This is a genomic window from Acuticoccus kandeliae (genome assembly GCF_003073115.1).
In genome coordinates this window covers 343822-400347 of the sequence record NZ_QBBV01000003.1, presented here as the reverse complement: position 1 = coordinate 400347, position 56526 = coordinate 343822, and the positions used below count along the sequence as shown (strand labels likewise).

The 56526-nt window shown below is 68.3% G+C and carries 52 protein-coding genes and 1 other RNA gene (1 of these 53 only partly in view); 27 read left to right on the top strand and 26 right to left on the bottom strand.

The window, feature by feature from the left end; all coding sequences use genetic code 11:
* The first annotated feature begins 28 nt into the window (after positions 1-28).
* The 4 genes from DBV35_RS21070 to DBV35_RS21055 all read left to right on the top strand — a co-directional run bounded on the left by DBV35_RS21070 (position 29) and on the right by DBV35_RS21055 (position 3973).
* Positions 29-1300, top strand: coding sequence for a cobyrinic acid a,c-diamide synthase CobB (locus tag DBV35_RS21070; protein WP_108662347.1), 1272 nt, complete (start codon positions 29-31; stop codon positions 1298-1300).
* A gap of 75 nt (positions 1301-1375) precedes the next feature.
* Positions 1376-1864 (top strand): YciE/YciF ferroxidase family protein, encoded by a 489-nt coding sequence (locus DBV35_RS21065; protein WP_108662346.1) that lies wholly within the window; start codon positions 1376-1378, stop codon positions 1862-1864.
* A gap of 83 nt (positions 1865-1947) precedes the next feature.
* Entirely contained in the window at positions 1948-2862 is a 915-nt protein-coding gene (rocF, locus tag DBV35_RS21060) for an arginase (RefSeq protein WP_108662345.1), read from the top strand.
* 226 nt (positions 2863-3088) lie between these two features.
* Positions 3089-3973 (top strand): cation diffusion facilitator family transporter, encoded by an 885-nt coding sequence (locus tag DBV35_RS21055; RefSeq protein ID WP_108662344.1) that lies wholly within the window; start codon positions 3089-3091, stop codon positions 3971-3973.
* Positions 3974-4136: 163 nt separating this feature from the next.
* Here the strand turns inward: DBV35_RS21055 and DBV35_RS21050 are convergent, their stop codons facing one another.
* Positions 4137-4346 (bottom strand): cold-shock protein, encoded by a 210-nt coding sequence (locus tag DBV35_RS21050; protein WP_108662343.1) that lies wholly within the window; start codon positions 4344-4346, stop codon positions 4137-4139.
* A 582-nt stretch (positions 4347-4928) separates the two neighbouring features.
* On the opposite strand from DBV35_RS21050, the gene DBV35_RS21045 reads away from it, so the two are divergent.
* On the top strand, positions 4929-5711 hold the full coding sequence (locus tag DBV35_RS21045; protein WP_108662342.1) for an SDR family oxidoreductase: 783 nt from the start codon (positions 4929-4931) through the stop codon (positions 5709-5711).
* A gap of 4 nt (positions 5712-5715) precedes the next feature.
* Positions 5716-6318: a GNAT family N-acetyltransferase gene (locus tag DBV35_RS21040; protein WP_108662341.1), complete on the top strand. Its 603-nt coding sequence runs from the start codon at positions 5716-5718 to the stop codon at positions 6316-6318.
* 31 nt (positions 6319-6349) lie between these two features.
* Here DBV35_RS21040 and DBV35_RS21035 read toward each other — a convergent pair whose 3' ends face one another.
* Together DBV35_RS21035 and DBV35_RS21030 are read right to left on the bottom strand one after the other, a co-directional pair.
* Positions 6350-7666, bottom strand: a complete 1317-nt coding sequence (locus DBV35_RS21035; protein ID WP_108662340.1) for an NAD(P)H-dependent oxidoreductase — start codon at positions 7664-7666, stop codon at positions 6350-6352.
* Positions 7667-7742: 76 nt separating this feature from the next.
* Positions 7743-8201, bottom strand: a complete 459-nt coding sequence (locus tag DBV35_RS21030) for a YaiI/YqxD family protein (protein ID WP_108662339.1) — start codon at positions 8199-8201, stop codon at positions 7743-7745.
* Between the two features lie 171 nt (positions 8202-8372).
* On the opposite strand from DBV35_RS21030, the gene ilvA reads away from it, so the two are divergent.
* From ilvA to DBV35_RS21015, 3 genes are read left to right on the top strand one after another with little or no spacing between them, the layout of a single operon-like run.
* On the top strand, positions 8373-9659 hold the full coding sequence (gene ilvA / locus DBV35_RS21025; RefSeq protein WP_108662338.1) for a threonine ammonia-lyase IlvA: 1287 nt from the start codon (positions 8373-8375) through the stop codon (positions 9657-9659).
* A 10-nt stretch (positions 9660-9669) separates the two neighbouring features.
* Complete coding sequence (pdxA, locus tag DBV35_RS21020) at positions 9670-10683, top strand: 4-hydroxythreonine-4-phosphate dehydrogenase PdxA (protein WP_108662337.1); 1014 nt, start codon at positions 9670-9672, stop codon at positions 10681-10683.
* Complete coding sequence (locus DBV35_RS21015) at positions 10677-11408, top strand: pyridoxine 5'-phosphate synthase (RefSeq protein WP_211100033.1); 732 nt, start codon at positions 10677-10679, stop codon at positions 11406-11408. Before pdxA ends, DBV35_RS21015 begins: the two co-directional genes overlap by 7 nt.
* A gap of 18 nt (positions 11409-11426) precedes the next feature.
* On the opposite strand, the gene DBV35_RS21010 is transcribed toward DBV35_RS21015, so the two are convergent.
* Both DBV35_RS21010 and ada read right to left on the bottom strand, forming a co-directional pair.
* Positions 11427-12119, bottom strand: coding sequence for a 2OG-Fe(II) oxygenase (locus tag DBV35_RS21010; RefSeq protein WP_108662335.1), 693 nt, complete (start codon positions 12117-12119; stop codon positions 11427-11429).
* A complete protein-coding gene (gene ada / locus DBV35_RS21005; protein ID WP_108662334.1) occupies positions 12112-13209 on the bottom strand; it encodes a bifunctional DNA-binding transcriptional regulator/O6-methylguanine-DNA methyltransferase Ada in 1098 nt (365 codons plus the stop codon). Before ada ends, DBV35_RS21010 begins: the two co-directional genes overlap by 8 nt.
* Before the next feature lie 263 nt (positions 13210-13472).
* On the opposite strand from ada, the gene DBV35_RS21000 reads away from it, so the two are divergent.
* Positions 13473-14234, top strand: a complete 762-nt coding sequence (locus DBV35_RS21000; RefSeq protein WP_108662333.1) for an SDR family oxidoreductase — start codon at positions 13473-13475, stop codon at positions 14232-14234.
* Here the strand turns inward: DBV35_RS21000 and DBV35_RS20995 are convergent.
* From DBV35_RS20995 to DBV35_RS20985, 3 genes are all read right to left on the bottom strand, one after another.
* Positions 14200-15309 carry a histidine kinase dimerization/phosphoacceptor domain -containing protein gene (locus tag DBV35_RS20995; RefSeq protein ID WP_170135006.1) on the bottom strand — a complete coding sequence of 370 codons (1110 nt, stop codon included), beginning with the start codon at positions 15307-15309 and terminating at the stop codon, positions 14200-14202. The genes DBV35_RS21000 and DBV35_RS20995 overlap by 35 nt on opposite strands.
* 369 nt (positions 15310-15678) lie before the next feature.
* Complete coding sequence (locus DBV35_RS20990) at positions 15679-17538, bottom strand: CHASE2 domain-containing protein (RefSeq protein ID WP_170135005.1); 1860 nt, start codon at positions 17536-17538, stop codon at positions 15679-15681.
* Entirely contained in the window at positions 17535-18059 is a 525-nt protein-coding gene (locus DBV35_RS20985) for a FecR domain-containing protein (RefSeq protein WP_117434491.1), read from the bottom strand. The genes DBV35_RS20990 and DBV35_RS20985 overlap by 4 nt, the downstream gene beginning before the upstream one ends.
* Positions 18060-18293: 234 nt before the next feature.
* On the opposite strand from DBV35_RS20985, the gene DBV35_RS20980 reads away from it, so the two are divergent.
* The 9 genes from DBV35_RS20980 (at position 18294) to cysN (ending at position 28279) form a co-directional block, all read left to right on the top strand.
* Entirely contained in the window at positions 18294-19412 is a 1119-nt protein-coding gene (locus DBV35_RS20980) for a TRAP transporter substrate-binding protein (protein ID WP_108662329.1), read from the top strand.
* 450 nt (positions 19413-19862) lie between these two features.
* The gene (locus DBV35_RS20975; protein WP_108662780.1) at positions 19863-20498 is read left to right on the top strand and encodes a TRAP transporter small permease subunit; all 636 of its coding nucleotides are present in this window, start codon (positions 19863-19865) and stop codon (positions 20496-20498) included.
* Positions 20495-21919 carry a TRAP transporter large permease gene (locus DBV35_RS20970; protein WP_108662328.1) on the top strand — a complete coding sequence of 475 codons (1425 nt, stop codon included), beginning with the start codon at positions 20495-20497 and terminating at the stop codon, positions 21917-21919. The genes DBV35_RS20975 and DBV35_RS20970 overlap by 4 nt, the downstream gene beginning before the upstream one ends.
* The gene (locus DBV35_RS20965) at positions 21920-23245 is read left to right on the top strand and encodes an amidase (RefSeq protein WP_108662327.1); all 1326 of its coding nucleotides are present in this window, start codon (positions 21920-21922) and stop codon (positions 23243-23245) included.
* 64 nt (positions 23246-23309) lie between these two features.
* Positions 23310-24068 (top strand): sulfite exporter TauE/SafE family protein, encoded by a 759-nt coding sequence (locus DBV35_RS20960; RefSeq protein ID WP_108662326.1) that lies wholly within the window; start codon positions 23310-23312, stop codon positions 24066-24068.
* Between the two features lie 65 nt (positions 24069-24133).
* A complete protein-coding gene (locus tag DBV35_RS20955; protein WP_108662325.1) occupies positions 24134-24346 on the top strand; it encodes a hypothetical protein in 213 nt (70 codons plus the stop codon).
* 105 nt (positions 24347-24451) lie between these two features.
* The gene (gene cysQ / locus DBV35_RS20950) at positions 24452-25264 is read left to right on the top strand and encodes a 3'(2'),5'-bisphosphate nucleotidase CysQ (protein ID WP_108662324.1); all 813 of its coding nucleotides are present in this window, start codon (positions 24452-24454) and stop codon (positions 25262-25264) included.
* A 208-nt stretch (positions 25265-25472) separates the two neighbouring features.
* A complete protein-coding gene (gene cysD, locus DBV35_RS20945; RefSeq protein WP_108662323.1) occupies positions 25473-26378 on the top strand; it encodes a sulfate adenylyltransferase subunit CysD in 906 nt (301 codons plus the stop codon).
* Positions 26378-28279: a sulfate adenylyltransferase subunit CysN gene (gene cysN / locus DBV35_RS20940; protein WP_108662322.1), complete on the top strand. Its 1902-nt coding sequence runs from the start codon at positions 26378-26380 to the stop codon at positions 28277-28279. Before cysD ends, cysN begins: the two co-directional genes overlap by 1 nt.
* Before the next feature lie 524 nt (positions 28280-28803).
* On the opposite strand, the gene DBV35_RS20930 is transcribed toward cysN, so the two are convergent.
* From DBV35_RS20930 to DBV35_RS20915, 4 genes are all read right to left on the bottom strand, one after another.
* Positions 28804-29112, bottom strand: a complete 309-nt coding sequence (locus DBV35_RS20930) for an ArsR/SmtB family transcription factor (RefSeq protein WP_108662779.1) — start codon at positions 29110-29112, stop codon at positions 28804-28806.
* Positions 29113-29128: 16 nt separating this feature from the next.
* Complete coding sequence (locus tag DBV35_RS20925; protein WP_108662320.1) at positions 29129-29593, bottom strand: SRPBCC family protein; 465 nt, start codon at positions 29591-29593, stop codon at positions 29129-29131.
* A gap of 626 nt (positions 29594-30219) precedes the next feature.
* On the bottom strand, positions 30220-30828 hold the full coding sequence (locus DBV35_RS20920) for a 2-hydroxychromene-2-carboxylate isomerase (protein WP_108662319.1): 609 nt from the start codon (positions 30826-30828) through the stop codon (positions 30220-30222).
* Between the two features lie 245 nt (positions 30829-31073).
* Positions 31074-31421 carry a hypothetical protein gene (locus tag DBV35_RS20915; RefSeq protein ID WP_108662318.1) on the bottom strand — a complete coding sequence of 116 codons (348 nt, stop codon included), beginning with the start codon at positions 31419-31421 and terminating at the stop codon, positions 31074-31076.
* Between the two features lie 564 nt (positions 31422-31985).
* Here DBV35_RS20915 and DBV35_RS20910 point away from each other — a divergent pair.
* Entirely contained in the window at positions 31986-33233 is a 1248-nt protein-coding gene (locus DBV35_RS20910; RefSeq protein ID WP_170135004.1) for a calcium-binding protein, read from the top strand.
* 149 nt (positions 33234-33382) lie between these two features.
* Positions 33383-34564, top strand: coding sequence for a glycoside hydrolase domain-containing protein (locus DBV35_RS20905; RefSeq protein WP_108662316.1), 1182 nt, complete (start codon positions 33383-33385; stop codon positions 34562-34564).
* Positions 34565-34715: 151 nt separating this feature from the next.
* Here the strand turns inward: DBV35_RS20905 and DBV35_RS20900 are convergent, their stop codons facing one another.
* From DBV35_RS20900 to DBV35_RS20845, 12 genes are all read right to left on the bottom strand, one after another.
* Positions 34716-35111 carry a hypothetical protein gene (locus DBV35_RS20900; RefSeq protein ID WP_108662315.1) on the bottom strand — a complete coding sequence of 132 codons (396 nt, stop codon included), beginning with the start codon at positions 35109-35111 and terminating at the stop codon, positions 34716-34718.
* 157 nt (positions 35112-35268) lie between these two features.
* Positions 35269-37098, bottom strand: a complete 1830-nt coding sequence (sdhA, locus tag DBV35_RS20895; RefSeq protein WP_108662314.1) for a succinate dehydrogenase flavoprotein subunit — start codon at positions 37096-37098, stop codon at positions 35269-35271.
* A gap of 16 nt (positions 37099-37114) precedes the next feature.
* Positions 37115-37543, bottom strand: coding sequence for a succinate dehydrogenase, hydrophobic membrane anchor protein (gene sdhD, locus DBV35_RS20890; RefSeq protein WP_108662313.1), 429 nt, complete (start codon positions 37541-37543; stop codon positions 37115-37117).
* Positions 37543-37959 carry a succinate dehydrogenase, cytochrome b556 subunit gene (sdhC, locus tag DBV35_RS20885; protein WP_108662312.1) on the bottom strand — a complete coding sequence of 139 codons (417 nt, stop codon included), beginning with the start codon at positions 37957-37959 and terminating at the stop codon, positions 37543-37545. The genes sdhD and sdhC overlap by 1 nt, the downstream gene beginning before the upstream one ends.
* A gap of 51 nt (positions 37960-38010) precedes the next feature.
* The gene (locus tag DBV35_RS20880) at positions 38011-39060 is read right to left on the bottom strand and encodes a TraB/GumN family protein (RefSeq protein ID WP_205648784.1); all 1050 of its coding nucleotides are present in this window, start codon (positions 39058-39060) and stop codon (positions 38011-38013) included.
* Positions 39061-39288: 228 nt separating this feature from the next.
* Positions 39289-40287: an adenosine kinase gene (locus DBV35_RS20875; protein WP_108662310.1), complete on the bottom strand. Its 999-nt coding sequence runs from the start codon at positions 40285-40287 to the stop codon at positions 39289-39291.
* A 222-nt stretch (positions 40288-40509) separates the two neighbouring features.
* Positions 40510-41115 (bottom strand): recombination mediator RecR, encoded by a 606-nt coding sequence (recR, locus tag DBV35_RS20870; protein ID WP_108662309.1) that lies wholly within the window; start codon positions 41113-41115, stop codon positions 40510-40512.
* 3 nt (positions 41116-41118) lie between these two features.
* Complete coding sequence (locus DBV35_RS20865) at positions 41119-41445, bottom strand: YbaB/EbfC family nucleoid-associated protein (protein ID WP_108662308.1); 327 nt, start codon at positions 41443-41445, stop codon at positions 41119-41121.
* 89 nt (positions 41446-41534) lie between these two features.
* A complete protein-coding gene (locus tag DBV35_RS20860) occupies positions 41535-43277 on the bottom strand; it encodes a DNA polymerase III subunit gamma/tau (RefSeq protein WP_108662307.1) in 1743 nt (580 codons plus the stop codon).
* Positions 43278-43522: 245 nt separating this feature from the next.
* Positions 43523-43619, bottom strand: an RNA gene (ffs, locus tag DBV35_RS20855) — signal recognition particle sRNA small type.
* Positions 43620-43626: 7 nt separating this feature from the next.
* Complete coding sequence (locus DBV35_RS20850) at positions 43627-44301, bottom strand: ATP-binding cassette domain-containing protein (RefSeq protein ID WP_245944017.1); 675 nt, start codon at positions 44299-44301, stop codon at positions 43627-43629.
* Positions 44298-46061 carry an ABC transporter permease gene (locus tag DBV35_RS20845; protein WP_205648783.1) on the bottom strand — a complete coding sequence of 588 codons (1764 nt, stop codon included), beginning with the start codon at positions 46059-46061 and terminating at the stop codon, positions 44298-44300. Before DBV35_RS20845 ends, DBV35_RS20850 begins: the two co-directional genes overlap by 4 nt.
* On the opposite strand from DBV35_RS20845, the gene DBV35_RS20840 reads away from it, so the two are divergent.
* Positions 46060-46536 (top strand): DUF2244 domain-containing protein, encoded by a 477-nt coding sequence (locus tag DBV35_RS20840; RefSeq protein ID WP_108662306.1) that lies wholly within the window; start codon positions 46060-46062, stop codon positions 46534-46536. The two genes, DBV35_RS20845 and DBV35_RS20840, sit on opposite strands and share 2 nt — an antisense overlap.
* A 60-nt stretch (positions 46537-46596) precedes the next feature.
* Here DBV35_RS20840 and DBV35_RS20835 read toward each other — a convergent pair whose 3' ends face one another.
* Positions 46597-49767 carry an efflux RND transporter permease subunit gene (locus DBV35_RS20835; protein WP_108662305.1) on the bottom strand — a complete coding sequence of 1057 codons (3171 nt, stop codon included), beginning with the start codon at positions 49765-49767 and terminating at the stop codon, positions 46597-46599.
* A 39-nt stretch (positions 49768-49806) separates the two neighbouring features.
* Entirely contained in the window at positions 49807-50973 is a 1167-nt protein-coding gene (locus DBV35_RS20830) for an efflux RND transporter periplasmic adaptor subunit (RefSeq protein WP_108662304.1), read from the bottom strand.
* 142 nt (positions 50974-51115) lie between these two features.
* Between DBV35_RS20830 and DBV35_RS20825 the strand changes: the two genes are divergently transcribed.
* The 5 genes from DBV35_RS20825 to DBV35_RS20805 form a co-directional block, all read left to right on the top strand.
* The gene (locus DBV35_RS20825) at positions 51116-51838 is read left to right on the top strand and encodes a TetR/AcrR family transcriptional regulator (RefSeq protein WP_108662303.1); all 723 of its coding nucleotides are present in this window, start codon (positions 51116-51118) and stop codon (positions 51836-51838) included.
* A gap of 9 nt (positions 51839-51847) precedes the next feature.
* Positions 51848-53710, top strand: coding sequence for a translation elongation factor 4 (gene lepA / locus DBV35_RS20820; protein WP_108662302.1), 1863 nt, complete (start codon positions 51848-51850; stop codon positions 53708-53710).
* A 35-nt stretch (positions 53711-53745) separates the two neighbouring features.
* Positions 53746-55041 carry an AAA family ATPase gene (locus tag DBV35_RS20815; RefSeq protein ID WP_108662776.1) on the top strand — a complete coding sequence of 432 codons (1296 nt, stop codon included), beginning with the start codon at positions 53746-53748 and terminating at the stop codon, positions 55039-55041.
* On the top strand, positions 55034-55876 hold the full coding sequence (locus tag DBV35_RS20810) for a DUF4435 domain-containing protein (RefSeq protein ID WP_108662301.1): 843 nt from the start codon (positions 55034-55036) through the stop codon (positions 55874-55876). The genes DBV35_RS20815 and DBV35_RS20810 overlap by 8 nt, the downstream gene beginning before the upstream one ends.
* 563 nt (positions 55877-56439) lie before the next feature.
* A protein-coding gene (locus DBV35_RS20805; RefSeq protein WP_108662300.1) for a glycerophosphodiester phosphodiesterase family protein crosses the window boundary here: on the top strand, positions 56440-56526 show its 5' end (the start). Its footprint extends 1131 nt past the window's final position; only the first 87 of its 1218 coding nucleotides appear in the window; the start codon lies at positions 56440-56442; its stop codon lies off the right edge, out of view.

The window sequence follows — 56526 nt, the reverse complement described above, 5'->3', positions numbered from 1 at the left end:
GTCGCCCGCAACACGCTGTCCGCGCCCGATGAGCTTCCTCATCGCGGCGCCCGCGTCGGGCTCCGGCAAGACCGTCACCACCACCGGCCTCGTCGCGGCACTGCGCCAACGAGGCCGTCCGGTCACCCCCGCCAAGGTCGGCCCGGACTATATAGATCCGGGCTTCCTCACCGCCGCCGCCGGCATCCCCGCCATCAATCTCGACCTCTGGGCGATGCGGCCGGCCCTCATCGATCATCTCGCGCGCCACGACAACCTCGTCGTGGAAGGCGTCATGGGCCTCTTCGACGGCCCGGCCAGCGGGATCGGCTCCTCCGCCGACGTCGCGCGCCGCCTCAGCCTTCCCGTCGTCCTCGTCGTCAACGCCGAGAGGCAGAGCCACTCGGTCGCCGCCCTCGTCCACGGATTCGCGACGTTCGATCCCTCGATCACCCTCGCCGGCATCATCCTCACCCGCGTCGCGAGCCCGCGCCACGAGGCGATGCTCGCCGAGGCCATCGCCCGCACCCCCGTCCCCCTCCTCGGGGCGATCCCGCGCAGCGACGCCCTTTCCCTGCCGTCGCGCCATCTCGGCCTCGAACAGGCGGGCGAGCGCGCCGACCTTTCGGCCGCGATCGAGGCCATCGCCGCGACCGTCGCCGCCCACACCGACCTCGCCGCGCTGGAGGCGCTCCGCCCCGCCGCGCCCTCACCGGCGTCCGCGTCCGCCCCGCCCCCGCTCGCCCCGCTCGGCAACCGCATCGCGATCGCGGCGGACGCGGCCTTCTCCTTCACCTACGCCCACATCCTCGACGGCTGGCATCGCGCCGGGGCGACGCTCCACCCCTTCTCCCCCCTCGCGGGCGAAGCGCCGGACCAGACGGCCGACGCCATCATCCTCCCCGGCGGTTATCCGGAGCTCCACGCCCCCCGCCTCGCCGCAACCCGCGCCTGGATCGACGGCCTCCACGCCGCCGCACGGCGCGGCGCCACGATCTACGGCGAATGCGGGGGCTACATGGCGCTCGGCGAGACCCTCGTCGACGCGGAAGGGACGGCCCACCCGATGGCCGCGCTCCTCCCCATCTCGACGAGCTTCGCCGTGCGCCGCCGCACGCTCGGCTACCGCACGCTCCGCCACGAGGGGGGCCTCTTCCCCGCCACCCTGCGCGGCCACGAGTTCCACTACGCCACCATCGAGCGGGAGGGCGTCCCCCTCTTCGAGGCCGCCGACAGCACCGGCGCCGCGCTCGGGCCCATCGGCTCGCGCGTCGGCCGCGTCGCCGGCTCCTTCGCCCACATCATAGATTTCGCGGATTGAGGCGACGGCGGGAACCGTCATCAAGCTTTCGCGTTCCTGGTCCAGAATCACTTTTTCTGGAGTTAACCTATGTCTATGAAGTCGCTCGACGACCTCTTCATGCATTTCCTTCGCGACATACTGTACGCCGAGAAGCAGGCGCTGAAGGCGATGAAAGGGATGCAGCGCAAGGCCAGCTCCGACGAGCTGAAGTCGCTCATCGAGGCGCACCGCCAGGAGACCGAGGGTCAGATCGACACGCTCGAGAAGGTCTTCGAGATGTTCGACAAGGCCGCCCGCGGCGTCCGCTGCGAAGCCATCGACGGCATCATCGAGGAAGCCAAGGAGCTGATGGAGGAGGCCGAGGACGACGCGACGCGCGACGCCGCGATCATCGCCGCCGCCCAGGCCGTCGAACACTACGAGATCACCCGCTACGGCACGCTCGTGACGTGGGCGAAGTCGCTCGGCCACACCGACGCGGCCGCCCTCCTGTCTCAGACGCTGGAGCAGGAGATGTCGGCCGACCAGAAGCTCTCCACGCTCGCCACCAGCGGTGTGAACGAAAAGGCGATGGCGGCCTAATTCGCTCCATCCGCCGCAGAAGACTTGACGAGCTGGCCCCCGCGGGTCAGCTCGTCTGCGTTTGAATCGAGAAAGGACCGTCGATGGCCACCCTCGCCCTGATCGGCGCCGCGACCCAGTCGGGCACCTACCGCCGCGGCTGCCTCATGGGGCCGGCCGCGCTGCGGACGGCGGGCATCGTCGAAACCCTCACCGAGCTCGGCCACACCATCGCCGAAGACTTCGACATCGTCCCCGACGCCGTGGCGATCGACGACGCGCCCTACGCGCCCGCCCACCATATCGGCGAGATGGCGGGCTGGACCCGCGCGATCCGCCGGGCGATCGGCATCGCGGTCCGCGCCGGGCACATCCCGATCCTCATGGGCGGCGACCATTCCATCGCCGCGGGCTCCCTCGCCGGTGTTGCCGACACCGACCCGAAGGCCCACGTCCTCTGGCTCGACGCCCACCCCGACTTCAACACCATCCGCACCACCACCACCGGCAACCTCCACGGCATCCCCGTCGCGATCGCCGCCGGCCTCGACGGTGCGGACCTCATCTATGGCGGCCCGATCACCCCGATCGACCCGACCCGCATCACCATGATCGGCATCCGCTCGGTCGACCGTGACGAGCGCGCCCTCCTCAAGGCGCACGGCGTCGTCGTCCACGACATGCGCGTCGTCGACGAGTTCGGCGTCGGCCATCTCATCCGCGACACGATCCGCCGCGTCTCCGAGGCGGGCGGCCACCTCCATGTCAGCCTCGATGTCGACTTCCTCGACCCCGACATCGCGCCGGCCGTCGGCACCACCGTTCCCGGCGGGGCGACCGTGCGCGAGGCTCACCTCGCGATGGAGCTCCTGCACGAGAGCGGCCTCGTGCGCTCGCTCGACCTCGTGGAGCTGAACCCCTTCCTCGACGAGCGCGGCCGCACCGCATCGCTGATGGTCGACCTCGCCGCGAGCCTTTTCGGACGCACCATCATGGACAGGCCGACCCAGGCTTGGTAGCTCCCGCCGAGCCCGCGACACCAGGAGACGGGCCGCCTGGCGCAACCTGCGCCTCCTATCGATGCTTGAGCTTGGTGCCCGCCGCGTCCTGAACGGGGCGGGAGATGAATTCCGACTGCGCTGACCCCTTCCCCGCCCGGCCATCACCGGCGGTGCGAATGTCGACGCACAAAGAAGGCGAGACGGCCGGATGTCTGAGCGCAAGGGCGCGCCATCGGCGAGGATCATGAACAACCCCTTCGCGCTCGCGCTGATCAGCGTGGGCGTGGGGCTCCTCGTGTTCGGCCTCAAGCTTCTCGCCGCGGAGATCACAGGCAGCGTCGCGCTCTTCTCGGACGCGATGGAGAGCATCGTGAACATCATGACGGCGGGCGCGGCCGCGCTCGCGCTGCGCATCAGCGCCGCCCCGCCCGACGACAACCATCCCTACGGCCACTCGAAGGTCGAATATTTCTCCGCCGTCCTCGAAGGCGTCCTCATCGCGGTCGCCGCGCTCGCGATCCTCAGCGCCGCCTATGACGGCTTCCTCGACCCGCAGCCCCTCAACGCGCCGATCGCGGGCCTGTCCATCAACGCGCTCGCCTCCGTCATCAACGGCGTGTGGGCGACCATCCTCGTGCGCCGCGGCCGGGCGCTGCGCTCCCCCGCCCTCGTCGCGGACGGCAAGCACATCCTCACCGACGTGTTCACCTCAGGCGGCGTCATCGTCGCGGTGATCCTCGTCCAGCTCACCGGCTGGCTGGTGCTCGACCCGCTGATCGCCGCGCTCGTCGCGCTCAACATCCTGTGGGCCGGCTGGGGCGTGATGCGCGAGGCGGTCGGCGGCCTCATGGACGAGGCGTCGCCCGACGACATCGCCAAGGTCGGCACCATCATCGGTGAGCACGCGGACGGCGCCCTCGAGGCGCACGACATCCGCATCCGCCACGCCGGCCGGCGCACCTTCATCGAGTTCCACCTCATCGTGCCGGGCGCGATGAGCGTCGCCGCCGCCCATGCGATCTGCGACAAGATCGAGGCGGCGCTGCGCCGCGAGATCGAGGACAGCACGATCACCATCCACGTCGAGCCGGAGCACAAGGCGAAGAATGTGGGGGTCGTCCTGGAATAGGTCCGCGCCCGCGCGACCCGGATCGGCCCGTCCGGCGGCCAGGACCGCCACCGTCGGAGCGCCGCCCCGCCGGACGGAGCATCCCGCAGGCGGCGAAGCGGACATCTTGCGTCAGACACCGGCGTACCCAGCGGGCCGCCGGCGCACGATCACAATGTGATGATCACATGGCCTTCAGCTGTTCGGCCGACGTGCGGCCCCGCTTCGGATCCTTGAAGAGCTCGTACGAGACGCGCTGCCCCTCGGTCAGAGAATTCATGCCTGCCCGCTCCACCGCCGAAATGTGCACGAACACGTCCGCACCACCTTCGTCGGGCTGAATGAACCCGTATCCCTTGGTTCCGTTGAACCACTTCACTGTACCTGTCGCCATCACGGCCTCCTGTCTCCCGGTACCTTTCGCGCCCGGCCCCGCACCCGGCGTCGAAATCCTTCTCCGGCCTTCGCTCCATCACGCAGATACATTGCGGCTGTCGGGCTGCACCGGCCGCACACTGGAACTGCAAATTGTGAGCTAAGGTCGGAACATGTCATCGCGTTGCCGCAGCCTCGGCAGCCGGCGGGCGAGCATTCCAACGACATCTTCGAGAGGATGGCCGTTCTGCTGTATCAAACCCGGGTTCTCGGTGTCCCGGCGGCATCTCATCATTCTTTCGGTCGTCCGTCCTGGAATCCGCGTTCGGTCGCCAGTGGAAATACGCAGCCAACAATTCCAACGAATGCATATCACAAACAGGTTGCCAAGCGAATTCCATGCGCCGCTCAAATAAGAGGCGACCCTGCCAAGTTTCTGGCGTTTTCATTCTCAAACCTGATCAAAGTACAGAATATTCCCGCGTTCAATCATGCGTTTGCATTCGCATTCAGCAGTGACATCGCGCAAACGCGAGACAGCGCCGCTTGCGACCGGCCGCCCCGCGTGCGATCGGACATCCAAAACATAAGGACACCTCATATGGATCTTGGTATCAAGGGTCGTCGCGCGATCGTCTGCGCATCGTCTCGGGGTCTCGGGCGGGGAACGGCCGAAGCGCTCGCCGAAGCCGGCGTCGCCCTCACGCTGAACGGCCGCACCGCCGACACGCTGGAAGAAACCGCCGAAAACATCCGCTCCCGCTACGGCGTCGAGGTGAAGACGGTCGTGTGCGACGTCACCACCGATGAAGGCCGCGCCGCGCTCCTGCGCGCCGAGCCCAATCCCGACATCCTCATCAACAATGCCGGCGGCCCGCCCCCCGGCGTGTGGTCCGACTGGGGCCGCGAGGAGTGGGAGAAGGCGATCAACTCCAACATGCTGACGCCGATCCTCCTCGCCACCGCCGTCCTGCCCGGCATGATCCAGCGCGAATGGGGCCGCGTCGTCTCCATCACGTCCGGCTCGGTGAAGGCGCCGATCCCGCAGCTTGGCCTCTCGAACTCCTCGCGCGCCGGCCTCACCGGCTTCGTCGCCGGCACCGCGCGCCAGGTCGCCAAGCACGGCGTCATCATGAACAACATCCTGCCCGGCCAGCACGACACGGACCGGGTGAAGTCGCTGATGGATTCCATCTCCAAGCGCGAGAATATCAGCGTCGAGGACGCGCGCGCCCGCGCCCAGGCCGCAAACCCGCGCGGCCGCTTCGGCACCGCCGAGGAGTTCGGCAAGATCGCCGCCTTCCTCTGCTCGGAGCATGTCGGCTTCATGATCGGCCAGAACGTCCTCGTGGACGGCGGCGCCTTCAACTCGACGATGGGCTGACGCGATGGACGAGCGCGGCCACTGGCCCGCCCAGCCCACGCTCGTCACCCAGCGCCTCGTGCTCCGGCCGCGCACCTCGGCCGATCACGAGGCGTCCTTCGCCATGGACCGCGAGCCGGGCACGCTGGAATTCGTCGACGGCCCCTGGCACGACGAGGCCGCCCACCGCGCCTTCATCGCGGCGCGCACGCGCGGCCCCTATCCCTGCGGGCTCGGCTACTGGGTCATCACCCCGCGCGAGGCGCCGACCACCTTCCTCGGCTGGGTCCTCCTCATCCCGCAGAACGCGGCGGGCCCGGAAATCGAGATCGGCTGGCGCCTCACCGGCGCGGCGCGCGGCCACGGCTTCGCGCGCGAGGCCGCCCTCAACCTCACGGCCTACGGGGCGGATGACCTGGGCCTCCCCTCCATCGTCGCAGAGATCCACCGCGACAACGCGCGCTCGCGCCGCATCGCCGAGCGCATCGGCATGGCCGCCACCGACACCGGCGACGCCCACGTCCGCTATCGCTGGGGCCTCTCCCCGGCCGAGCGACAGGCCCTCAAGGCCGCCGCCCGCGCCGCGAGGGGCCCCGCGCGCTGGAACCACCCGGCCTCGCTCAACTGAGGCCGGGCGCGGCCCCCCGCGCCAAGGCGCGTCAGGCCGCGAGGCTCGGCCGCTCCGCCGCCTCCATCGCGCGGCGATAGGCGACGGCCTCGTCGTCCGCCGCGAGCGTCACGTCGGACCAGCGCACCATGTCGCCCGCCTTCACCGCCTTCGTCAGGACGACGTCCTGCGCGAGGCCGATCGGCAGCGCCCCCTCGCCGAGCGAGCGCGCCGCCGGCACGAGCTTGCCCCACACGCAATAGCCGCCCTCCCCGTCGAGCGTCTCGCCCGCCGCAAGGTCGCGCTTGGCCGTCGCCACCGCATCGCCGACGAAGGCGCGCGAGGAGCCCGTCGCCTTCCCCTCCAGCGCCGCGGCGAGGATCGACATGTTGAGCTCCAGCCCGATCAGGTGGAACGGCCGGTACATCGCCCCGTAGCGGCCGGTGGAATCGGTCTTCATCCCGTAGAGCTTGAAGCAGCCCGCCGCGTAGTCGTTCGGCGCCTCCACCACCACGTAGACGCCCCAGCGCAGATTGTCCGCCGTCTCTCGCCCGTCGACCTCCATCGAGCTCACCACCTCGGTGATCCCGGCCCTCTCCAAGACGCCGCCGAGCGAGCGCGGCCGCAGGATGTGGGCAAGGTCGTGGACGCCGGCCGGCGGAAAGAGCAGCCCGTCGGACGGCACCGCGAGATCGCAGGCATTGGCGATCGCCGCCATCTCGATGCCCGACTTCGTGCCGTCGACGAAGGAGTTGAACATCTTCGGGTTCATGCCGCCCGCGCGCGCATATTCGGCCGTCACCCCGAAATGGCCCCACACCGTGTCCGGGGTCGACTGGTGGTAGTGCGGCAGGTGCTTGGTCCCCTTACCCGCCGCCGTCACGGTGAAGCCGCAGCAGCGCGCCCACTCCACCATCTCGGCGACGAGGGCCGGCTGGTCGCCATAGGCCATCGAGTAGACGACGCCCGCCGAGGCCGCCTCGCGCGCGAGCGCGGGGCCCGCGAGCACGTCCGCCTCCACGTTCACCATGATGATGTGCTTGCCCGCCGCGATCGCCGCGCGCGCGTGCGCGAGCCCGACCCGCGGATGGCCCGTCGCCTCCACCACGACATCGACATCGTCGCGCATGATCGCGGCCATCGTGTCGTCCGTGAAGTCGGTCCGCTCGACGAGCTCGGCCGGCCAGCCGACGGTCCGGCACGCCGCCCGCGCGGCGTCGACCCTCAGATCCGCGACGACCCGCACGGTGAGCCCCGGCGTCGTCGGGATCTGGCTGAGGATCATCGAGCCGAACTTGCCGGCGCCGATCAGGCACACGCCGACCGGGCGTTCGGACGCGCGCGCCATCAGCTTGTCGTACAGAAACATGTAGTCCCTCCCACAATCTTTTATTGCAGGGACCCTATCATGCCTCCGCGGCAAGAAAACGGCCGGGACGGGCCGCTCACCCCGCCTTGATCGAGGCGCGCACGAGGCGGTCGAGCGCCTGCAGGAATTGCGAGCGGTCGCGCTGTGAGAAGGGCCGCCCGCCGCCCGCAACGCCGAGCGGGTTGGCGGCGCGGATGTCGGCCATCAGGTCCCGCATCGCGAGCTGGTTGCCGATATTGGCGGCCGTGAACACGTCGCCATTGTGGCGCACGGCCTGCCCGCCCTTCTCGATGCAGCGCGCCGCGAGCGGGATGTCGCCCGTCACGCAGATGTCGCCCGGCCCGATCCGCTCCGCGATCCACATGTCCGCCGCGTCCGGCCCATCCGGCACGATCACGGTGCTCACCAGCGGGTCGCGGCTCGGGCGGATGCCGCCATTCGAGACGATCACGACCGGCACGCGATGCCGCTCGGCGACCTTCGCGACCTCGCTCTTCACCGGACATGCGTCGGCGTCGACATAGATGGTGGCCACGGGCGGCCGCCTCCTTCTCGTTTCAGGACGGCCGGACGCTGCCCCAAGGGGCCCCGGCGCGCAAGCAAGAGGCGTCCCCGCGGCCCGCGCGCACGCCCCGCGTGCACGAAAAGTCGGCCGACAGTGCAGTGACGCGTTGGCGTCGCCCCTCAAGCGCTGTAGAGAGGCGCCATGAGCCTTGCAACCGCCCCCACCGACGCGTCGTCCGACGAGACATTCGTCGACGGTTGCGTTCGCGCCGCCGAAGCGCTGCGCACGCTGCTGGAGCCGACCCCGCTCCAGCGCAACGCCTTCCTGTCCGAACGCTACAACGCCGAGATTTACCTCAAGCGGGAAGATCTCACCCCGGTGCGCTCGTACAAGCTGCGCGGGGCGGCGAACTATTTCCGCAAGGCCCTCGCCACCGGCGGGAAGGACCGCACCTTCGTCTGCGCCTCCGCCGGCAACCACGCCCAGGGCTTCGCGTTCGTCGCGTCCCATCACGGCGTCACGGGCACCGTCTTCATGCCGGTGACGACGCCGAAGCAGAAGATCGAGAAGACGCGCACCTTCGGCGGCCCGTCCATCTCCATCCGCCTCGTCGGCGACACGTTCGACCAGTCGAACCGCGCCGCGATCGCGTTCGCCCAGGAATCCGGCGCCGTCTTCGTCCCGCCCTTCGACCATCTCGACATCATCGAGGGTCAGGCGAGCGTCGGCCTCGAGATCCTCGAGCAGCTCGACACCCCGCCCGACATGATCCTCCTGCCGGTCGGCGGCGGCGGCCTCGCCGCGGGCGTCGTGAAGGTGTGCGAGGCGCTCGCGCCGAAGACGGAGATCGTCTTCGTTGAGCCCGCCGGCGCGCCCTCGCTCCAGCAGAGCCTGATGGCCGGCCGCCGTGTCCAGGTCGAGAACATCAACACCTTCGTCGACGGCGCGGCGGTCGCCCTCATCGGCGAGAACAATTTCAACATCCTGAAGGACCGGCACCCGGCGCAGGTCCAGCTCGTGCCGGAAGACCGGCTGTGCGAGTCGATCCTCGAGATGCTGAACATCGAGGGCATCGTCCTGGAGCCCGCCGGCGCGATGCAGATCGACGTTCTGCGCTCCCTCCCGCCCGAGCGGCTCGCCGGGCGGCGGATCGTCTGCGTCACCTCCGGCGGCAATTTCGACTTCGAGCGCCTGCCCGAGGTGAAGGAGCGCGCGCTGCGCGCCGCCGGTCTGAAGAAATATTTCATCCTGCGCCTGCCGCAGCGCCCCGGCGCGCTGCGCGAATTTCTCGACATGCTGGGGCCGGACGACGACGTCGCCCGCTTCGAGTATCTCAAGAAGTCGGCGCGCAATTTCGGCTCGATCCTCCTCGGCATCGAGACGACCTCGCGGGACAATTTCGATACGCTGAAGACCCGTCTCGACGAGGCCGGCTTCGTCTATCGCGACATCACCGACGACGACGTGGTCGCCGGCATCCTCATCTGACGCGGCGACGATGCGCTCGCTCCGCGCACCCCTCGCGCTCACCATGGGTGAGCCGGCCGGCATCGGCGGCGAAATCACCCTCGCCGCCTGGCACGAGCTCAACGTCGCCGGCCCGGCCTTCTTCGTGCTCGACGATCCGGCCCGCCTCGCCGCCCTCGCCGAGGCGATCGGCCGCCCGACCCCGATCGCGGTGATCGACCACCCGGCCGCCGCCTTCGCCGTCTTCGGCGAGGCGCTGCCGGTCCTGCCGCTGTCCGCGAGCGTCCCCCTCGCGCTCGGCACGCTCCGCGCCGCGACGGCGCCGGCGGTCCTTGAAAGCATCGAGACCGCGACGCGGCTCGCCGCCGCCGGCGAGGCGGGCGCCGTCGTCACCAACCCGATCCACAAGGCCATCCTCCAGGAGGCGGGCTTCCCCCACCCCGGCCACACCGAATTCCTCGCCGCGCTCGCCGGTGTCGAGCGCACGGTCATGATGCTCGCCTCGGACGAGTTGCGCGTCGTGCCGGTGACGATCCACATCGCGCTGGAACGGGTCCCGGCCGCGCTCACCGCCGCCGCCATCGAGGAGACGGCGCGGATCACCCACGCCGCGCTCGTGCGCGATTTCGGCATCGCGCTGCCCCGGATCGCCGTCGCCGGCCTCAACCCGCACGCCGGGGAGGACGGCCGCATGGGGCGCCAGGAGATCGACCTCATCGCCCCCGCCCTCGACCGCCTGCGCGCCGAGGGGCTGAACCTCATCGGCCCGCTCTCGGCCGACACGATGTTCCACGCACGCGCCCGCCGGACCTACGACGCGGCGCTGTGCATGTACCACGACCAGGCGCTCATCCCGATCAAGACGCTCGCCTTCGACGAGGGCGTCAACGTCACGCTGGGCCTGCCCTTCGTGCGCACCTCGCCCGACCACGGCACGGCGCTCGACATCGCCGGGCGCGGCATCGCCCGCGCCGCCAGCCTCATCTCCGCCTGCAACCTCGCCGCCGACCTCGCCGCGCGGCGCCAAGAAAGGTCCCGATCGTGAACGGCCCCCTTCGCCTCGGTGTCAACGTCGATCACATCGCCACCCTGCGCAACGCCCGCGGCGGCGTGCACCCCGACCCGGTGCGCGGCGCGCTGATCGCGGCCGAGGCCGGGGCCGACGGCATCACCGCGCACCTGCGCGAGGATCGCCGCCACATCCGCGACGCCGACATCCGCCGCCTCAAGGACGAGGTGCCGCTGCCGCTCAATTTCGAGATGGCCGTGACCGACGAAATGGTCCGCATCGCGCTGGAGACTGCCCCGCACGCCGCCTGCCTCGTCCCCGAGAAGCGCACCGAGGTCACGACCGAGGGCGGGCTCGACGTGATGGGCGTCGCCGGCCTTCCCGACGCCGTCGCCCGCCTCACGGACGCCGGGATCCGCGTCTCCCTCTTCATCGACCCGGAGCCCTCCCAGGTCGAGGCGGCGCACAAGGTCGGCGCGCCCGTCGTGGAGATCCACACCGGCTCCTATTGCGACGCGGCCCCGGCGGCGCGCGCGCACGAGTTCGCCCGCATCGCCGCCGCGGCGAAGACCGCCGCCGCGCTCGGCATCGAGTGCCACGCCGGCCACGGCCTCACCTTCGACACGGTGACGCCCGTCGCCGCGATCCCGACGATCATGGAGCTGAATATCGGCCACTTCCTCGTCGGCGAATCCATCGCGCTCGGCTTCGCCGGCGCCATCCGCGAGATGAAGCGCCTGATGGTGGCCGCCCGCGCCTGACGGCCGGCCCGCTGCCAGTCAGGCGGCGTCGTGGAAGATCAGGCCCAGCGTCATCCGTGAGCCGGCGCGCAGCCGGCTCACCCCGTGCCGCATCCGGACGCGATAGTCCCCCTTGGTCCCCCGCTTCGGCCGCTCGGCGGTCGCGAAGAGCGCCCCCTCGCCCTGGCGCAGGGTGACCACCTCGGCGCGCGACTGCATCCGCGGCCGCTGCTCGGTGAGGACGAGCTCGCCCCCCTCGAAGCCCGCCGGGTCGCTCAGCAGCACGACGAGCTGGAGCGGAAAGGCGACCGCGCCATAAAGGTCCTGGTGGAGGCAATTATAGTCGCCCGCCCCGTAGCGCAGGAGGAGCGGCGTCGGCTTCGTCTGCCCGGCCGCGTGGCAGCGCGCGAGCATCGCCTCCAGCGTCTCCGGATAAGCCTCCGCCCCGAGCCGCGCGGCCCAATCGTTCGCCGTCCGCGCCGCGTGCGGATAGACCGCCGTCCGCAGCGCCGCCACGGGATCGGGCACGGGCGCGGCGAAATATTTGTACTCCCCCGACCCGAACCCGTGCCGCGCCATCACGATGCGGCTGCGGAACGCCTCGCTCTCGTAGAGCGCGGCGACCGCATCGCACTCCTCGGCCGTGAGGATCGGCCCCGTGCGCGCCACGCCCTGCTCGTCGAGCTCGGCATCGATCCGCGCCCAGTCGAGCGCCGCGACCCGCTCACGCATCGGCCGCTTCCTCGAAGAGCGGCCGCGCCTCCTTCGCGAGAAGGGCCCGCTTGCGCGACAGCCCCCAGCGATAGCCCGCGAGGGTCCCGTCCGAGCGGATGACCCGGTGGCACGGGATCAGCACCGCGATCTTGTTCGCCCCGCACGCCCGCGCCACCGCCCGGTGCGCCGTCGGCTGGCCGAGCGCCGCCGCGATCTCGCCATAGGTCGTGGTCGTGCCGATCGGGATCGCCCGCAGCGCGCCCCAAACCCGCTCCTCGAACGCGGTGCCGCGAATGTCGAGCGGTAGCTCGGCCGCCTGGCGCGGCTCTTCCACCGCCGCGATCACCTCCGCGAGCATCCCGTCGAAGTCCGCCCCGCCATCGACGAGGAGGGCATGCCGGTAGAGCGCCGCGAGCACCTCGCGCCCCTCCTCCGCGGTGTCGGTCAGCTTCACCGCGCACACCCCGCGCCGCGTGAAGCCCACGCTCACGCTCCCGAGCGCGGACGGGCCCTGCGCGACGACGATCACCTCGCCCTCGCCGCCCGCCCGCATCCGGGCCGGCGCCATCCCGAACCGCTCCGCCGCCGCGTCGTAGAAGCGCGACAGGCTCCCGAAGCCGCTCCCGAACGCGCTCTCGGCGACATTGTCGCCCGCGCCGAGCGCGTCGCTCGCCCGCCGCATCCGCGCCGCGTCCCCATAGGCCTTCGGCGTCAGCCCGGTGTGGGCCTTGAAGAGGCGGTGGAAGTGGAAGGCGCTCATCCCCGCCTCCGCGGCCAGCGCGTCGAGCGTCGGCGGTCGGTCCGCCGCCTCGATCGCCCGGCACGCCGCCTCGACCGCGAGCACCGCCTTCTGGTGGCTCGACATCTCGGTCGGCCGGCAGCGCTTGCACGGGCGGAACCCGTCCGCCTCCGCCTCGCGGCCGAGCGCGTAGAAGCGCACATTCTTGCGCAGCGGCCGGCGCGCCGCGCAGCTCGGCCGGCAATAGACCCCCGTCGTCACCACCGCGAACACGAACGTCCCATCCGCCTCCGCATCGCGCGCGACAAGCGCGGCCCAGCGCGCCTCGTCCTCGTCCCTCACGGCCTCAGCCTTCACTGCTGCACTCATGGCTAATCTCCCTGGTCGAGCCGGAAGATGGCGTCTTCCCGGATTTGCCGCGATCCGGTCCTTGCGGTCAAACACCGCGACACCCTCCGCGCCTCCCCCGCCGCGTCCAGGCCCGGAGCCCTCGCGCGCGTTCGAGCGCGGCATGCGCGCTAGCCCGTTGATGTCGAGCGGCTTTTTCTCGCGCTCTTGATTCCAAAAGAGCGAGAGCCGCTCTAGGATCCGGGCAACCGGCCCACCGGCCGCAGAAGAAATGGGAGGACACCATGCCCGAGAGCCAGCGTCTCGCCGGAAAGACGGCCGTCGTCACAGGCGCCGCGTCCGGATTCGGCCGCGGCATCGCCGAACGCTACGCCGAAGAGGGCGCCCGCGTCGCCGTGATGGACATCAACGCGGACGGCGCGGCCGAGGTCGCGCGCGCCATCGGCAACGCCGCCACCGCCATCACCGTCGACGTCACGGACGGCCCCTCGGTCGAGGCCGCCATGCGCTCGGCCATCGAGGCCTTCGGCGAGATCGACATCCTCGTGAACAATGCCGGCTGGTCCCACCCGAACCGGCCCATCATGGAGATCGACGAAGCCGCCTTCGACAAGGTCTTCGCCATCAACGTGAAGTCCATCTTCCACTTCACCCACGCGATCGTCCCGCACTGGCGCTCGATCGGGCGCGGCGTGATGATCAATATCGGCTCCACCGCCGGCATCCGCCCCCGCCCCGGCCTCTCCTGGTATAACGGCACCAAGGGCGCGGTGAACACGCTGACGAAGTCGCTGGCGGTCGAGCTCGCGCCGGACCGGATCCGCGTGTGCGGCATCGCCCCGGTGATGGGCGAGACGGCGCTCCTCGAAACCTTCATGGGCGTGCCCGACACGCCAGAGAACCGCGCCCGCTTCGTCGCGACGATCCCGCTCGGGCGCATGTCGAAGCCGTCCGACATCGCCAACGCCGCGCTCTATCTCGCCTCCGATGAGGCGAGCCTCGTGACCGGCGTCAACCTGGAAGTGGATGGAGGTCGCTGCGTCTGATCGCGGGCTCCGGCAGCGGGGCGGCCTCCGCCGCAACGCGCGCCGGGCCGACCGGAAAGGCGAGGCGGAGGCCGAATCCCGGCGCCCCCGTCTCGAACGCGAGCGTCGCGCCGATCTGCTCGGCCGACGCCTCGATGATCGCAAGCCCGAGCCCCGCGACCTCGGGCAGCGCTTCCAGCCCCACCCCGTCATCGCGCATCGCGATCCGCACCACCCCGTCCTCGACCGTGCCGCGGATCGAGACCGTGCCGCCATTCTCGCCGAAGGCGTGCTTGAAGGCGTTCGTCACGAACTCGTTCACGATCGCCGCGAGGCCGGTCGCCTGCGCTGAATTCACCAGCACCGGGTCGAACGCCACCTCCACGACGACGCCGCTCGGCGCCGCCGCGCCGAAGAGGCTCGCGAGCTTGGCCATATAGCTTTCGAGCGCGATCCGGTCGCCGACCGAGGCCGAGTAGATCTCCTGGTGCAGGAGCGCCACCGCCGAGATGCGCCGCCCGACGCTCGACAGCGTCTGCCGCGTCTCCTCCTCCCGCGCCCGCGCCCCTTCGAGGCGCACGAACGAGGCGACGGACTGGAGCGAGTTCTTCACCCGGTGGTCCATCTCGCGCTGGAGGACGGACTGGCGCTCCAGCGCGCTGCGCAGCTCCAGCTCCTTCATCACCTGCCGCGCGAGCAGCTCCAGCGCCTGGCGCTGCACGGCGTTCAGCGTGCGCGGCTTGGTGTCGAGCACGCACAGCGTCCCCACCGGGACGCCCGCCTCGGTCTTGAGAACCGCGCCCGCATAGAAGCGCAGGTTCGGCGCGTCGTAGCAGAGTGGATTGTGCAGCGAGCGCGGGTCGGCGAGCGTGTCGCGGATCTCCACGACCCCGTCTTCCAGGATGGCATATTGGCAGATCGACTGCTCGAGCGGCGTCTCGCTGCGCCCGACCCCGATCTCGGCCTTGAACCACTGGCGGTCGGAATCGACGAAGCTGACGAGCGCCACCGGCACCTCGCAGATCGCCGCGATCAGCTCCACGATGGAGTCGAAGGCGGCCTCGCGCGCGGTGTCGAGAACTTTGAGCTCGTCCAAGGCCCGGAGGCGGCTTGTGTTTCGCGCTTCAGCCATTCCGTGAGCGCTCTCCCAATCTCGCGGAAAGGCCCGCGATACGGAAAATACTCTTAAAGGAATGAACTGACCTGCGTCAAACGATAGCTGAATTCACAATGTGTTTTGGCTGACGATCCTCAGCGTGGCGGCGAGAACAACCGACATCCTGTCGCACGCACACAAAAGAAAACATCCTTTCCCATCACCGACGCCGGGGCGAATACTGAGGAACATTAACCTATATGAACAACCCGCGTGAATGACCCAAGTTCTTTAACGCGTTGAACGCCCCGGCTCTTTCCGAATGGGACCCGGCGCGGGCCTGCGCGCGGCCGGCCTTCAACCAAGCCCCTAGGACGCCGCCGCCCCCGCTTCGAGCGGCGCCGCCGCCGGCGCCTTGCGCTTCACCGCCCAGATCGCGACGTCGATCGTCGCCTTGCGCCCGCGGATCGGCACGTTGATCACCGAGTCGGGCCAGGGGTCGGCCGGCCCCGTCAGCCGCTCCATCACGTGGGACGAGGCGGCGATGTTCGCGCCCGCCCCCTTCGCGACCTCCATCAGCCGCGCGGCGAGGTTCACCCCGTCCCCCGTCACGGTGAGCTGCTGGTGCTCAGCATGGCCGAGGCGCGACAGGACCACCGGGTCGAGATGCACGCCGACGCGCGCGTCGAGCGGCGGGGCACCCGGCGCGGGCGAGGGCAGCGCCCGCGTCGCCGCCACCAGCGCATGCGCCGCCTTCAGCGCATTGTCGGCGTCGTGCATCCCAGGATCGGGCATCCCGAACGCCGCGAGCGCCCCGTCGCCGAGATAATTGAGCGTCACCCCGCCGTGCGCGCTGACGACATCGGCGACCGCCGAATGGAAGCCCTTCAGCATCCGCTGCGTCGCTTCCAGCCCGATGCTCTCCGAGAGCGTCGTGAAGGATGCGAGGTCCACGAACAGGATCGCGAGCGTCTCCGTCTTCGGCACGTCGAGATAGGCCGGATCCTCCGACAGGCGCTTCGCGAGCGCCGGCGAATGGAAGCGGCTCAGCGCAACGACGCTCGACTGCGCCCGCCGCGAGACCCGCCGCTCATGGAGATAACGCGCTCCGCCGACCACCAGGAATAGCGGCACGCACACCACCAGGGGGATCGCAAGGTTCAGCCACACCCCCTCCCCGAACAGGAAGACGATCACCGCCGCCCATACGAGCAGCACCCCCGCCGCGAGCGTCAGCCCGACGCCGAGCGGCAGGAGCGCGATCGCCACGGCGCCGCCGAGCGCCAGCGCCGCCGCCATCGCCGCATCTGTGCGGCGCAGGAAGTCGGTGCGCGACAGGCCCGGCCCGCCGACGAGTTGCAGCATTCCGCCCGCGAGGATCTCCACCCCCGGCGTCACCGGGTCGTAGGGTGTCGAGAAGGTGTCGCCGACGGCCGAGGCGGTGAAACCGATCACCGCGAGCTTGCCCGCGAGGCGATCGCCCGCGGCGCCCGTCAGCACGTCGCGGGCCGAAACGGTCGGCAGCGTCGCCGTCGGCCCGTGAACGCGCAATGGCATATAGTAGCCGGCATCGAGCGGCACGCTCAGCACCCCGAGCCGCACCGCCCCCAGCCCCATCTCCGGCTCGACGCCGAGATAGGCCGCCGCCGCGCGCAGCGCGAGGTGCGCCTGTGGCCCGCGGTCCGTCAGCACCAGCATCGGCAGGTGGCGCGGCGTCCCGGTCGCCGCCGTCGCGACGTTCACGACCCCCGTCCGCGCCGCCTCGGCGAAGGCGGGCGCCGGCCACAAGGTCGTCGTCGCGCGCGGCACCGCGCCGGCCGCCCCGTCGAACCGCGCCGCCGCCGCGATCACCGTCGGCACCCGGCCGAGCGCGGCCGCGAGCGCCTTGTCCCCCGCCGTCTCGCCGCCATCGAGGAGGAGCACGTCGAGCGCGATGGCCTTCGCCCCCGCCGCGCCGACCTGCTCGACGAGCTCGCCGAGCCGCCCTCGCGGCAGCGGATAGCCCGCCCCCTCCATCGCGAGCGTCTCGTCGTCGACGCCGACGACGACCACGTCCCCCGCCGCCCCCTGAGGGCCGGAAAGGCGCAGGCGCAGGTCGACGAGCGTCGCCTCGAGCCCGTCCGCAAATCCCCGCCGCGCCTCCATGTGAGGCAGCGCGACGGCCGCCGCCCAGGCGAGCGCCGCGAGCGCTCCGCCTGCCGCGATCCAGAACGGCGCCCGCAGCCTCACCGGCCGAATCGCGCCATCAGAGCGGTGACGCGCGCCGCTCCCCATTCCCGCACCGTGAGCGGCGCGCCCGGCGTCACGTCGACCCCGTCGCCCGGATTGAGCGTCACGGCCGGCCCGCCGCCGATCTCCGTCACCTCGACGACGCCCTCCTCCACGAACACCGAGGTCCGCTCCGCCGTCACGTCGACGACATAGGTCGTGCCGCGCACGGACGCGATCGCGTGGGGGGTGCGAATCTGGAATCCGCCTTCCGTGGGCGCCACTTCCACCAGCACCGCGCCGGCGGAGACCTCCACAGCGCCACCTGATGTCGCAGTCAGGAAGCCCATCTGCGCGGCAGCCTCGCGCTCGAGGAGCAGGCCGCCGCCACAATCATACATAACCCTCGGCGGGTCGGTGAGGCTGCGCTCCGTGCAAGTCGGGGCCTGCGCATTTGCAACACCGGCAGGAATGCAGGCCAGCAAAGCCGCGCCTATCAACGCGGAACCGACGTGCTTGGCAAGAATGTCGACACCGATCATGCGGCTCTCCCTCGTATAGATCCAATCCTACATCGCGGATGGTGCCTGATCTGCACTTCACCACGATGTCAATCAACCGTTTTACGGCGCTTCTGTGATCACAATCACTGTATGCGATCGTTTTCCGAGCACTGCACATTCATTTGGCACGCATACAACCAGGCCTTGCTAGGCCCACCATCTTCTGCATTGATCCACCTCCAGCGATCGAAGAATCGCGCCGGAGGAAACAATATGACGCAAACCACCCGTCGACGCTTCCTGCAGTCGGGCGCGGCCACGATGGCCGGCGCCTCCGCCCTCGCCGCGCCGAGCATCGTCCGCGCGCAGGACGCGACCGTACTCAAAGTCCAAAGCGCCTGGACCGCCTCGAACATCTTCCAGGAGATGGCCCAGCAATACGCAGAACGCGTGGAGGCCATGTCGGGTGGCCGCCTGCGGATCGACCTTCTGCCCGCTGGCGCCGTCGTTCAAGCCTTCCAGCTCCAGGATGCCGTCGCCGACGGCGTGCTCGATGGCGGGCACCACGTGACGGCCTACTGGTACGGCAAGAACAAGGCCGCCTCCCTCTTCGGCACCGGCCCGGTCTTCGGCACGGACGCCGCGCAGATGCTGGCCTGGATTCACTTCGGCGGCGGCAAGGAGCTCTATCGCGAGCTGATCGAGGACATTCTCGGCCTCGACCTCGTCGGCTTCTTCGCGATGCCGATGCCGACCCAGCCGCTCGGCTGGTTCAAGAAGCAGATCACCTCGCTTGAGGACATGCAGGGCCTCAAATACCGCACGGTGGGTCTCGCGACCGACATCATGAACGGTATCGGCATGTCCGTGACCCAGCTCCCCGGCGGCGAAATCGTCCCGGCGCTCGAGCGCGGCGTCATCGAGGCGTTCGAGTTCAACAACCCCACCGCCGACAAGCAGTTCGGCGCGCAGGACGTCTCGAAATATTACATGCTCGCCTCCTACCACCAGGCGGCCGAGTTCTTCGAGATCATCTTCAACAAGAGCCTGTTCGACAGCCTCTCGGGCGAACAGCAGGCGATCCTGGAATACGCGGCCGAGGCGGCCTCCACCGCCAATTACGGCCTCGCCATGGACCGCTACTCCGCCGACCTCGCCTCGCTGCGTGACGAATCGGGCGTGAACATCTACCGCACCCCGAATTCGATCATGGATGCCCAGCTCGATTCCTGGGACACCGTGCTCGAGGACCTCACGAAGGACGAGTATTTCAACCGCGTGGTGGAGTCTCAGAAGGCGTGGTCCGACCGGGTCGGCTACTACATCCTTCAGAACCAGGCCGACTATAAGATGGCCTATGACCACTACTTCCCGAACAAGCTGACCTTCTAACGCCAGCATCGGGCCCCCGGCCGCCGAGCGGCCGGGGCCATTTTCAAACACCGATACGACACAGCCGACGGTTCTGGCCGCGATAAACCTTCGCGTCGCCAGCATCCAGATCGTCGGATCAAGTATCCGCGCGCAAACCCCAAAGTATTAGTAACATTTATTATGCGGTTTTTACTTGATCTTCCTTAGAATTTCGTCTTCTATGATACAAACGACTTGGTCGCCTCGTGCGGCAGCGTCTTCGCGGCGATAGGCTGCGCGGGCAGATCAAGCGCCCTCAGTGTGGGAGACCCACCTGCACTGCACCTTGCAAAACGCCGGCCTCGTGCCGGCGTTTTCATCGCCGGGGAGACCGGCGTCAGCGGGCGCCCGCACCACTCATGGCGCACCGTTCCGCTCGTTCCGGAGCGACCGGTGCGCACCGATCGCGTCACGAGCCAGAAGGCCGGAATGGAAACCTACATCCGCTTCGCCGACCGATTGTCCGCCTGGGTCGGCCGCGCATTCGCCTGGTGCATTATCCTCATGACGTTCGGCGTCGCCTATGAGGTCGTCGCCCGCTACTTCTTCCGTGCCCCGACCTCGTGGGCCTTCGACATCTCGTACATGATGTACGGCGCCCTCTTCATGATGGCCGGCGCCTACACCCTCTCGCGCGACGGGCATGTGCGCGCGGACGTGTTCTATCGCCTCTGGCCGCCCCGCGTGCAGGCCGCCGTCGAGCTCGTCCTCTATTTCATCTTCTTCTTCCCCGGCATCCTCGCCCTCGTCTTCGCCGGCTGGAAATACGCCTCGCGCTCCATCGGCTACCGCGAAGTCAGCGTGATGAGCCCCGCGGGCGTGCCGATCTTCCAGTTCAAGGTGATCATCGTCGCCGCCGGGACGCTCCTCCTCATCCAGGGCATCGCCCAGGTGATGCGCTGCATCCTGTGCCTGCGCCGCGGCGACTGGCCCGCCTCTGAATCCGACGTCAAAGAGCTCGAACAGCAGCTCATCGAAGAACATGACCGCGAAATCCTCGCGCACGGCTCGGAGGCAGTGGACGTCGTCCTCCCCCGGTCCGCCAATCAGGAGAACGACCGGTGACCGACCCTCAAGTGGCCGTGTTGATGCTCGGCTCGTTCATCATCATCATCATGCTCGGCTTCCCGATCGCCTTCACGCTGATGGCGATGGCGGTGGGCTTCGGCTACTACGCCTACTTCGACGCGGCCCGCCAATGGCGCGTCTTCGACCGCCTCGTGGAGAGCGGCGACGCGGGAAGCCTCCAGCTCGCGCAGGAATGGTTCGGCGGCCTCCTCAACAACCGCATCTTCGACCTGTTGGTGAACCAGACTTACGGCGTCATGTCGAACGACGTGCTGACCGCCGTGCCGCTGTTCCTCTTCATGGGCTACATCGTCGAGCGCGCGAACATCGTCGACCGCCTCTTCGGCACGCTCCAGATCGCGGCCCGCCGCATTCCGGGCTCGATGGCCGTCGCCGCGCTCGTCACCTGCGCCCTCTTCGCGACCGCGACGGGCATCGTCGGCGCCGTCGTCACGCTGATGGGCCTCCTCGCCTTCCCGGCGATGCTGAACGCGCGCTACAATACGAGCTTCGCCTCGGGCGTCATCTGCGCGGGCGGCACGCTCGGCATCCTGATCCCGCCCTCGATCATGCTGATCGTCTATGCGGCGACCTCGAACGTGTCGATCGTGCGCCTCTATGCCGGCGCGCTGCTGCCGGGCATGCTGCTCGCCGGGCTCTATGTCGTCTATGTCGTCGGCCGGGCGATCCTCAATCCGAGCGTCGCCCCCAAGCTGCCGCCGGAAAAGATGGAGGGGATCAGCACCCGCAAGGTCGTGGTCATGATGATCACCTCCTTCGTGCCGCTCGCCGTCCTCATCTTCTCCGTGCTCGGCGCGATCCTCTTCGGCCTCGCGACCCCGTCCGAAGCCGCCGCCGTCGGCGCGCTCGGCGGCCTTCTCCTCGCCGTCGCCTACCGCGCCCTCACCTGGAACCGGCTGCGCGAGAGCGTCTACCTCACCGTGCGCACGTCCGCGATGGTGTGCTGGCTCTTCGTCGGCTCGTGGACCTTCGCGAGCGTGTTTTCCTATCTCGGCGGCGAGCAGCTCGTCTCCTCGTTCGTCACCAGCCTCGATCTGTCGCCCCTCGCCTTCCTCATCATGGCGCAGATCATCATCTTCCTGCTCGGCTGGCCGCTCGAATGGTCGGAGATCATCATCATCTTCGTGCCGATCTTCCTGCCGCTGCTGGTCGTGTTCAACATCGACCCGCTCTTCTTCGGCATCCTCGTCGCGCTCAACCTCCAGACCTCATTCCTCACTCCACCGATGGCAATGAGCGCATACTACCTAAAGGGGATAGCGCCACCCCACGTGCGTCTCGCCGAGATCTTCGCCGGCTGCATGCCCTTCCTCGCGATGGTTTTCATCACGATGGGGATCCTCTACATCTTCCCGGGCATCGTCTTCTGGCTGCCGGATCTGGTCTACGGGAAATAAATGAGCGCACTTTCCGCCGTCGAACTCGCCGAGCGGATCTCCGCCGGCGCCCTCTCCGCGCGCGACATGGTGGAGGCCTGCCTCGCCCGCATCGCCGAGCGTGACGGGGAGATCCACGCCTTCGTCCACCTCGACCCGGACTATGTCCGCGCCCAGGCCGACGCGCTCGACCGCCACCGCAAGGCCGGGCGCCCGATCGGCCCGCTCCACGGCATCCCCGTCGGCATCAAGGACATCATCGACACCGCCGACTACCCGACCGAGAACGGCTCCCCGCTCGACAGGGGGCGCAAGCCGAAGGTCGATGCCACCCTCGTCGCGCGCCTGCGCGCCGCCGGCGCGGTGATCCTCGGCAAGACGGTCACGACCGAGTTCGCCTTCATCAATCCCGGCCCGACCCGCAACCCGCACAACACGGCCCACACGCCGGGCGGCTCCTCGCAAGGCTCGGCCGCCGCCGTCGCGGACGGGATGATCCCGCTCGCCGTCGGCACGCAGACGGCCGGCTCCGTCATCCGCCCCGCCTCCTTCTGCGGCGTCGTCGGCGCGAAGCCGACCCACGGCGCGGTCTCGCTCCACGGCGTCTTCACCACCTGCGAGCCGTTCGACACGGCCGGCGTCTTCGCGACCACGCTCGAGGACGCCGCCCTCATCCTCGACGCCCTCATCGGCCATGACCCGGCCGACTCGCGGACCCGGCCCGCCCCCGGCCCGAAGCTCCTCGCGGCGACGCGCGCGGCCGTGCCGCTGCCGCCCCAGTTCGCCATCGTGCGCGGCCCCACCTTCGCCGACGCCGCCGGGCCGGACCTCGAAGGCCTCCTCGGCGAGATCGCCGAGACGCTCGGCGAGCGCGCCGACATGGTCGACCTGCCGGACGCCTTCAACTCCATGGCGGCGACGCACCGGCGCATCATGACGGTCGGCTTCGCGCGCAACCTCGCCCCCTATCTGAAGCGCGACGCTGAGGGCGTCAGCCAGGTCATGCGCGACGCGATCGCCGAAGGGATGGCGACCACCGCCACCGAATATCTCGCCGCGCTCGACTGGAAGGCCGGCCTCACCGCGGGCCTCGACCGCCTGTTCGACCGCTACGACGCGATCATCACCCCCGCAGCGCCCGGCGAAGCGCCGGAGGGCCTCTCCTCCACCGGCAACTCCGCCTTCAACCAGCTGTGGACCTTCGTCGGCGCGCCGACGGTCACGATCCCGGTCGCCAAGGGGCCGAACGGGCTGCCGATCGGCATCCAGGTCGTCGGCCGCCCGGGCGAGGACGGGCGCCTCTTCCGCAACGCGCGCTGGCTCCAGCAGCGCCTCGCCGAGGCCTGACCCGCCGCGTCCCGCAAAGCCGGCGGCCCGTCCGCCGGCCTCCCGCCCCAGCACAGAGGCCCCCGTGCCCGACTTCACCCCGCTCGTTTGGGCTCTCGCCTTCGTCGTCACCGTGCTCGCGGGGTTCGTCAAAGGCACCGTCGGCTTCGCGATGCCGATGGTGATGATCTCCGGCCTCGGCTCGGTCGTGGCCCCGGAGGTCGCGCTCGCCGCCCTCATCATCCCGACCGTGCTCACCAACGCCGTGCAGGCCTTCCGCCACGGCGGCGGCGCGGCGCTCCGCTCCGCCTCGCACCATTGGCGCTATATCGTCATCATCGTCGTGATGATCGCGCTCAGCGCCCAGCTCGTCACGCGCCTGCCGAGCCAGATGCTCTATCTCATCATCGGCCTGCCGGTGACGCTCTTCGCCATCGCCCAGCTTGCCGGGCTGCGCTTCACCATCTCGCCGCGCCAGCGCATCTTCGCCGAGTTCGGGTTCGGCGGCTTCGCCGGCTTCGTCGGCGGCCTCTCCGGCGTCTGGGGCCCGCCGACCGCGCTCTACCTCACCGCGCTCGAGACGCCGAAGCGCGAGCAGATGCGCGTCCAGGGCATGGTCTACGGCTTCGCCTCCATCACCCTCCTCCTCGCGCACATCAACTCAGGCGTGCTGACGCGCGACATGGCGCTCTTCTCCACCCTCTTCATCGTGCCGTCGATGATCGGCATCTTCATCGGCTTCCAGGTCGCCGACCGGCTCGACCAGGAGAAGTTCCGCAAGGCCACCCTCGCCGTCCTCGTCCTCGCCGGGCTCAACCTCGTCCGTCGCGGGGTGATGGGCTGATATGTCCTGTGCGCCTTTCCACCGCAGGGGCAATTGAGTAAAGTCAATCAGCAAAGGAGGCGCCCATGGGCCCACTTGACTGGATCCTCTCCATCATCGGCCTGGCAGGATTTATCGCGTTCGTCGGCGTCATCGCCTCGTTCGTCCCCGAAACGGACCTTTTGATCGTGATCGGCATCGCCGTCGCGCTCGCGGTCTACGATTTCTGGATCCGCCCGTTCGTGGTGCGCCGTCCGACCGAGGGCGCAGGGTCGACCCGCGGCGCCCCGCCCCTCTGACCGCCGGACCCGCCGTCCGATAGCTGTCATATTACCGGGTCGCCGTCCCCCCATTGCGCCGCAGCAATCCATAGTTTAGGGCAGCCCGATGTTGGAGCGTGCCCGATGATTCACCCTTCTCTCGACGATCTCGTCAGCATCGCGATCGAAGCTGGCGCCGCGATACTTCCCTTCTACGACCCGGCCGGAACCACCGCCCGCGCGAAGGAGGACGGCTCGCCGGTGACCGCTGCGGACGAGGCGGCCGAGGCCATCATCCTGAAGCGCCTTGCGCAGAAGGGCATCACCGCCGTCATCGCCGAGGAATCCGTCGCCGCCGGCCGCATTCCGGACGTCGCGGAAGAGTTCTACCTCGTCGACCCGCTCGACGGGACGAAGGAGTTCGTCACCGGCAGCGGCGAGTTCACCGTCAACATCGCGCGCATTTCGAACGGCCGTCCCGTCGCCGGCGTCGTCCTCGCCCCCGCGCTCGGCCTCCTCTATGCAGGGGACGAGACGGGCGCGTGGAAGGCCACCCTCGTCGACGGCGCCGTCACCGGGAAGACCGCGATCGCCGTCGCGACCCCGTCCGGCCCGCTCCGCGTCGTCGCCTCGAAGTCCCACCTCACGGACGAGACGAAGGCCTTCATCGACCGGTTCGACGTGGAGAGCTTCGTCTCCTCCGGCTCCTCGCTGAAATTCTGCCGCCTCGCCGAGGGCGAGGCCGACCTCTATCCCCGCCTCGGGCGGACCATGGAGTGGGACACGGCCGCCGGCCACGCCGTCCTCTCCGCCGCCGGCGGCAGCGTCTCCAACATGGACGGGACCCCGTTCCTCTACGGCAAGGCCGACCACCCCTCGGGCGCCTACGCCAACCCCTATTTCATCGCCGCCGCGGCCTTCGACCCCTTCGCGGTCGTCGCCCCCGCCGCGAGCTGACACCGACGGACGGACGCGCACGCGACGATTTCCGTCCGACATTCGCCGGCAGCCGTTGATATCGCGGCCGCCTGAACCAACATCGGTCGCCTGAACCAGACCGAACCGCCCGTCGCGCACCCGCGCGCACAGACCGACGGCCCCGATCCCGTGCCCGGATGTTCCGGCCGCACCCGGCGGGACCCGACATGGACAGTAGGAGAGCGTTATGGCCGTCGATCGCGGCTCGCACCTGAAACGGCTCGAAGACGAGTCGATTCACATCATCCGCGAGGTTGCCGCCGAGTTCCGCAACCCGGTGATGCTCTATTCGATCGGCAAAGACTCCGCCGTCATGCTCCATCTCGCGATGAAGGCGTTCTACCCGTCGAAGCCGCCCTTCCCGCTCATGCACGTCGACACGACGTGGAAGTTCCGGGAGATGATCGAGTTCCGCGACCGCAAGGTGAAGGAGCTCGGCCTCGACCTCATCGTGTACACCAACGAAGAAGGTGTGAAGGACGGCGTCGGCCCCTTCACGCACGGCTCGTCCTACCACACGCAGGTCATGAAGACCGACGCGCTGAAGCAGGCCCTCACCAAGTACGGCTTCGACGCGGCCTTCGGCGGCGCCCGCCGCGACGAGGAGAAGTCCCGCGCCAAGGAGCGCGTCTTCTCCTTCCGCACCGCCAATCACGGCTGGGACCCGAAGAACCAGCGCCCCGAGCTGTGGCACCTCTACAATTGCCGCGTCGCCAAGGGCGAATCCATCCGCGTCTTCCCGCTGTCGAACTGGACCGAGCTCGACATCTGGCAATACATCATGATGGAAGACATCGAGATCGTGCCGCTCTACTTCGCCAAGGAGCGCCCGGTCATGGAGCGCGACGGCCAGCTCCTGATGGTCGACGACGACCGCTTCCCGCTGAACGGCGAGACGCCGCAGATGAAGATGGTCCGCTTCCGCACCCTCGGCTGCTACCCGCTCACCGGCGCCGTCGAGAGCCCGGCCGCGTCGCTGCCCGAGATCGTCGCCGAAATGCTGATCGCCCGCACGTCCGAGCGGTCGGGCCGCCTCATCGACCATGACGAGGCCGCCTCCATGGAGAAGAAGAAGCGCGAGGGTTATTTCTGATGTCTGTCGCTGAATCCTTCTCCCCGGAAGCCTTTGCCGACTATCTGTCGAGCCAAGAAAAGAAGTCCTTCCTGCGCTTCATCACCTGCGGCTCGGTCGACGACGGGAAGTCCACCCTCATCGGCCGCCTCCTCTTCGAGACGAAGCTGATCTTCGAGGACCAGCTCGCCCAGGTCGAGCGCGACTCGCGCCGCCACGGCACGACCGGCGAGGACATCGACCTCGCCCTCCTCGTCGATGGCCTCGAGGCCGAGCGCCAGCAGGGCATCACGATCGACGTCGCCTACCGCTTCTTCACGACGGACAAGCGCAAGTTCATCGTCGCCGACACGCCCGGCCACGAGCAGTACACGCGCAACATGGCGACCGGCGCCTCCACCGCCGACCTCGCCGTCCTCCTGATCGACGCGCGCAACGGCATCCAGGTCCAGACGAAGCGGCACGCCTTCCTCGTCTCCCTCCTCGGCATCCGTCACGTCGTCCTCGCGGTCAACAAGATCGACCTCGTGAACTTCGACCAGGGCCGCTTCGACGCGATCAAGCGGGACTTCGGGACGTTCGCCCGCTCGTTCGACTTCGACACCTTCGAGGCGGTGCCGATCTCGGCCCGCTATGGCGACAATGTCGTCACGAAGTCCGAGCGCACGCCCTGGTATTCCGGCCCCACCCTGCTCGAGCACCTGGAAGAGATCGAGGTCCAGTCCGACCTCGAGGACCGTCCCTTCCGTATGCCCGTGCAGTGGGTGAACCGCCCCAATCTCGACTTCCGCGGCTTCTCCGGCACGATCTCGTCCGGGCGCGTGCGCCGTGGCGACCAGATCGTCGTCGCCGGCTCCGGCCGTGAGGCGAAGATCACCCGCCTCGTCACCATGGACGGCGACCGCGAGGAGGCCTCCGCCTCCGAGGCCGTCACCGTCGTGCTCGACCGCGAGATCGACATCTCGCGCGGCGATATCCTCGTTCCCCCGTCCCACCGGCCGGAGGTGGCGGACCAGTTCGCCGCCCACATCGTCTGGATGGCCGAGGCGCCGCTCTTTCCGGGCCGCCCCTATCTCCTGAAGATCGGCACGCGGACCGTCACGGCGACCGTCACCGAGATCAAGCACCGGATCGACGTCAACACGTTCGACCATCTCGCCGCCAAGGAACTCGGCCTCAACGAGGTCGGCTTCTGCAACGTCTCGCTGTCGGAGCCGATCGCGTTCGACCCCTACGAGGCGAACCGCGAGACCGGCGCCTTCATCCTCGTCGACCGCCTGACCAACGCCACGGTCGGCGCCGGCATGGTCTGGTTCGCGCTGCGCCGCGCCACCAACATCCACTGGCAGGCGCTCGACGTCTCCAAGGAGACCCGCGCCGCGATGAAGGGCCAGAAGCCCGCCATCCTGTGGTTCACGGGTCTGTCGGGGTCCGGCAAGTCGACGATCGCGAACCTCGTCGAGAAGCGCCTCAACGCGCAGGGCCGCCACACCTACATCCTCGACGGCGACAATGTCCGCCACGGCCTCAACCGCGATCTCGGCTTCACCGACGCGGACCGCGTGGAGAACATCCGCCGCGTCGCGGAGACGGCGAAGCTCTTCGTGGATGCGGGCCTCATCGTGCTGGTGTCCTTCATCTCCCCCTTCCGCTCCGAGCGGCGCATGGCGCGCGATCTCGTGGCCGAGGGTGAGTTCCTGGAGGTCTACATCGACACCCCGATCGAGGTGTGCCGCCAGCGCGACCCGAAGGGCCTCTACAAGAAGGCGGATTCGGGCCAGCTGAAGAACTTCACCGGCGTCGATTCCCCGTACGAGGCCCCCGAGGGCGCCGAGCTCGAGATCGACACCACCACCGGCGCCCCCGAGGAGCACGCCGAAAAGGTGGTCGCGGCGCTGAAGGAACGCGGCATCGTCGAATAGACGCCGCGCCCGCCGGCCCCGGCCCTGAAAACACGAAGGCCCGCGACACCGTCGCGGGCCTTTTTCGTTGCGAGCACCCGGGTTGGCCGCCCAGGTTGGGGGACTCATTCACCCAGGCGATGATGATTGTGGCGAGTGCGACGCCGGCGAGGCAGTTGTCGGCATGGCGGTCGTATCGGGTCCCGATGCGACGCCAGTTCCTGAGCTTGCAGAACATGCCTTCGACAACGTTGCGGCGGCGATCGGCACGCCGGTCGAGCGGTTAGGGCGTGCGCCGTGGGACAGTGGAGGGGAGAACCGGTTTGATCTTGCGCCACTTGAGCCAGCGGCGAGAGCGCTCGCTGTCGTAGGCCTTGCCGGCAAGCAAACGTTTCGGCGCATCGACCGAGGCCACGAGGGGCTCGGCCTCAGCTCACCGCGGCAGGGCGCGTGGCCGCAGGAAACCGGGCCGGTTTTCAAGGCCGCGCAACGCTGCGACGGTATGCCGAGCCGGCGCGCAGGCCCTGACCTGATTGGGTCCGGCCCTACCCCTCTACGAACCGCTTCAGCCTCGCCAGCGTGTCGTCCCACTGGCGCGAGACGGCCGCGAGCTGGTCGCCGAGATCGTCGAGCGTCGCCCGCTCCAGGCCGAAGAGCGTCTCGCGCCCTTCCCGGTGGCTCGTCACCACCCCGGCCTTCTCCAGCACCTTCAGATGCTTCGTCACCCCCTGGCGGGTGAGGTGCGAGTCGGCGGCGAGCGTCGTGATCGAGCGCGCCTCGCCCCCGCTCAGCATGGCGACGAGGGCGAGGCGGGTCGGGTCGCCGAGCGCGGCGAAGACCGGCGCCCGGCTCATGAGCGCGCTCTGAAACTCACCCTGCAGCGACATGCTCCGCGATGTTCTGCATCTGGATCTCCCACCCCTTCTCGTTGTCGCGCATCGCGCCGACCCGCCGCGCGGGGTCGAGCCGCTCGAACCCCGCCTCACGCACCGTCAGGATCGTGCCTCCGGCGGAGGGCCGCAAGGTGAAGGTCACCGTGGTGCGCGGCCCGCTCGCCGCCGTCGGCGCCTCGTCGCCCGAATCCGGCACCCAGGTGAAGACAAACCGCGTCGGCGCATCCATCGCCACCACCGTCGCCTCGAACGGCCACCCCTCAAAGCCGGGATAGGTCATCTTCCCGGTCACGGAGCGCCCAACCGCAAACGGCCCGTCGAGCGCCACGCGAAACCACGTGCCGAACGCCTCATGGTCGGTCAGCGCACGCCACACCCGCTCCACAGGCGCGGCGATCGCGATCTCCTTCTCGATATCGAGCGGCGTCGATGTGTCCGTCATAAGCAACCTCCGAGTTGCTTATCGTCTACCGCCACTCACCTCGACACGCAACCGATTAGTTGCTTGTCGTCATCACCCCTTCGGGCGGTGTGCCGTGCCGTTCGCAGGAGAGCGCGTCCAGCAGCCGGTCATCGCCGCGGAAGTGCACGTCGGTGGTGGGGGCGGCGGTCGGGATGTGTCCGTCGCAAGGAACCGGCGAGTTGCCTACCGGCTTCCGCCATCCGCCCCGACGAGGAGCGTTCCGTGGTTCATTCCCGTCATCCGCCATCGGGAAGCGAGCCATGGCGCTCCCAGGAGAGCGTGTCCGTCAGCCAATTGTGCCCCAGAAGAGCACGTCGTCGGTGGTCGCGGCGGTGTCGACGTGTCCGTCACAAGAAACCGCCGAGTTGCCTGTCGGCTTCCGCCTTTCGCCCCGATGGTGAAACGTCGAGTGGCACAAACCACTCATCCGCCGTCGAACAGCGGGCGGCTGCCCGCTCACACAAGAGCGCGTCCCTGATCGCCACAAAAGAACGCGCCGTCGGTGGGGACGGCGGTACGGATAAATCCGTCACAAATAACGCCCGGGCTCCCCGGCGGCTCCCACCGTCTGCCTCAGCGCGCAACCCTTCAGCCGCGCATTCCCTTCACCCGCCTTCCGGCAGGGAGCCGTGCCGCTCCCAAGAGAGCGCGTCCATCAGGCGGTCGTCGCCCCAGAAGAGCACGTCGTCGGTGGTGACGAAGGTCGGCGCGCCGAAGATGCCGAGCGCCTTGGCGGCGTCCGTCGAGGCGAAGAGCGCGGCCTTCGCGCCCTCGTCCGTCGCGCCCTCCAGCACCGAATCGGGGTGGAGCCCGGCATCCTTCGCCGCCTCCGCCAGCACCTTGAGGTCCGCGATGTCGCGCCCGTAGGCGAATTCCTGGGTGAAGACGGCGCGGCTGAAGGCGGGCCGCTCGCGCTGCGAGAGGGCGAGGGTCGCGCGCGCCGCCGCGACGCTCTTCTGCGGAAACACCTTGGGCTTCACGAAAGGGATGCCGCGATGGTGCGCGCGCCGCGCGATATCGGCCCACATGTAGTCGGCCTTCGCGGCGGAGACGAGGTTGGGCGAGCCGTTGTAGCCGGCCTCGGCGAAGATCGGCCCGAGCAGGAAGGGCATCCACTCGACCGGCACCCCCTCCGCGTCGGCCTTCTCCTCGATCCGCATCGCGGCGAGGTAGGAATAGGAAGAAGAAAAATCGTACCAGAACGTCAGCGCCATACGCCCTCCAGCCCCCGGCGCCGCCCTCTGTCGCGCCACCGGCCCTCGTGACGGAACCCCCGGCGTCGGCTCGCGCCACCCCAAGGCCCCGCCAGACTGTCGCCCGCCGCCGGGCACGGCGCAATGGCCGCGGCGACGCGGCGGGTGGGGGGCAGGCGACGGCGCGCGCACCATCCCAGTGCATTCCCGCAAAACCCGAGCGTCACCGGGCGCCCCGGCAAATCGCCGGATCGCCGCTGTCCCCGCTACAGGCACACCGCCCCGTAACGCGCATCGATCCGCGTCACGGCCCCGTCCGACTCGGTCCACACGATGCGCCACATCAACAGGCAGGGAAATCGGCTGGTCTCGAACCGGGCAACCCCGCCCGCCCGATCGACCTCGAACCCCTCCGCCTGAAGCCGAGCGGATAGGACATCCGCATCCACCGGCAACGGATAGGCCGCCAAAACCCTCTCCCGAAACACTTGGTCCGCAGCCACATGGTCCGACGGCAGTCCCCGCCCGATCCGCGGCGGCAGATGGAGCCACCAGTCGAGCCAGAGAGTCCCCGCCGACAGACCCACGAGGAGGCCGGCCGAAGCGAGGAACACTTTCCAAGATATCCGAGCGCCTCATCCCCTCGCGGTTTCCCCAAGCCTGCGCGCCGGCTTCCCCCCTAGCCAAGACTGGGCCGGGCCGCCGCGAGCGCAGTGCGGCGGTCTCCACGCGCAGGACGCGTCGACCCCACGCGACCCGGCCCTCACCCCGTGGGACCGCATTCCCGCCGAGACGGCGCCGCTCAACCACCGCCCCCCGTCACCCGCCCAACACCGGCCGCGGACCGCCTCCTCGATCCGTCCCGCGGCAAGGCAAGAGGACGAGAAAGGCCCGACGCGCCGATATTCCGGCGCCATGCCCCGAAGCGCTGAGCGGCGGCGCACCCCGGCCTTTCGGGCCGGCGTGTCGACGCCCGCGCGTCATCGCCGGACACTCGATCGCCCTCCGCCAGCGTGGCGCCAAGCCCGCTGCTGGCCGCGACCAACAACGCGCCGCCCCGGCCCCCGCACCGCGTCCCGCAACTTGCGATCCGGGCAGCGAAAGGGCTATCCCCCGTGCATCAGGGCAGCGACGGCCTCCCCGTCAATGCCGCAGCCATTCATCGAACGCGAGGAATGATGTCCGTCGAAATCGATACGCCCGTCGAAATCATGCAGACCGACCGGCACATCACCATCCTCGAAACCGGCTCGATCGACGTGGACTCCGGCCCCGCCATCCAGATCACCGAGCCGGGCGACCCGATCGTCATCGCCAATGCCGGGACGATCAGCGGCTACAACGTCATTCTCCTTCGCCGGAGCGGCCCCTACGAAATCCGCAACACCGGCACGATTACCGGCGAGAACGCGATCGCCTATTCCGGTCCGGAAGATGATCCGTGGCTTTCCTGGTCCTACTACCGGCCGAGCAACGCCATTCGGACCGAAGGCAAGTTTTCCGGCCTCATCGTCAATCGCGGCGAGCTCCGCTCGACCGACGGTTACACGAACAATTACGGCTCCTACACCGACCTCGACGGCATCACGCTCAATCTCGGCGGCCAGTCGGAGACGGTCGTGAACGCCGGGCTCATCGTGAACGATGTCGAATTCAGCGGGGCGGGCGCCGACACCTATATCGGCGCCCCCGGCTCGGAGCTCGATGGCCGGCTCGAATTCGAATCCCGCAATGTCACCGTCAAGAATCACGGCGCGATCGACTTCGTGTGGGCGCGCGAGGGCCAGGCGCGGATCGTCAACTTCGCCGACGGCGACATCGGCGGCGTGAGCGCCCGCGCCGAGGCGACGATCCACAATTTCGGCCGGATCGGCACCGTCTGGCTCGCCGACGGCGACGACCTCTACAAGGCCCACGGCGCCGGCAGCGCCGATTCGGTGGAAGGCGGCGGCGGCAACGACACGCTGATCGGCGGCAGCAGCGCCGATCGCCTCTATGGCGATGCCGGCAACGACCGCATCATCGGCGCCGGCGGCGCGGACCGCATCTACGGCGACGCGCACCCCTCCCGCGGCGACGAGGCCACCCCCGGCAACGACACCCTCCTCGGCGGCGACGGCCGCGACCGACTCTTCGGCCAGGGCGGGGACGACCTCCTCGCCGGCGGCAGGGGGCGCGACGCGCTCGAGGGCGGGGACGGGGCGGATGTGTTCGTCGCGCAGCGTGGCGGCGGGGTCGACACCGTCGCCGACTTCGCGCGCGGCGAGGGCGACCGCATCCTCCTCAAGGGCATCGACCTCTCGCTCGACGAGATCATCGCCCGCGCCACCGTCGCGGATGGGAACACGATCCTCACCTTCGGCGGCGGCGATGCGCTTGTCCTCGAGGGCTATACCGGCCCCCTCGGCGACGCCCTCTTTCTGTGAGCACCCCCGTTCCCGCGCGGACGTGATGCCTCGCCCGGTTGACGGGCGGGGTCCGGATCGCCAATCGTCCGCCAGCGACGGTGGCACCCGCCGCCCGCCGCAACCGTTCCAACGCGACCGGCCCCGGGCGGGCCGGCCAGGAGGCTCCGATGCGTATCTTTCTGGCGCTCCTCACCGCGCTGACGCTCGCGACCGGCCCCGCCCGTGCGGCCGAGACGCGCGTCGCCATCATCGACGCCGCCTGGGACACGCGGCCCTATATCGATGACCTGAAGGGCGCCGGCATCCTCATCATCGGCCGCTATCTCGCCCGCTGCCCTCAGCCCGAGCGGCACATCCCCGAGAAGCGCCTCATCGACCAGGGCACCATCAAGGACGGCAACAGCGAGGTCGTCCAGATCCTGCGCGCCGGGATGGGGATCCTGTCGATCTACCAGTACAACAACGACTCCAAGTTCAAATTCCACGGCAAGGACCGCAACGGGAAACCCCTGCCGGATGGCAATTGCCGCCCCACCTCGCGCGAGCGCAGCCCCGCGGCCGAGGCCGAGCTTGACGCCAACGCCGCCGTCGAGCAGGCGCGCGCCCTCGGCCAGCCGCGCGGCTCGGCGATCTATTTCGGCGTCGACATCGCCTTCAACCGGAACGACAGCTCCACGCGCGGCGCGATGGTCGAATATTTCCGCACCGTGAAGCGCATCGTGGAGCGCGGCGGCTACAATCTCGGCGCCTATGGCAACGGCGACGCGCTCGACGTGCTCCTCGCCGAAAAGCTCATCCAGCACACCTGGCTGTCGGCCTCGCGCGCCTATCCGGGCTCCAGCGCTTTCCACAACACCGGCCGCTGGCAGCTTTTCCAGAGCGGGGTGAACCTTGAATGGTTCACCGGCTCGCCCGGCCAGTGCCGGCGCGGCCTGCCGCTCGACACCAACGTCCAGAACGCGCGCTATGCGACCGCCGATCTCGGCTTCTGGACGAACCAAACGCCCGTGCGGCTCCACCCCGACCGGGTGCGCGCCGTCCACGCCGCGCGCCGCTTCTCCTGCGACGGCGATGCCCGCATCCGGCGCACCGCCCGCTCCGCCCCGGACGACCTCATCAGCAAGGGCTCGCGCTGCCAGGGCGGGCGCACGGTCCGCCAGGCCGACACCGTCGACTACGCGAACGCCGCCCGCATCGGCCGCCGCGCGGGCGACATGGTCGAGGTCGACTATGACGATGACGGCACCTTCGACGGATGGACCGCCGCCTCGAACCTCACCCCGAGCTTCGACCGCAAGCCCGAGTGGATCCACTCCTCCGCCTCCCGCCGCGGCGCCCGCTGCCCGTAATCCGGGCGGCCGGGCGAAGGGCGGCCATCGCCCCGCGACGACCAAAGCGGCGCCGGACCCGCCCGGCCCCGCTCCCGCCGATCCGAAGGCCGGGGCACACCACAGGCGGCCCCCGCAGCCTCACCACACCCATCCCCACGCCCCGCGCCCGTCAGGCCGCGCTGTGCGCCGGCCGCCCGTCGCACGGGGCGCCGCGCAGGCCCCACTCGAAGACGAGGCCCTTCTGCTGGCGGTGGAAGGCCCAGCCGCTCTCGAAGCGGTGGCCGATCTGGCGGGCCGCGGCTTCGAAATCGCGCAGCGCCACCATCGTCAGCGTCTGGTGGCGGAGCGTCTCGGCCGGGAGGACGATCGCGGTCAGCATCGGCAGCGAGCGGCGATGGCTGAACCAGACCAGCTCCTCCATGTGGGCGGCGAGCTGGAGCCAGACCCCCTCGCTCCAGCGATGGCCGTTCGCATCGACCAGCTCCTGATAGGCGAGGCAGCGGCGGGCGATCGCCGCCTTGCGGATGAACTCGAACGACGAAGACACGCGTAGGGTCACGATCATCTCCCCCTCGGTTGGCGTCTTTGCGCGCCCATTGGGAGGGAGAATGCCAGAATCGCGCGCGATACACAATCTAAAGCTGCATTTCGCAGCACGAAAAAGGCCCCGTCTCCGGGGCCTCCTCGTGCGAACCGCCGGCGCAATCCGCCGGCAGGTCGTGTCAGTAGACGCGCTTCGCCGGGGCGATATATTCGATCGCGTTGGACAACGTATAGGTGTGCACCGGGCGATCCTCCAGCGTCACCTTGTAGGTCGCCGGGTCGAGGAAGGACAGGGTGTGCTTCATCCAGTTCACGTCGTCGCGCTCCGGATAGTCCTCGCGCGCGTGGGCGCCGCGGCTCTCGGTGCGGCTCAGCGCCGAGTCCATCGTCACCACCGCCTGGCCGATCAGGTTGTCGAACTCCAGCGTCTCGATGAGGTCGGTGTTCCAGATCATCGTCTTGTCGATGACCTTGATATCGCCGACGCCGCCGGCAACGTCGTGGATCAGGGTGTGGCCCTCTTCGAGGACCTCGCCCGTGCGGAACACGGCGCAGTTGGACTGCATCGTGCGCTGCATCTTGTCCCGCAGCTCGGCCGTCGGCGTGCCGCCGGAGGCGAAGCGGAAGCGGTCGAGGCGGGCGAGCGCCGGCTCGGAGGCGTCCTTCGAGATCGGCGGCAGCGCTTCACCGGCGGTGACCGTCTCGGCGCAGCGCAGCGCGGTCGCGCGGCCGAACACCACGAGGTCGATCAGCGAGTTGGAGCCGAGGCGATTCGCGCCGTGGACGGACACGCACGCGGCCTCGCCGATGGCCATCAGGCCCGGCACGACCGTGTCCGGATCGCCGTCGACCTTGGTCAGCACCTCGCCGTGGAAGTTCGTCGGGATGCCGCCCATGTTGTAGTGCACCGTCGGCAGCACCGGGATCGGCTCGCGCGTGACGTCCACGCCCGCGAAGATGCGCGCCGATTCGGAGATGCCCGGCAGCCGCTCGGCGAGGATCGCCGGGTCGAGATGTTCGAGGTGCAGGTGGATGTGGTCGTTCAGCTTGCCGACGCCGCGCCCTTCCCGGATCTCGATGGTCATCGAGCGCGAGACGACGTCGCGCGAGGCGAGGTCCTTCGCGGAGGGGGCGTAGCGCTCCATGAAGCGCTCACCGTCGGAGTTGGTGAGGTAGCCGCCCTCGCCGCGCGAGCCCTCGGTGATGAGGCAGCCCGAGCCGTAGATGCCGGTCGGGTGGAACTGCACGAACTCCATGTCCTGGAGCGGCAGGCCGGCGCGCAGCACCATCGCGTTGCCGTCGCCCGTGCAGGTGTGGGCCGACGTGCAGGAGAAGTAGGCGCGGCCATAGCCGCCCGTCGCGAGGATCGTCTTGTGCGCGCGGAAGCGGTGGATCGTGCCGTCTTCCAGGCACATCGCCATCACGCCGTGGCACGCCCCGTCCTCCATGATGAGGTCGAGCGCGAAATATTCGATGAAGAACTCGGCCGAGTGGCGCAGCGACTGGCCGTACAGCGTGTGCAGGATCGCGTGGCCGGTCCGGTCCGCGGCGGCGCAGGTGCGCTGCGCGGTGCCCTTGCCGTAGTTCGTCGTCATGCCGCCGAAGGGGCGCTGGTAGATCTTGCCCTCTTCCGTGCGCGAGAAGGGGACGCCCCAATGCTCGAGCTCGTAGACCGCCTCGGGGGCGTTGCGGCAGAGATACTCGATCGCGTCCTGATCGCCGAGCCAGTCCGACCCCTTCACGGTGTCGTACATGTGCCAGCGCCAGTCGTCCTGCCCCATGTTGCCGAGGGCGGCGGAGATGCCGCCCTGCGCCGCCACCGTGTGGGAGCGCGTCGGGAACACCTTGGTGATGCAGGCCGTGCGCAGCCCCGCCTCGGCGCAGCCGACGACCGCGCGAAGACCGGAGCCGCCGGCTCCCACCACCACCACGTCATATTCGTGGTCGACAATCTTGTAGGCTGGGCCCGTGGCGCTCGCCCCGTTGCCCGCTGCACCGTTCGTAGCCATCAATCCCGCCTTCCGTTCAAGCGCCGGCCGCCAGCGCGGCCAGCATGATGCGCACGATCGCGAAGAGCGCCGTCGCCACGACCGCCACCGCAAAGAACGTGTTCAAGAGCGCGAGGAGCACCTTCGCGCCGTCATTGTGCACATAGTCCTCGATCACGACCTGCACGCCGATCTTCATATGGATCGCCACCGAGATGAACGCGAGGGCCAAAGGCACCGCCACCCAGGGGCTGCCCACCATCGCGACCGCCTCGGGATAGGTCTTCCCCGACAGCGCGATGGCGACGATCGCGAGCACGATGACCAGGATCGCGTTGGCGACCGCGGTCAGGCGCTGGCGGATGAAATGCTCGGTGCCCTCGTGCGCCGTGCCGAGACCGCGAATGGTCTTCAGCGGCGTGTTGAAGCGCTTGTCGGCCGCGCCGTGGCCAAGGGGGTGGCGCATCAGACGGCCTCCACGACCACGATCAGCGCCCACAGCGCCGTCGTCAGAAGGATCGATCCGGTGAGGGTCATCCAGGACAGGGTGTAGCGCTCTTCGCCGAGGGCCTTGCCGGTGTCCCAGATGAAGTGGCGGATCCCGCCCAGCATGTGGTGCACCAGCGACCAGGTGAAGGCGACGAGCACGATGCGCGCGAGCCAGGAGCTGTACAGCGCCGAGGCGTCCGCGAAGGCCTCCGGTCCGGCGGCGAGCGCCAGCAGATAATAGAGGACCAGAATCACGCCGGCGATGTTCATCATGCCCGTCACGCGGTGCATGATCGACATCACCATCGTGACGATCGGTCGGTAAATCGACAAATGCGGCGACAGCGGCCGCGGGCGTCGCCCGCCGCTCACATCGGTGTCAGCGCTGGCCATGGATCTCCCCTTGCGTGTGCGCCCATCCAGTAGCGTTGAACGCTTCTAAGGTCAAAGTGGCGCGTCCCCTTCGGCGATCGGCGTCACGGAAAATCCTTCCCGCTGCAGAAGCGCCACCAACCCGTCATCCCCCGGCATGTGCAGCGCGCCGACGGCGACGACGCGCCCGCCCTCGCGCAGGCCCGGAAGCATCCGCTCCACCATCCGCCGGTTGCGCGCCGCGAGCATCGTCTCGACGAAGGTCCCGGCGATCTCCTCGGCCGCCTCGACCCCCATCACGTCCCGCATCGCGGCAACGCCGCCCGTCCACAGCGCGCCGATATGGCCGGTGCGGTAGAGCGCGATGCTCGTCATCCAGCCGGACACCTGGTCCTCGGCCTGGGCAAGCATCATGCGCACGATCGCGTCCATCTCCTCGGGGTCTTCCTCGAAGAGGGCGAGCTGCTCGTCGACCGTCTCGAGCGCGGTGATCGTCACCCCCGCCTCGGCCGCGAGCGCCTGGATGTTGAGGTCGAGCCCCTTCTCCGTCGCCGCGCTCTTGATCGCGCAGGGCGGCACGCTCAGCATCGCCATCAGCAGGAAGGGCCGCATCTGGTCGGCCGCCTCGAACGGGATGCCGTAGGTCGCGAACACGTCGTCCGCCGCGTCCCGCTCGGCGGGGCTCATCTCGTCCGACAGGAGGTCGCCGGGCGGACGCAGCAATTTCGCGGGGTCCACCGCCCAGGCCGCCACCGCCTCGGAGAGGTCGTCCGCGTCGACCTCCACGAACAGCTCCTCCGCCCCCTGCACGAGAGCCGAGATCTGCGGGCCCGGCTCCTCGATGCCGTCGGCCGCGAGGTGGAAGGTGCCGATGAGATAGGAGGGGGGATCGGTGTCGACCGCCCAGAGGCGGCCCTTGGCGTTCACCATCGTGGCGTCCGCCTCGGCGATCGCCGCCTGGACGTCCGGCTCGGCAAGGATGTCCGAATCCTCGGCCGTCACCACGCAGTCGGCGCGGGCGGACCCGAGCGGCGTCAGCAGCGCGCCGAGGACGAGGCCGGCCGCGAGCCCGACCCGCCCGGCCGCGAGGCCCGGCCGCCACCGGTTCGTCACGTCGCTCACCATCGCCCGACACTCCACGTCACGTCCCCCAGCGGTCTGATCGAAACGGACCGGCCCGGGTCCGTTTCGTCAATCAGACCACCCGATCAATCGCGCAGTGATCCGATGATCCGAGCCGGATGGGCACCATCCGTCCCGGTCGGATCACTAGGTACACCCGGCGGGACGTGGGGCAAAGTCTATCTTCGCATGTGCGGCACGGCCGGGCCGCACCGCACAAGCCCCGCCTCAGAGCGGGAAGCCGGCCTTCGCCGCGAACTCCTTCAGGTGCACCTGCGGCCGCGCCCCGAAATGGGAGATCACCTCCGCCGCCGCGAGCGCGCCGAGCCGCGCGCAGTCCGCCGGCGCCATCCCGCGCGCATGGCCGAGGAGGAAGCCGCCGGCGAAGAGATCGCCCGCGCCCGTGAGGTCCACCACCTTCGTGGTCTCGGCCGGCACGTCCACCGCCTCGCCGTTGGTGATCACCCGCGCGCCCTTCTCGCTGCGCGTCACGACCACCGTCGGCACCAGCGCCGCGAGCCCCTTGCACGCCGCCTCGATGTCGGTCGTCTCGAACATCGCGAGCGCCTCCTTCTCGTTGGCGAACACGATGCCGATCTGCCCCCGGTCGAGCCAGGCGCGGAAATCGGCCCGGTGGCGCTCGACGCAGAAGGTGTCGGACAGCGTCAGCGCCGCGATCCGGCCCGACGCGTTGGCCCGCTCGGCGGCGGCGCGGAAGGCCTCCTTCGCGGCGGGCGGATCGAACAGATAGCCTTCCAGGAAGGTGATCGCCGCGCCGTCGACGAGGTCGGTGTCGATGTCGGCGACGGTGAGCTGCTGGCTCGCCCCGAGGAAGGTGTTCATCGTGCGCTCGCCGTCCGGTGTCACGAGGATCACGGAGGAGGCCGTCGGCGCGCCGTCCTTCAGCGGGGTCGTGCGGAACTCGATCCCGACGCGGCGCATGTCGTGGGCGTAGGCGTCGCCGAACTCGTCGTCGGCCACCTTGCCGATGAAGGCCGCGCGCCCGCCGAGCGAGGCGACCCCGGCAACGGTGTTGCCGGCCGAGCCGCCGGAGACACGGATCGCCTCGGTGAGCATGTTGTCCACCGCGACCACTTCCTCGGCGCTCACGAGGCGCATCGAGCCCTTCACCAGCCCGTGCTCGGTGAGCGCCGCCTCGTCGATATGGCCGAGAATGTCGAAGATCGCGTTGCCGATCCCGAGAATGTCAAAGCGCGCGTCGGTCATCAGGTCTCCTGTTCGGCCAGCCGCCGGAGGTCGCCGCCTCCCGCGCGCCGTGCCGCGATATCGTTGGAAAAGCGATCCGGAGGCCCGCCGGCCGCATCGCCGGCGGTGGATCGCCCGAAGGAAGGGTCCGCAACACCATGCGCGGCCGCCCTGGTCAACCGCTGGCGCGCAATCGAAACAGGCGGCGCGCCGGCCCCGAGACCCCGTTCGGGCCCGGAAAGCCTAGCCGAAGGGCCGTCTCTGGTTGAGCGCGGCCGCGAGCGTCCCCTCGTCGAGATAGTCGAGCTCGCCGCCGATCGGCACGCCCGAGGCGAGGCGCGAGACGGTCACGCCCAGGGGCTCCAGCCGTTCGGTGATGTAGTGCGCGGTCGTCTGCCCCTCGACCGTGGCGTTCATCGCGAGCACCACCTCGCGCACGCCCGGTTCCGCTGCCCGCTCCACGAGCCGCCCGATCCCGATATCCTCCGGGCCGTACCCGTCGAGGGCCGAGATCGTGCCGCCGAGAACGTGATAGCGCGCCCGCATCACCGCCGCGCGCTCCAGCGCCCACAGGTCCGCGACATCCTCCACCACGATGATGACGGACGGGTCGCGCCCGTGGTCGATGCACACCGTGCAGGGGTCGGTCGTGTCGACATTCCCGCACACGCTGCACACCGTCACCCGCTCGCCGACCTCGGCGAGCGCCGTGGCGAGCGGCAGCAGCAGCGATTCGCGCTTCTTCACCATGTGGAGCGCGGCGCGCCGGGCCGACCGGGGACCGAGCCCCGGGAGCTTGGCGAGCAGCGTGATCAGCCGCTCGATCTCGGGTCCGGCGACCGCGGCCAAGGATCAGCCGCCGAAGGGGAGCTTCAGGCCGGCCGGCAGGCCGAGCGAGCCCATCAGGCCCTGCGTCTTCTCCTGCACCATCGGCTCGACCTTGGTGCGGGCGTCGGCGATCGCGGCGATCACGAGATCCTCGACGATCTGCGCCTCTTCCGGCTTCATGAGCGTCGGGTCGATCGTGAGCGCGATCAGCGCCATCTGGCCGTTCACGGTCGCCTTCACGGCGCCGCCGCCCGATTCGCCGACGGCTTCCAAGGCCTTCAGCTCGTCCTGCAGCTCGCCCATGCGGGTCTGCAGTTCCTTCGCCTTGCCCATCAGCTTCAAGAAATCCATGGAAACTCTCCTTGTGGTTGGCAAAAGCCTGTTCACGTCGTCGGCGCGCAAATCAAGCCTTCATTGGGGTGTGATCGGTGTCGCGGCGCTCAGCTCTCGCCTTGCGCGCGGCGCTGGGGCGTCTCGGGTCCTTCGACCGCGTTGTTGCGCACCATGGTGATCTCGGCATCGCCGAACTTCTCCAGGAGCGCCCGCACCAGCGGAGTCTTGCGCACGGCCTCCTTCAGCTCGGCCTGCTCGGCCTCGTGCGCCTCGTGGAGGGTCTGCGCCTTCGCCCCGTCGCTGACGGTGACGATCCAGCGCTCGCCGGTGATCTCGGTCAGCTTCTTGCCGAGCGCGCCGACGACGCCGGGCTCGGCGTCCCCCTCCAGCGTCACCTCGATGCGCCCGCGCTCGAAGCGCTTGAGGCGCATGTCGCGCTCGACCGCGCGCTTCAGCTTCACGCTCTCCTTGCCGATGAGGGCGGCGACCTCGGCAAAGCTCCCCGGCACCGGCGGGCCCTTTGGCTCGGCTTGGAAGGGTTCGGCATGGACGGGCTCGGCGTGGCCGGGCCCGGCGCGCCCATGCTCGGCACGCACCGGCTCGGGCGCATGCGCCGCCGGCCCGCGCATCGCGCCCCCCGCCGCGGACCCGCCCGCCCCGCCGCCCGGCGCCATCCCCGGTGCGGCGGTCAGCGACAGCGTCGCCGGGTCCGGCAGATTGGCGAGATAGCACAGGCGGATCAGCACCATCTCGGCCGCCATCATGGGCTTCGGCGCCGCCTGCACCTCGGCGATCCCCGCGAGCAGCGCCTGCCACATGCGCGAGAGCGCGGCCATCGGCAGCGCGGCCGCGAACTGGGCCGAGCGTTCGCGGATCTCCTGCGGCTCGCCGGGCTCCGGCGCGGCGTTCGTCACCTTCTGGCGCGTCACCTGGTGGGTGAAACCGGCAAGATCGGTCAACACCACGGTGGGGTCCGCGCCGACCTCATACTGGGCGGACAGCTCGGCGAGCGCCCCGGCCGCCTCGCCCTTCATGACGAGCTCGAAGAGGTCGACCACGCGCGTGCGGTCGGCAAGGCCGAGCATGTCGCGCAGCGTCGCGGCCGTCACCGCCCCGCCCGCGTGCGCGATCGCCTGGTCGAGCAGCGAGAGCGCGTCGCGCACCGAACCCTCGGCCGCGCGCGCGACGAGGCGCAGCGCCTCCTCGTCCGCGCTGATCCCTTCCTTGCCGGCGATCATCGCGAGGTGCTGGGTCAGCTCCTCCCCGTCGATGCGGCGCAGGTCGAAGCGCTGGCAGCGCGACAACACCGTCACGGGCACCTTGCGGATTTCCGTCGTCGCGAAGATGAACTTCACGTGCGCCGGCGGCTCCTCAAGCGTCTTCAGCAGCCCGTTGAAGGCCGCCGTCGACAGCATGTGCACCTCGTCGATGATGTAGACCTTGTAGAGCGCCGAGACGGGCTTGTAGCGCGCCGCGTCGGTGATCTCGCGAATGTCGTTGATGGAGGTGTGGCTCGCCGCGTCCATCTCGATTACGTCGACATGGCGCCCTTCCATGATCGCGCGGCAGTGGACGCCCTCCTCGGTGAAATCCACCGTCGGGTGCCGTTCCTCGCCCTCGCGCTCATAGTTCAGCGCACGCGCCAGGATGCGCGCCGTCGTCGTCTTGCCGACGCCGCGCACGCCGGTCAGCATCCAGGCCTGGGGGATACGGTCGTGCGCGAAGGCGTTGCGCAGCGTGCGCACCATCGGCGCCTGGCCGATCAGCTCGCCAAAATGGCTCGGCCGGTATTTGCGCGCCAGAACGCGGTAGGGCGCCGCGCCTTCACCTGTCTGAGGGATATCCGCCAAACGTCCTCTCCGGCCTCAATCGGTTGGTGGTACCATCGGATCGAATATCGGGGAACGGGCGCCGCATCGCCACCCGTGTCCGTCGCATCCTCGCGAACACGGCGCCAAACGCCAAACGAAGACGCGCGATCATCCACCATTTCGCGGCCGCGATCCGCCCAAGCGGGCCCGCAGCGCGAGGATCGCACGTCTTCTCGATCTGGAAAATGGGGCTGTTGGGGCGGGGCGTGCTCCGCGATGCGGAGAAAGGAGGCCGACGAATGACCCGGACCGGATCTCGTTAGGGCTGCTTCGTTCCCGACCTGACCCGGTTGGCGAGTGGCCCGTCCACCGCCGACCTCCCAGCCCCTTATATCAACGCCCCGTCTTCTGAACGCAAGGGCCCGATCTCGATCACCCGCGCCCCCGCCGCGCGCGCGTCGTCCGGGTCGTGGCTCACCATCACGACGGGCAGCCGGTCCTCCCGCGCCAGCGCGAACACGATGTCCCGCGTCTGTGCCCTAAGCTGCTGATCGAGCGCCGAGAACGGCTCGTCCAACAGCAGCGCGCGCGGCGCCCCGGCGAGCGTGCGCGCCAGCGCCACCCGGCTCTTCTGCCCGCCCGACAGCGTCTCCGGATCGCGCCCGGCGAAGCCGTCCATCGCGACACGGGCAAGGTGCCGCATCGCGATCCCCCGCCGCCCCTCGCGCCCGATCCGCCGCCCCGAAGCGTCCCGCCGCGGCACCGCGAACAGCACATTGCCGAGCACCGACATGTGCGGAAAGAGGAGCGCGTCCTGGAACATCAGCCCGAGCCCGCGCCGATCCGCCGCAAGCCCCGAAATCTCCACCCCGTCGAGCGCGATCCCGCCCGACACCGTGAAGGGCGGCGCGAGAAGCCCCGCCATCGCCAGGAGAAGCGAGGACTTCCCCGCCCCCGACGGCCCCATGACGGCGAGCACCTCGCCCCCCGCCACCACCCCGTCGAGCCGGATCAGCGGCGCGCCCCGCAGCCGCACCTCGAACGCCGTGAAGGTGAGGCTCACGCAAGCCCCCGCACCGGCCGCAGCCCCCGGCGGTGGCGGTAGAGCACCGCCGGCACCGCCCGCGCCAGCGCGAACCCCGCGAACGGGATGAGAAGCTGCAGCGTCGCGAAGATCCCCGCGAGGCGCCGGTCGCCCCCCGTCGCCGCCGCCACCGCCTCCGTCGTCACCGTCTCCATGCGCCCGCCCCCGATCATCTGCGTCGGCAGATAAAGCCCGACCGACACCGCGATCGACAGCGCGAAGGTGACGAGGAGCGGCGCCACCATCAAGGGCAGCCGCACCCGCGCGAAGCGCCGCCATGCCGGCGCGCCGAGGCTCGCCGCCACCCGCTCATAGCGCGGATCGAGCGCCGCCCACGGCCCCGACAGCGAGATCAGCGCGTAGGGCAGCACGAACAGCGCATGGGCGAGAATCACCGCCGCCCGCCCCGGCACCGCCCCCACCGCGATCGCCGTCACGCTGAGCCCGAACAGGAACGCCACCTGCGGCGCGATCAGCGGCAGATAGATGAGCCCCGCGATCCGCACCCCGTGCCGCCGCGCCTCCACGAGCACCACCGCGAGCGGCAGCGCGAGGAGGCTCGCCCCGAGCGCGATCGCGAGCGTCTCGCCGACGAGCGCCCCCGCCATCGGCAGATGCCGCCCCCACGCCGCAAGGCTGACCGCCTCCGGCCACGCCTCCGGGAACGGCCAGTAGAGCGCCACCGACTGGAGGATCAGCCCCCCGAACCCGGCGAAGAGCGCCGCGACGCCCCCCACCGTCGCGACGAGCACGCCATAGCGGAACACCCCGTCGCGCCGCGCCCGCCAGCCGCCGAGCCGCACGCGCCGCGCGGCCCACCCCGCCGCCGCCTCGCCGCCGAGCCACACCGCCACCAGCACCGCGACGACGGCGAGCATCGCCACCGCCCCCGCGCTCCCGAGGAGCCACCCGTCGAGGTCCGGCGCCTGGAGCCATTCCACCACGCGCACCCCGAGCGGGGCCGGCCGCGTCGGGCCGAGGATCAGCGCCACATCCACCACCGAGGCGCTGTAGGCGAGCACCGCGAGCACCGGCATCCGGAGCTGCCGGTAGACGAGCGGCCACACCGCGTTCAGGAACGCGGCGACACGCCCATAGCCGAGCACCCGCGCCACCGCCGCCCGCTCCCGCGCCTTCACCTGGCCGAGCGCGGCGAGCGCCATCAGGAACAGGAACGGCACCTCCTTCACCGCGAGCGCCAAGATCAGCGACACGCCCCACGGGTCGCGCACCAGCGCGATGTCCGGCGGCGCCGTGAACCCCGTCGCCCACGGCGACAACAGGCGCAGCACGAAGCCCGACGGCGCGAACAGGAACACGAAGCCGAGCGCCGCCGCCGCGTGCGGCACCGACAGGATCGGCGCGATCAGCCGCTCCATCAGCGCGAGCCCCCGCGTCCCATAGGCCGAGGCGAGGATCGCCGCCGTCGCCAGCACCGCGATCAGCGTCGCCCCGAGCCCCGAGATCACGCTCACCGCGATCGATTGGACGAGCCCCGGCGCCGCCGCGAGGCGGGCGAACACGTCGAGCCCGAACCCCTCATGCCCGAGCGCCGGCAGATAGCCGAAGGCCGGCAGCACGATCCCCGCGAGACCGGCGAGCACGGGCAGGAGCACGAGCCCACTCACCCCGGCCGCGAGCACCGTCCAGACCAGCCGCGCCGTCCCCGCGCGCCCCTCGCTCATCGCCCCATCCCGCTTCTTCGCCTTCGCCCGCATCCCGACTATATTGCCCGCCATGTCAGCGACGTCCGCGCAACCCTTTCATGTCGTGCTCTTCCCGCATCGCTCCCTCAGCCGCCGCGGCTTCTGGGTGCTGATCGCCATCGTCGCCGGCATCATGGGCATGGCGGCGCTGCGCGCCCTCGCGATCGGCGCCTGGCCGGTCGCGATCTTCGCGCTCGCCGACATCCTCCTCGTCTGGGGCGCCTTCAAGCTCTCCTACCGCGCCGGCCGCCAGTTCGAGGAGGTGACCGTCACCGCCGAGGAGGTTCTCGTGCGCAAGGTCACCTCCGCCGGCAAGGTGACGGAGCATCGCTTCAACCCGCACTGGGCCCGCCTCAACGTCACCCGCGTGGAGGACGAGGGGGTCGTCCGCCTCGATCTCGGCTCGCACGGCCGCTTCATCGTCGTCGGCGCCTTCCTCAATCCGGACGACCGCGCCTCCTTCGCCGACGCCTTCGCCGACGCGCTCGCCCGCGCCCGCGCCGCCTGATCCCCAAAACGAAAAAGCCCCGGACCTCAGGTCCGGGGCTCATCTCTGTCTGGCGTCGCGCTACTCGGCCGCCGCCTGCACCGTCACCGCGTGCGGCCCGTGCGGCTCCTCCTTCGTCTCGGTCGGAGGCGCCGTCTTCACCGGCACGATGCGCCGGATGATCACGTAGAAGAGCGGCACGAAGAGCACGCCGAGCACGGTCGCGGAGATCGTGCCGCCGAGGACGCCCGTGCCGATCGCGTTGCGGCCGGCCGAGCCCGCCCCGGTGCTCAGCACCAGCGGCGTGACGCCCAGCGAGAACGCCATCGAGGTCATCAGGATCGGTCGGAAGCGCTGTCGCGCCGCCTCCTTCACCGCCGCGAAGAGCTCCTGGCCCGCCTCCTGCTGTGCGCGCGCGAACTCCACGATCAGGATCGCGTTCTTGCCCGTGAGGCCGACCGTCGTCAGCAGCGCCACCTGGAAGAACACGTCGTTCGGGTGCCCGCCATAGCGCGCCGCGCCGAGCGCGCCGACGACGCCGAGCGGCATCGCGAGCATGACCGCCGCCGGAATCGCCCAGCTCTCGTAGAGCGCGGCGAGGCTGAGGAACACGACCGCGAGCGACAAGGCATAGAGCATCGGCGCCTGTCCGCCCGTCTCCTGCTCTTCGAGCGAGAGGCCCGTCCACGAGATGTCGAGGCCGCTCGGGAGCTGCGACAGGAGCTGCTGCATCTCCGCCATCGCCTGACCCGTGGTCACCCCGTCCGCGGGCGTGCCCTGGAGCTGCATCGCAGGCACGCCATTGTAGCGGTAGAGGCCCTGCGGGCCGAAGCGCCAGTGCCCCTCGGTGAAGTTCGAGAAGGGCACGAGCCCCCCGCTCGCGTTGGTGACGCGCCAGCGCTCGATGTCGTCCGGGTTGCGCCGCGCATCGGCCTCACCCTGGACGTACACCTTCTTGACGCGCCCGCGATCGAGGAAGTCGTTCACGTAGCGTCCCGCCCACGCGACCGAGAGCAGGTTGTTCACGTCCGCGGCCGTCACCCCCATCGCGCCGGCCTTGCGCCAGTCGATGTCGAGCGAATATTGCGCCGCGTCCTCGAGCCCGTTCGGGCGGATCGAGCCGATGATCGGGCTCTGCCCGGCGAGGCCCATGAGCTGGTTGCGCGCCTCAAGAAGCTGCTCGTGCGACTGGCCCGCGCGCGCCTGGAGGAACATGTCGAAGCCGGACACGTTGCCGAGCTCGATGACCGCCGGCGGCACGATCGGGAAGACGAGCGCGTCCTGGATCTGCGACAGCGCCCCATAGGCCCGTCCCGCCACCGCCTGGATGTTCTGGGCCGGTTCCGTGCGCTCGTCCCAGTCGCGCATCCGCACGAAGGCGAGGCCCACATTCTGGCCCGAGCCCGCGAAGGAGAAGCCCACCACGGTGAAGATCGAGGCGACGGAGTCCTTCTCGTTCTCCAGGAAGTGGGTGCGCACCTTGTCGAGCACGGCGCTCGTGCGCTCCGCCGTCGCGCCGGACGGCCCCTGCACGAGGACGAACATGATGCCCTGGTCCTCGTTCGGCAGGAAGCCGGTCGGCGTGTTGACGAAGAGGTAGACCATCCCCGCCACGAGCGCGGCATAGATGATCCCCATCCGCAGCGGCCGGCGGATCAGGTAGCCGACGGTGCCGGTATAGCCGTGCGTCAGCTTGTTGAAGCCCTTGTTGAACCAGCCGAGCGGGCCCCAGCCGGCGCTATGGCTGTCCTTTTTCTTCAGCATCGTGGCGCACAGCGCCGGCGTCAGGATCACGGCGACGACCACCGACAGCGCCATGGCCGACACGATCGCGACCGAGAACTGCCGGTAGATGACGCCCGTCGACCCGCCGAAGAAGGCCATCGGCACGAACACCGCCGAGAGGACGAGCGCGATACCGACGAGCGCGCCGGTGATCTGCTTCATCGACTTCTTGGTCGCCTCGCGCGGGTCGAGACCCTCTTCCTCCATGATGCGCTCGACATTCTCGACGACGACGATCGCGTCGTCGACGAGGAGGCCGATGGCGAGCACCATCGCGAGCATCGTCAATGTGTTGATCGTGAATCCGAACGCCGCGAGCACGCCGAAGACGCCCAGAAGCACGACCGGCACCGCGAGCGTCGGGATCAACGTCGCCCGGATGTTGCCGAGGAAGAGCAGCATCACGAAGAACACGAGCACGATCGCCTCGAAGAGGGTCTTCACGACCTCTTCGATGGAGATCACGACGAACGGCGTCGTGTCGTAGGGAACGTTGTAGACCACGCCCTCGGGGAAGAACTGCGAGAGCTCGTCCATGCGCGCCTTCACGCGCTCGCCCGTGTCGAGGGCGTTCGCCCCGCTCGCGAGGCGGATCGCCATGCCCGAGGCCGGCTGCCCGTTATAGCGCGAGATCGTCTGGTAGCTCTCCGCCCCGACCTCGACGCGCGCGACGTCCTGCAGGAGGACGAGGCCGCCATCGGTCTCGGCGCGCAGCACGATTTGCTCGAAATCCTCCGGCGTGCGCAGGAGCGACTGGGCCGTGATCGTGGCGTTGAGCTGCTGGCCCGCGACTGCCGGGAGCGTGCCGAACTGGCCCGCCGAGATCTGCGCGTTCTGCGCGCTCACCGCCGAGACCACGTCGGTCGGGGAGAGCTCGTAGGCGGCGAGCTTCGACGGGTCGAGCCAGATGCGCATCGCATAGGCCGAGCCGAACACCTGCACCTCGCCGACACCGTCGACGCGGCTGATCTCGTCGACGATGTTCGAGACGAGATAGTCCGACAGGTCGACCTGCTCGAGGGTGGTGCCTTCCTCGGCGATGAGGCCGATGACCATCAGGAAGCCGGCCGAGGATTTGCGCACCGTCACGCCCTGGCGCTGAACGACCTCCGGCAACAGGCTCGAGGCCTGCGAGAGCTTGTTCTGCACCTGGACCTGCGCGATGTCCGGGTCGGTCCCGGTCTCGAAGTTCAGGCTGATCGTCGCCGTGCCGGCCGCGGTCGAGTTCGAGGAGATGTAGCGGAGCCCATCGAGGCCCGTCATCTGCTGCTCGATCACCTGCGTCACGGTCGTGTCGACGGTCTCCGCCGACGCGCCCGGATAGGTCGCGGTGATGTTCACGGCGGGCGGCGCGATCTGCGGATATTGCGCGACCGGCAGCGACAGAATCGCGAGGGCGCCCATGCCCATGATGAGAATTGCGATCACCCAGGCGAAAATCGGGCGATCGATGAAAAACTGCGCCATTCCAGTATCCTGTTCGACGCGCGCCGAAGCGCGACGCGTCTACTGCGCTACCGCGGCAACACCCTCGGCGGACGCCACGCGCTCTTGCGGCGCGACGGTGGCCCCCGGGCGAACCTTCTGAACCCCTTCGACGATCATGCGATCGCCATCCTTGAGACCGTCCGTGACGATCCAGTCCGCACCCTGCGACTGCTCGATCGTCAGGACGCGCTCCTCGACCACATTGTCCGCGCCGACCACATAGGCGGTCGGCCGGCCGCGGCGGTCGCGCGCGACGCCTTCCTGCGGCGCGAGCACCACATTGTCGGCGACGCCCTGCGGCATCTGCACCTGCACGTACATGCCCGGCAGAAGCAGCCGGTCCGGGTTCGGGAACTCGAGGCGGAGCGTCACGACGCCCGTCTGCTCGTTCACGTACGGCTCGGCCGCGCGCAGGCGCCCGGTGTGCTCGTAGGCCTCGCCGTCGGCGAGGATCAGCGTCACCGTGTCGTCCACGTTGGACAGCTTCTGCTGCGTCACGCCCTTGCGCCAGGCCAGCATCTCGGCGGCCGACTGCGTCACGTCGACGAGCACCGGGTCGATGTCGCGGATAATCGCGAGCGGCGTCTCCTGCCCGCTCGTCACGAGCGCGCCCTTCGTCGTCAGCGAGCGGCCGATGACGCCGGTGAGCTGCGCCTTGATCGTCGTGCGCTCGAGGTCGATCTCGGCCGACTGCTGCGCGGCCTTCGCCACCTCCAGCGCGGCCTGGGCGGTGTCGCGCTGGGCGATCGCGGCGTCGCGCACCTGCTCGCTCGACACGCGGCGGTCGAAGAGCTGCGAGGCGCGCTCCAGCTCCCGCTCGGCCTGCTTCAGCTGCGCCTCGGCCTGGGTGACCTGCGCGCGCGCCTGCGCCACCAGCGCCTCGTAGGTCGCCGGGTCGATCCGGTAGAGGGTGTCGCCGATCGTCACGTCCGAGCCCTCCTCGAACAGGCGCTCGGTGATGATGCCCGCGACCTGCGGCCGCACCTGCGCGACGCCGGATGCGACAACACGCCCCGGCAGGGTCGAGGTCAGGGTGACATTTTCGGCCTTCAGCGTCACCACCGTGACGGGCACGGCGCGCGGGGGACCGCCGCCGGGAGCCTGCGCCAGGGCGGGAACGGCCGTCGCAAGGCCGAGCGCCGCCGTTACCGAGAGCGCCGCGAGGCTCTTGGCTCCGATCAACATAGCAGGACTCCTAAACGAAACCGCACGCCCTCTCCGGACGTTGTACCGGGATGCGCGCGATTAGGAAACTGATTGGTTCCCTTATTTATCATTCCACGCTAGTGAAGCAAGACCCGCACCGTTCGGGAGAGAGTCCGCAAGAATGATCGATCTCGGCAAGAAACCGAGCCTGTGCTGCCCCGGCAGCGGCCGCCGCGGCCGCCCGCCCCAGCTCACCCATCACGAGCGCGAGACCGCCATCCTCGACGCCGTCGAGGCGGTGGCGGCCACAAAGGGGCTGCAAGGCACCACCATGAGCGCCATCGCGCGCGCCGCCGGGATGTCCAAACGCACCCTCTACACCATCTATGACAGCCGCGACGCCCTCTTCGAGGCGTGGGTCCGCCGCGTCCGCGCCTCCATCATACGCCCCCTCGGCAAGGAAGAGGAGGACCTCCCCGTCGAGGAGCGCCTGCGCCGGATGCTGCGCTACGAGGCGCAGGGCACCGTCTCCGAGCACCGCATCATGGTGCTGCGCGCCCTCGTCGCCGAGGGCCAGCGCCATCCCGAGCTCGCCCGCGCCTTCATGCGCGCCGGGCCCGAGACCGTCCGCGCCATGGTCCGCGACGAGCTCGACCGAGCCGTCGCGCGCGGCGAGATCGAGGCCGAGGACACGGCGTGCGCGGCCAAGCTCCTCTGCGACATGGTGTTCACCAACCCCCTCGACAAGCTCGTCGACCCGGAGCCCGCGATCACCTGCGCGGCCAATGTCGAGACGCGCCTCGAACTCGCGATCCACATCTTCCTGTTCGGCCTCTGCGCCAAGGCAAAAGCGCGCGCCGGGACGCCCGCCATCGCGCTTCCAGAGGACCAAGGCTGCTGCTAAATAGGGGGCATGGATGACCTCACCCCCCTTTCTCCCGATGCGGCCCCCGCCAGCGCCTCCTCCGCCGGCGACGCGCGGCGCATCGAGCACGTGCGCAACTTCTCGATCGTCGCGCACATCGACCATGGCAAGTCGACCCTCGCGGACCGGCTGATCCAGCAGACCGGCTCCCTCACCGAGCGTGAGATGAAGGAGCAGATCCTCGACTCGATGGACATCGAGCGCGAGCGCGGGATCACCATCAAGGCGCAGACCGTCCGCCTCATCTACAAGGCGTCGGACGGCAAGGAATACACGCTCAACCTCATCGACACGCCGGGCCACGTCGACTTCGCCTACGAGGTCAACCGCTCGCTCGCCGCGTGCGAGGGCTCGCTCCTCGTGGTCGACGCCTCGCAGGGCGTCGAGGCGCAGACGCTCGCCAACGTCTACCAGGCGATCGACAACGACCACGAGATCATCCCGGTCCTCAACAAGGTGGACCTGCCGGCCGCCGAGCCCGAGCGGATCCGCGCGCAGATCGAGGAGGTCATCGGCCTCGACGCGTCGGACGCGATCCCCATCTCGGCCAAGACCGGCCTCGGCATCCCCGACGTGCTTGAGGCGATCGTCAAGCGCCTGCCGCCGCCCATCGGCAATCCCGACGCGCCGCTGAAGGCGATGCTCATCGATTCCTGGTACGATTCCTATCTCGGCGTCGTCACCCTCGTGCGCATGATCGACGGTCACCTCAAGAAGGGGCAGACCATCCGCATGATGCGCACCGGGGCGAAGTACGGTGTCGACAAGGTCGGCGTCTTCACCCCGAAGATGCTGGAGGTCGACGTCCTGGGGCCGGGCGAGATCGGCTTCCTCATCGCCGGCATCAAGGAGGTGGCCGACACCCGCGTCGGCGACACCATCACCGAGGACAAGCGCCCCGCCGCCGCCCCCCTCCCCGGCTTCCGCCCGGCGATCCCGGTGGTCTTCTGCGGCCTCTTCCCGATCGACGCCGCCGATTTCGAGGATCTGCGCGCCGCGATGGGCAAGCTGCGCCTCAACGACGCGAGCTTCTCGTTCGAGATGGAGACCTCGGCGGCCCTCGGCTTCGGCTTCCGCTGCGGCTTCCTCGGCCTCCTGCACCTCGAAATCATCCAGGAGCGGCTGGAGCGCGAGTTCAATCTCGACCTCATCGCCACCGCCCCCTCGGTCGTCTACCAGATCACGATGACCAACGGCGAGGTGAAGGAGCTTCACAACCCGGTCGACATGCCGGAGCCGACCGAGATCGAATCCATCGCCGAGCCCTGGATCAAGGCGACGATCCTGACGCCGGACGAATATCTCGGCGGCATCCTGAAGCTGTGCCAGGAGCGGCGCGGCATCCAGACCGAGCTGTCATACGTGGGCAGCCGCGCGATGGTGACGTACGAGCTTCCGCTCAACGAGGTGGTGTTCGACTTCTACGACCGCCTGAAGTCCGTCTCGAAGGGCTACGCCTCGTTCGACTATCAGCTCTCCGACTATCGCGAGGGCGACCTCGTGCGCATGAACATCCTCGTCAACTCCGAGCCGGTCGACGCTCTGGCGATGCTCGTCCACCGCTCGCAGGCCGAGAAGCGCGGCCGCGCGATGTGCGAAAAGCTGAAGGAGCTGATCCCGCAGCACATGTTCGTCATCCCGATCCAGGCCGCGATCGGCGGCCGCATCATCGCCCGCGAAACGATCCGCGCCTTGCGCAAGGACGTGACCGCGAAGTGCTATGGCGGCGACGCCACGCGCAAGCGCAAGCTGCTGGAGAAGCAGAAGGCGGGCAAGAAGAAGATGCGGCAGTTCGGGAAGGTGGAGATTCCGCAGGAGGCGTTTATTGCGGCGTTGAAGGTGGATGGGTGAGGGAAAGCTTCTAGCCCTCGACGAAATGGAATTTTATGAAATACATAATTAAAACAGTTGAGATCCGTCATCTATGGAAAAGTAGACATGTTAAAATAAATCTTAATGACGATCTCAATTTTATCATTGGACGAAATGGATCTGGCAAGACAACCATCGTGAAAGCAATCTCAGCAGCGCTGTTGCTTGATCTCGAAACGCTCTCAAAAATAGACTTTAGCTCGATTGAAATAACTCTCAGAAACCAGAAAGATAGACTAGCCGCTTCGGTGTCAATTGATCGAGCTCCTCCACATCTGAGTGGAGGATTTGGCTTTAAATATTTGGTTACGCTATCAAATGGCGAAAGAATTCAATCACATTTGGACACGTATACTGGCATATTATCCCAAACCCGAGGCTTAGGTTATTTATTTCCCCGCAATGCGCCGGTGGCAGACCAGGTTAGCACGTTAGAGATATCTGATACGATTCGAAATCTAGTCGAAGTTGAGTGGCTTCCTGTGCATCGCCACACCGGAAGTATCAACACTATATTTCCTGGATCAGAGCACTTAGACTCTATTGGATCTAAGACGAAAGACACCGCCCAGAAGATCTCTGAGTATTACTCATTTTTATTTAATGCGTCAGAGTTATCTACTGATGAATTTCATAAACAAGTACTGTTTAGCTATTTCGATACGTCACCAAATGTGAATGACGTTCGTCCAGAGCAATTCACCCAAGAACTTCAAAAAAATGCCACTTCTGCCTTAATCCATTTTGGGATTAACCCAAAAACTGCCTTATACAAAACAAAGCAGTATTTTAAATTCCTTGATCGATCCGCCAATAAATTTCGAAATGACCCTTCCGAGGCTAATTTTGAAGATTTTTCCCGACTCTCTGATGGCGCTCGCGTAAAAGCCATCACTGAACTGTGGATGAAGACATCTCAACGACAAGAGCAAATTACACGTCCAATTGATGTATTTTTAAATACAATAAATTCTATGTTGACAGGAAAAAGGATAATATTTGATCAATCCAACATACCAAAAGTTCAAATGAATGATGGTGAATTAATTGATGTCGATGAACTTTCTTCTGGTGAGAGACAATTATTTATTATCTTGGGAGATACACTAGTGCAAAGAGAGAGACCGATTTCTTTTATATCCGATGAACCAGAACTCTCACTTCATATAAGTTGGCAGGAAGTTTTATTTCACAACATTCGCACCCTCAATGAGAACTCCCAGATAATTACAGCAACTCATTCACCAGACATTATTTCAGGCAACCGATCTAAGATAATTCGAATCGAAGATTTCATGCACGATGACTGAGATCACTTTATCTCGACTGCTTTCAGAAGATTTATTTTATAATGTTGATCTCGTGGCCTACGGAGAGGGTCACAACAACAACATGCGCGACGAAATATTTTGGGAGAATGTGTTCGAAAAACACAGCCCACTTCGAATACGCTATAAGGCCTTAGGCAAAAAAAGCGAAGTTCTAAAAGTTGCCCATATCATTCGAAAATATAAAGTCAGCAAAGTTGCTGCCTTGATGGATCGAGATTTTGATCACATATTTAATGAAATACTTGAAGATAGAAATATTATATACACCTGGGGATATAGCATCGAAAACGATGCCATCCATCACTGTAACCTCTCAAACACCTTGCGTCATCTTTGTCCGAAAATATCTCGAAAAGAAGCCGCAACACGATTTCGATATTTCGAGAAGAGTATAAACTCAAATCTCAGGGATTTCTTTGAAGTAGACGTCGAGTACTTTAGAGAAAAAATAAAGTTATTTGATCGAGAGAAGCCACTCTCAATAATAAAGAAAGATTCCACGAAGCATGAAATTGATGTAGACGCGTTGCGGCAGAAGGCCAAAGGTCATAACAAGCTTTTTCACTATTCCATCGACAGAACTCAAGTGAGAGATGCACTTAAATCACCATCTCGGTCCGTTCATGGGAAAACCCTTCTCCAGCTTTACATGAATTACATAATAAGTACATCAAAAGAATTCATGCCTAGGCTTAGATTGGACTACGATAGAATATACTTCACTATGATATCAACAAACCGAGAAAAACGGATTTCTAAGAGATCCGAGGATTACCTTTATTATCAGCCGCTTATTACGAATCTTCGGCTTTAAGAGGTCTAACGCTGCGGTACTTGTCTTAAAAACTTATCCCCGCCCCTCACCCCCCCATGCCATACTCCCCCCGCTCATCCGAGGGGAGGCGGGTCCGGACCGACCGACGCGCGGGTGAGTCTGTCGGCGGCCGTCCCTTTCGCGGAGCAACGCGAACCGCAGGGGGGCGGCGGACCGGATGGGCCCGCACCGGCCCGCCGAACACCTACCGCACGTGTGAGGCCGCCGCAGCGGTCGATGCACCTCTGGAGGCAAGGACGGCGGACAAACCGCTGACGGGGCGCGCGAGGATCCCTCCGCGCGGCACGCCTGCCCCCGCCGTTTCATGAAGCCGATGGCGGCGGGACGCGTGAGAACGGCCCACCACACCACATGCGGCCGCTCTCACGCGTCCCGCCCCTCCCGACCAACGCCCGCGCGAAAGCGCCGGCGCGCGCACCCGTGCGCCCATCACAGAAGTTTCATGCGACTGTTCTCGTGCGGTCATGAACCGACGCGATGGATCGCGGACCGGCCCCCGGTCGATCCGCCCGGCTTCGCGCCGGCCAGCCAAAGGCATCGCCATGAGACACGCCCTTCTCGCCGCCATCCTCGCGGCGCTCCCCGTCGCCGCCCTCGCCGCCGAAGACCACAGCGCGCCCGCCGCGATG

What these genes read in the sequence shown, in the direction of transcription:
- DBV35_RS21070 (WP_108662347.1), top strand. Translation starts at nt 29, where the DNA reads ATGAGCTTCCTCATCGCGGCGCCCGCGTCGGGCTCCGGCAAGACCGTC.
- DBV35_RS21065 (WP_108662346.1), top strand. Translation starts at nt 1,376, where the DNA reads ATGAAGTCGCTCGACGACCTCTTCATGCATTTCCTTCGCGACATACTG.
- rocF (WP_108662345.1), top strand. Translation starts at nt 1,948, where the DNA reads ATGGCCACCCTCGCCCTGATCGGCGCCGCGACCCAGTCGGGCACCTAC.
- DBV35_RS21055 (WP_108662344.1), top strand. Translation starts at nt 3,089, where the DNA reads ATGAACAACCCCTTCGCGCTCGCGCTGATCAGCGTGGGCGTGGGGCTC.
- DBV35_RS21050 (WP_108662343.1), bottom strand. Translation starts at nt 4,346, where the DNA reads ATGGCGACAGGTACAGTGAAGTGGTTCAACGGAACCAAGGGATACGGG.
- DBV35_RS21045 (WP_108662342.1), top strand. Translation starts at nt 4,929, where the DNA reads ATGGATCTTGGTATCAAGGGTCGTCGCGCGATCGTCTGCGCATCGTCT.
- DBV35_RS21040 (WP_108662341.1), top strand. Translation starts at nt 5,716, where the DNA reads ATGGACGAGCGCGGCCACTGGCCCGCCCAGCCCACGCTCGTCACCCAG.
- DBV35_RS21035 (WP_108662340.1), bottom strand. Translation starts at nt 7,666, where the DNA reads ATGTTTCTGTACGACAAGCTGATGGCGCGCGCGTCCGAACGCCCGGTC.
- ilvA (WP_108662338.1), top strand. Translation starts at nt 8,373, where the DNA reads ATGAGCCTTGCAACCGCCCCCACCGACGCGTCGTCCGACGAGACATTC.
- pdxA (WP_108662337.1), top strand. Translation starts at nt 9,670, where the DNA reads ATGCGCTCGCTCCGCGCACCCCTCGCGCTCACCATGGGTGAGCCGGCC.
- DBV35_RS21010 (WP_108662335.1), bottom strand. Translation starts at nt 12,119, where the DNA reads ATGCGTGAGCGGGTCGCGGCGCTCGACTGGGCGCGGATCGATGCCGAG.
- ada (WP_108662334.1), bottom strand. Translation starts at nt 13,209, where the DNA reads ATGAGTGCAGCAGTGAAGGCTGAGGCCGTGAGGGACGAGGACGAGGCG.
- DBV35_RS21000 (WP_108662333.1), top strand. Translation starts at nt 13,473, where the DNA reads ATGCCCGAGAGCCAGCGTCTCGCCGGAAAGACGGCCGTCGTCACAGGC.
- DBV35_RS20985 (WP_117434491.1), bottom strand. Translation starts at nt 18,059, where the DNA reads ATGATCGGTGTCGACATTCTTGCCAAGCACGTCGGTTCCGCGTTGATA.
- DBV35_RS20980 (WP_108662329.1), top strand. Translation starts at nt 18,294, where the DNA reads ATGACGCAAACCACCCGTCGACGCTTCCTGCAGTCGGGCGCGGCCACG.
- DBV35_RS20975 (WP_108662780.1), top strand. Translation starts at nt 19,863, where the DNA reads ATGGAAACCTACATCCGCTTCGCCGACCGATTGTCCGCCTGGGTCGGC.
- DBV35_RS20965 (WP_108662327.1), top strand. Translation starts at nt 21,920, where the DNA reads ATGAGCGCACTTTCCGCCGTCGAACTCGCCGAGCGGATCTCCGCCGGC.
- DBV35_RS20955 (WP_108662325.1), top strand. Translation starts at nt 24,134, where the DNA reads ATGGGCCCACTTGACTGGATCCTCTCCATCATCGGCCTGGCAGGATTT.
- cysQ (WP_108662324.1), top strand. Translation starts at nt 24,452, where the DNA reads ATGATTCACCCTTCTCTCGACGATCTCGTCAGCATCGCGATCGAAGCT.
- cysD (WP_108662323.1), top strand. Translation starts at nt 25,473, where the DNA reads ATGGCCGTCGATCGCGGCTCGCACCTGAAACGGCTCGAAGACGAGTCG.
- cysN (WP_108662322.1), top strand. Translation starts at nt 26,378, where the DNA reads ATGTCTGTCGCTGAATCCTTCTCCCCGGAAGCCTTTGCCGACTATCTG.
- DBV35_RS20930 (WP_108662779.1), bottom strand. Translation starts at nt 29,112, where the DNA reads ATGAGCCGGGCGCCGGTCTTCGCCGCGCTCGGCGACCCGACCCGCCTC.
- DBV35_RS20925 (WP_108662320.1), bottom strand. Translation starts at nt 29,593, where the DNA reads ATGACGGACACATCGACGCCGCTCGATATCGAGAAGGAGATCGCGATC.
- DBV35_RS20920 (WP_108662319.1), bottom strand. Translation starts at nt 30,828, where the DNA reads ATGGCGCTGACGTTCTGGTACGATTTTTCTTCTTCCTATTCCTACCTC.
- DBV35_RS20910 (WP_170135004.1), top strand. Translation starts at nt 31,986, where the DNA reads ATGTCCGTCGAAATCGATACGCCCGTCGAAATCATGCAGACCGACCGG.
- DBV35_RS20905 (WP_108662316.1), top strand. Translation starts at nt 33,383, where the DNA reads ATGCGTATCTTTCTGGCGCTCCTCACCGCGCTGACGCTCGCGACCGGC.
- DBV35_RS20900 (WP_108662315.1), bottom strand. Translation starts at nt 35,111, where the DNA reads ATGATCGTGACCCTACGCGTGTCTTCGTCGTTCGAGTTCATCCGCAAG.
- sdhA (WP_108662314.1), bottom strand. Translation starts at nt 37,098, where the DNA reads ATGGCTACGAACGGTGCAGCGGGCAACGGGGCGAGCGCCACGGGCCCA.
- sdhD (WP_108662313.1), bottom strand. Translation starts at nt 37,543, where the DNA reads ATGCGCCACCCCCTTGGCCACGGCGCGGCCGACAAGCGCTTCAACACG.
- sdhC (WP_108662312.1), bottom strand. Translation starts at nt 37,959, where the DNA reads ATGGCCAGCGCTGACACCGATGTGAGCGGCGGGCGACGCCCGCGGCCG.
- DBV35_RS20875 (WP_108662310.1), bottom strand. Translation starts at nt 40,287, where the DNA reads ATGACCGACGCGCGCTTTGACATTCTCGGGATCGGCAACGCGATCTTC.
- DBV35_RS20865 (WP_108662308.1), bottom strand. Translation starts at nt 41,445, where the DNA reads ATGGATTTCTTGAAGCTGATGGGCAAGGCGAAGGAACTGCAGACCCGC.
- DBV35_RS20840 (WP_108662306.1), top strand. Translation starts at nt 46,060, where the DNA reads ATGTCAGCGACGTCCGCGCAACCCTTTCATGTCGTGCTCTTCCCGCAT.
- DBV35_RS20845 (WP_205648783.1), bottom strand. Translation starts at nt 46,061, where the DNA reads ATGGCGGGCAATATAGTCGGGATGCGGGCGAAGGCGAAGAAGCGGGAT.
- DBV35_RS20835 (WP_108662305.1), bottom strand. Translation starts at nt 49,767, where the DNA reads ATGGCGCAGTTTTTCATCGATCGCCCGATTTTCGCCTGGGTGATCGCA.
- DBV35_RS20830 (WP_108662304.1), bottom strand. Translation starts at nt 50,973, where the DNA reads ATGTTGATCGGAGCCAAGAGCCTCGCGGCGCTCTCGGTAACGGCGGCG.
- DBV35_RS20825 (WP_108662303.1), top strand. Translation starts at nt 51,116, where the DNA reads ATGATCGATCTCGGCAAGAAACCGAGCCTGTGCTGCCCCGGCAGCGGC.
- lepA (WP_108662302.1), top strand. Translation starts at nt 51,848, where the DNA reads ATGGATGACCTCACCCCCCTTTCTCCCGATGCGGCCCCCGCCAGCGCC.
- DBV35_RS20815 (WP_108662776.1), top strand. Translation starts at nt 53,746, where the DNA reads ATGAAATACATAATTAAAACAGTTGAGATCCGTCATCTATGGAAAAGT.
- DBV35_RS20810 (WP_108662301.1), top strand. Translation starts at nt 55,034, where the DNA reads ATGACTGAGATCACTTTATCTCGACTGCTTTCAGAAGATTTATTTTAT.